The 57671-nt window shown below is 44.2% G+C and carries 57 protein-coding genes and 1 tRNA gene (1 of these 58 only partly in view); 36 read left to right on the forward strand and 22 right to left on the reverse strand.

Annotated elements, in window-relative coordinates:
• Positions 1-120: 120 nt before the first annotated feature.
• The 3 genes from INR79_RS23880 (at position 121) to INR79_RS23890 (ending at position 2287) form a co-directional block, all read left to right on the forward strand.
• Complete coding sequence (locus tag INR79_RS23880; RefSeq protein WP_161951565.1) at positions 121-540, forward strand: GNAT family N-acetyltransferase; 420 nt, start codon at positions 121-123, stop codon at positions 538-540.
• A 138-nt stretch (positions 541-678) separates the two neighbouring features.
• Positions 679-1083: an OsmC family protein gene (locus INR79_RS23885; protein ID WP_223097245.1), complete on the forward strand. Its 405-nt coding sequence runs from the start codon at positions 679-681 to the stop codon at positions 1081-1083.
• 328 nt (positions 1084-1411) lie between these two features.
• Positions 1412-2287 (forward strand): YdcF family protein, encoded by an 876-nt coding sequence (locus tag INR79_RS23890; protein ID WP_223097247.1) that lies wholly within the window; start codon positions 1412-1414, stop codon positions 2285-2287.
• Positions 2288-2337: 50 nt separating this feature from the next.
• Here INR79_RS23890 and INR79_RS23895 read toward each other — a convergent pair whose 3' ends face one another.
• A complete protein-coding gene (locus INR79_RS23895; protein ID WP_200768722.1) occupies positions 2338-2772 on the reverse strand; it encodes a DUF333 domain-containing protein in 435 nt (144 codons plus the stop codon).
• 277 nt (positions 2773-3049) lie between these two features.
• Between INR79_RS23895 and INR79_RS23900 the strand changes: the two genes are divergently transcribed.
• Positions 3050-3982: an exopolyphosphatase-like protein gene (locus tag INR79_RS23900; RefSeq protein WP_022561367.1), complete on the forward strand. Its 933-nt coding sequence runs from the start codon at positions 3050-3052 to the stop codon at positions 3980-3982.
• A gap of 122 nt (positions 3983-4104) precedes the next feature.
• A complete protein-coding gene (locus INR79_RS23905; protein WP_223097249.1) occupies positions 4105-4623 on the forward strand; it encodes an NUDIX hydrolase in 519 nt (172 codons plus the stop codon).
• Positions 4624-4660: 37 nt separating this feature from the next.
• Here INR79_RS23905 and INR79_RS23910 read toward each other — a convergent pair whose 3' ends face one another.
• Positions 4661-6772 (reverse strand): ATP-binding protein, encoded by a 2112-nt coding sequence (locus INR79_RS23910; protein WP_223097251.1) that lies wholly within the window; start codon positions 6770-6772, stop codon positions 4661-4663.
• A 196-nt stretch (positions 6773-6968) separates the two neighbouring features.
• On the opposite strand from INR79_RS23910, the gene INR79_RS23915 reads away from it, so the two are divergent.
• Both INR79_RS23915 and INR79_RS23920 read left to right on the forward strand, forming a co-directional pair.
• Positions 6969-7436, forward strand: a complete 468-nt coding sequence (locus INR79_RS23915; protein WP_223097253.1) for a hypothetical protein — start codon at positions 6969-6971, stop codon at positions 7434-7436.
• A 41-nt stretch (positions 7437-7477) separates the two neighbouring features.
• On the forward strand, positions 7478-7885 hold the full coding sequence (locus INR79_RS23920; protein WP_223097255.1) for a PPC domain-containing DNA-binding protein: 408 nt from the start codon (positions 7478-7480) through the stop codon (positions 7883-7885).
• Here the strand turns inward: INR79_RS23920 and INR79_RS23925 are convergent.
• The 3 genes from INR79_RS23925 to INR79_RS23935 all read right to left on the reverse strand — a co-directional run bounded on the left by INR79_RS23925 (position 7882) and on the right by INR79_RS23935 (position 9354).
• Positions 7882-8586 carry an RES family NAD+ phosphorylase gene (locus INR79_RS23925; protein ID WP_223097257.1) on the reverse strand — a complete coding sequence of 235 codons (705 nt, stop codon included), beginning with the start codon at positions 8584-8586 and terminating at the stop codon, positions 7882-7884. The genes INR79_RS23920 and INR79_RS23925 overlap by 4 nt on opposite strands.
• The gene (locus INR79_RS23930) at positions 8583-9002 is read right to left on the reverse strand and encodes an antitoxin Xre-like helix-turn-helix domain-containing protein (RefSeq protein ID WP_022561371.1); all 420 of its coding nucleotides are present in this window, start codon (positions 9000-9002) and stop codon (positions 8583-8585) included. Before INR79_RS23930 ends, INR79_RS23925 begins: the two co-directional genes overlap by 4 nt.
• A 261-nt stretch (positions 9003-9263) precedes the next feature.
• A tRNA-Ser gene (locus INR79_RS23935) sits at positions 9264-9354 on the reverse strand.
• A gap of 348 nt (positions 9355-9702) precedes the next feature.
• On the opposite strand from INR79_RS23935, the gene INR79_RS23940 reads away from it, so the two are divergent.
• Positions 9703-10389, forward strand: a complete 687-nt coding sequence (locus INR79_RS23940) for a MaoC family dehydratase (RefSeq protein ID WP_004400926.1) — start codon at positions 9703-9705, stop codon at positions 10387-10389.
• Between the two features lie 91 nt (positions 10390-10480).
• Here INR79_RS23940 and INR79_RS23945 read toward each other — a convergent pair whose 3' ends face one another.
• The gene (locus INR79_RS23945; RefSeq protein ID WP_223097259.1) at positions 10481-11401 is read right to left on the reverse strand and encodes a LysR family transcriptional regulator; all 921 of its coding nucleotides are present in this window, start codon (positions 11399-11401) and stop codon (positions 10481-10483) included.
• Between the two features lie 141 nt (positions 11402-11542).
• On the opposite strand from INR79_RS23945, the gene INR79_RS23950 reads away from it, so the two are divergent.
• The 8 genes from INR79_RS23950 to INR79_RS23985 all read left to right on the forward strand — a co-directional run bounded on the left by INR79_RS23950 (position 11543) and on the right by INR79_RS23985 (position 20736).
• The gene (locus tag INR79_RS23950) at positions 11543-12901 is read left to right on the forward strand and encodes an ABC transporter substrate-binding protein (protein ID WP_223097261.1); all 1359 of its coding nucleotides are present in this window, start codon (positions 11543-11545) and stop codon (positions 12899-12901) included.
• 67 nt (positions 12902-12968) lie between these two features.
• Entirely contained in the window at positions 12969-13856 is an 888-nt protein-coding gene (locus INR79_RS23955; protein ID WP_038194470.1) for a carbohydrate ABC transporter permease, read from the forward strand.
• Positions 13853-14701: a carbohydrate ABC transporter permease gene (locus INR79_RS23960; protein WP_223097264.1), complete on the forward strand. Its 849-nt coding sequence runs from the start codon at positions 13853-13855 to the stop codon at positions 14699-14701. Before INR79_RS23955 ends, INR79_RS23960 begins: the two co-directional genes overlap by 4 nt.
• On the forward strand, positions 14698-15741 hold the full coding sequence (locus INR79_RS23965; RefSeq protein WP_223097266.1) for a DUF4432 family protein: 1044 nt from the start codon (positions 14698-14700) through the stop codon (positions 15739-15741). The genes INR79_RS23960 and INR79_RS23965 overlap by 4 nt, the downstream gene beginning before the upstream one ends.
• A 23-nt stretch (positions 15742-15764) precedes the next feature.
• Entirely contained in the window at positions 15765-17300 is a 1536-nt protein-coding gene (locus tag INR79_RS23970) for a sulfatase (protein WP_223097268.1), read from the forward strand.
• Entirely contained in the window at positions 17301-18374 is a 1074-nt protein-coding gene (locus tag INR79_RS23975) for an ABC transporter ATP-binding protein (protein WP_223097270.1), read from the forward strand. It begins immediately after the preceding gene.
• Between the two features lie 72 nt (positions 18375-18446).
• Positions 18447-20084: a SulP family inorganic anion transporter gene (locus tag INR79_RS23980; RefSeq protein WP_223097272.1), complete on the forward strand. Its 1638-nt coding sequence runs from the start codon at positions 18447-18449 to the stop codon at positions 20082-20084.
• 292 nt (positions 20085-20376) lie between these two features.
• Entirely contained in the window at positions 20377-20736 is a 360-nt protein-coding gene (locus INR79_RS23985; protein WP_004408257.1) for a DUF3024 domain-containing protein, read from the forward strand.
• A 78-nt stretch (positions 20737-20814) separates the two neighbouring features.
• Here the strand turns inward: INR79_RS23985 and INR79_RS23990 are convergent, their stop codons facing one another.
• A complete protein-coding gene (locus INR79_RS23990) occupies positions 20815-21645 on the reverse strand; it encodes a helix-turn-helix domain-containing protein (RefSeq protein ID WP_004408256.1) in 831 nt (276 codons plus the stop codon).
• 244 nt (positions 21646-21889) lie between these two features.
• Positions 21890-23860: an exoribonuclease II gene (gene rnb / locus INR79_RS23995; RefSeq protein ID WP_223097274.1), complete on the reverse strand. Its 1971-nt coding sequence runs from the start codon at positions 23858-23860 to the stop codon at positions 21890-21892.
• Positions 23861-24238: 378 nt separating this feature from the next.
• Here rnb and INR79_RS24000 point away from each other — a divergent pair, with 378 nt between their 5' ends.
• The gene (locus INR79_RS24000) at positions 24239-26104 is read left to right on the forward strand and encodes a DEAD/DEAH box helicase (RefSeq protein WP_004408253.1); all 1866 of its coding nucleotides are present in this window, start codon (positions 24239-24241) and stop codon (positions 26102-26104) included.
• Positions 26105-26167: 63 nt separating this feature from the next.
• Here the strand turns inward: INR79_RS24000 and INR79_RS24005 are convergent, their stop codons facing one another.
• Positions 26168-26821: a glutathione S-transferase family protein gene (locus INR79_RS24005; protein WP_223097275.1), complete on the reverse strand. Its 654-nt coding sequence runs from the start codon at positions 26819-26821 to the stop codon at positions 26168-26170.
• Positions 26822-26970: 149 nt separating this feature from the next.
• On the opposite strand from INR79_RS24005, the gene INR79_RS24010 reads away from it, so the two are divergent.
• The gene (locus tag INR79_RS24010) at positions 26971-27819 is read left to right on the forward strand and encodes a LysR family transcriptional regulator (protein WP_223097276.1); all 849 of its coding nucleotides are present in this window, start codon (positions 26971-26973) and stop codon (positions 27817-27819) included.
• Positions 27820-27925: 106 nt separating this feature from the next.
• A complete protein-coding gene (locus INR79_RS24015; RefSeq protein ID WP_223097277.1) occupies positions 27926-28639 on the forward strand; it encodes a hypothetical protein in 714 nt (237 codons plus the stop codon).
• Positions 28640-28675: 36 nt separating this feature from the next.
• Here the strand turns inward: INR79_RS24015 and INR79_RS24020 are convergent, their stop codons facing one another.
• Positions 28676-30313 carry a methyl-accepting chemotaxis protein gene (locus INR79_RS24020; protein WP_004408246.1) on the reverse strand — a complete coding sequence of 546 codons (1638 nt, stop codon included), beginning with the start codon at positions 30311-30313 and terminating at the stop codon, positions 28676-28678.
• Between the two features lie 774 nt (positions 30314-31087).
• Between INR79_RS24020 and INR79_RS24025 the strand changes: the two genes are divergently transcribed.
• Positions 31088-31279 (forward strand): hypothetical protein, encoded by a 192-nt coding sequence (locus INR79_RS24025; RefSeq protein ID WP_004408245.1) that lies wholly within the window; start codon positions 31088-31090, stop codon positions 31277-31279.
• 70 nt (positions 31280-31349) lie between these two features.
• Here the strand turns inward: INR79_RS24025 and INR79_RS24030 are convergent, their stop codons facing one another.
• From INR79_RS24030 to INR79_RS24045, 4 genes are all read right to left on the reverse strand, one after another.
• Positions 31350-31907, reverse strand: a complete 558-nt coding sequence (locus INR79_RS24030; RefSeq protein WP_004408243.1) for a PhnA domain-containing protein — start codon at positions 31905-31907, stop codon at positions 31350-31352.
• 181 nt (positions 31908-32088) lie between these two features.
• Entirely contained in the window at positions 32089-34527 is a 2439-nt protein-coding gene (locus tag INR79_RS24035) for a VolA/Pla-1 family phospholipase (protein ID WP_223097278.1), read from the reverse strand.
• Between the two features lie 19 nt (positions 34528-34546).
• Positions 34547-35797, reverse strand: a complete 1251-nt coding sequence (locus tag INR79_RS24040; protein ID WP_223097279.1) for an outer membrane protein transport protein — start codon at positions 35795-35797, stop codon at positions 34547-34549.
• Between the two features lie 269 nt (positions 35798-36066).
• Positions 36067-36846: a M48 family metallopeptidase gene (locus INR79_RS24045; RefSeq protein WP_223097280.1), complete on the reverse strand. Its 780-nt coding sequence runs from the start codon at positions 36844-36846 to the stop codon at positions 36067-36069.
• Between the two features lie 78 nt (positions 36847-36924).
• Here INR79_RS24045 and INR79_RS24050 point away from each other — a divergent pair, with 78 nt between their 5' ends.
• The 6 genes from INR79_RS24050 (at position 36925) to cutA (ending at position 40996) form a co-directional block, all read left to right on the forward strand.
• Positions 36925-37362, forward strand: a complete 438-nt coding sequence (locus INR79_RS24050) for a hotdog fold thioesterase (RefSeq protein ID WP_223097281.1) — start codon at positions 36925-36927, stop codon at positions 37360-37362.
• Positions 37362-37595 (forward strand): DUF3389 domain-containing protein, encoded by a 234-nt coding sequence (locus tag INR79_RS24055; protein ID WP_223097282.1) that lies wholly within the window; start codon positions 37362-37364, stop codon positions 37593-37595. The genes INR79_RS24050 and INR79_RS24055 overlap by 1 nt, the downstream gene beginning before the upstream one ends.
• 78 nt (positions 37596-37673) lie before the next feature.
• Positions 37674-39395, forward strand: coding sequence for an SgrR family transcriptional regulator (locus INR79_RS24060; RefSeq protein ID WP_223097283.1), 1722 nt, complete (start codon positions 37674-37676; stop codon positions 39393-39395).
• A 100-nt stretch (positions 39396-39495) separates the two neighbouring features.
• The gene (locus tag INR79_RS24065) at positions 39496-40347 is read left to right on the forward strand and encodes a DMT family transporter (protein ID WP_223097284.1); all 852 of its coding nucleotides are present in this window, start codon (positions 39496-39498) and stop codon (positions 40345-40347) included.
• Between the two features lie 54 nt (positions 40348-40401).
• Positions 40402-40653, forward strand: a complete 252-nt coding sequence (locus INR79_RS28210; protein ID WP_262415419.1) for a hypothetical protein — start codon at positions 40402-40404, stop codon at positions 40651-40653.
• Positions 40654-40672: 19 nt separating this feature from the next.
• Positions 40673-40996: a divalent-cation tolerance protein CutA gene (cutA, locus tag INR79_RS24070; RefSeq protein WP_004400408.1), complete on the forward strand. Its 324-nt coding sequence runs from the start codon at positions 40673-40675 to the stop codon at positions 40994-40996.
• On the opposite strand, the gene INR79_RS24075 is transcribed toward cutA, so the two are convergent.
• Positions 40974-41606 (reverse strand): DUF2238 domain-containing protein, encoded by a 633-nt coding sequence (locus tag INR79_RS24075; RefSeq protein WP_223097285.1) that lies wholly within the window; start codon positions 41604-41606, stop codon positions 40974-40976. The two genes, cutA and INR79_RS24075, sit on opposite strands and share 23 nt — an antisense overlap.
• Before the next feature lie 485 nt (positions 41607-42091).
• Between INR79_RS24075 and INR79_RS24080 the strand changes: the two genes are divergently transcribed.
• From INR79_RS24080 to INR79_RS24105, 6 genes are all read left to right on the forward strand, one after another.
• On the forward strand, positions 42092-43768 hold the full coding sequence (locus tag INR79_RS24080) for a peptide ABC transporter substrate-binding protein (protein ID WP_223097286.1): 1677 nt from the start codon (positions 42092-42094) through the stop codon (positions 43766-43768).
• A 15-nt stretch (positions 43769-43783) separates the two neighbouring features.
• Positions 43784-44713 (forward strand): ABC transporter ATP-binding protein, encoded by a 930-nt coding sequence (locus tag INR79_RS24085; protein ID WP_038122875.1) that lies wholly within the window; start codon positions 43784-43786, stop codon positions 44711-44713.
• A complete protein-coding gene (locus INR79_RS24090; protein WP_022561406.1) occupies positions 44713-45540 on the forward strand; it encodes an ATP-binding cassette domain-containing protein in 828 nt (275 codons plus the stop codon). The genes INR79_RS24085 and INR79_RS24090 overlap by 1 nt, the downstream gene beginning before the upstream one ends.
• Before the next feature lie 48 nt (positions 45541-45588).
• Positions 45589-46557 (forward strand): ABC transporter permease, encoded by a 969-nt coding sequence (locus tag INR79_RS24095; RefSeq protein ID WP_223097287.1) that lies wholly within the window; start codon positions 45589-45591, stop codon positions 46555-46557.
• On the forward strand, positions 46554-47462 hold the full coding sequence (locus INR79_RS24100; RefSeq protein ID WP_022561408.1) for an ABC transporter permease: 909 nt from the start codon (positions 46554-46556) through the stop codon (positions 47460-47462). Before INR79_RS24095 ends, INR79_RS24100 begins: the two co-directional genes overlap by 4 nt.
• Positions 47463-47678: 216 nt before the next feature.
• A complete protein-coding gene (locus tag INR79_RS24105) occupies positions 47679-48518 on the forward strand; it encodes an isopenicillin N synthase family dioxygenase (protein WP_223097288.1) in 840 nt (279 codons plus the stop codon).
• A gap of 9 nt (positions 48519-48527) precedes the next feature.
• Here INR79_RS24105 and INR79_RS24110 read toward each other — a convergent pair whose 3' ends face one another.
• Positions 48528-49058, reverse strand: a complete 531-nt coding sequence (locus tag INR79_RS24110) for a GNAT family N-acetyltransferase (RefSeq protein WP_262415420.1) — start codon at positions 49056-49058, stop codon at positions 48528-48530.
• Between the two features lie 165 nt (positions 49059-49223).
• Here INR79_RS24110 and INR79_RS24115 point away from each other — a divergent pair, with 165 nt between their 5' ends.
• The gene (locus INR79_RS24115; protein ID WP_004402275.1) at positions 49224-49835 is read left to right on the forward strand and encodes a DNA-J related domain-containing protein; all 612 of its coding nucleotides are present in this window, start codon (positions 49224-49226) and stop codon (positions 49833-49835) included.
• Between the two features lie 4 nt (positions 49836-49839).
• Here INR79_RS24115 and INR79_RS24120 read toward each other — a convergent pair whose 3' ends face one another.
• Positions 49840-50274: a DUF4174 domain-containing protein gene (locus INR79_RS24120; RefSeq protein WP_223097290.1), complete on the reverse strand. Its 435-nt coding sequence runs from the start codon at positions 50272-50274 to the stop codon at positions 49840-49842.
• Positions 50275-50449: 175 nt separating this feature from the next.
• Between INR79_RS24120 and INR79_RS24125 the strand changes: the two genes are divergently transcribed.
• The 3 genes from INR79_RS24125 (at position 50450) to INR79_RS24135 (ending at position 52590) form a co-directional block, all read left to right on the forward strand.
• Positions 50450-50923 carry an NYN domain-containing protein gene (locus tag INR79_RS24125; RefSeq protein ID WP_038124227.1) on the forward strand — a complete coding sequence of 158 codons (474 nt, stop codon included), beginning with the start codon at positions 50450-50452 and terminating at the stop codon, positions 50921-50923.
• 163 nt (positions 50924-51086) lie between these two features.
• Positions 51087-52118, forward strand: coding sequence for a DoxX family membrane protein (locus INR79_RS24130; RefSeq protein ID WP_223097291.1), 1032 nt, complete (start codon positions 51087-51089; stop codon positions 52116-52118).
• Positions 52102-52590, forward strand: coding sequence for a hypothetical protein (locus INR79_RS24135; protein ID WP_223097292.1), 489 nt, complete (start codon positions 52102-52104; stop codon positions 52588-52590). Before INR79_RS24130 ends, INR79_RS24135 begins: the two co-directional genes overlap by 17 nt.
• A 27-nt stretch (positions 52591-52617) precedes the next feature.
• Here the strand turns inward: INR79_RS24135 and INR79_RS24140 are convergent, their stop codons facing one another.
• The 5 genes from INR79_RS24140 to INR79_RS24160 all read right to left on the reverse strand — a co-directional run.
• Positions 52618-52797, reverse strand: a complete 180-nt coding sequence (locus tag INR79_RS24140) for a DUF2986 domain-containing protein (protein ID WP_022561414.1) — start codon at positions 52795-52797, stop codon at positions 52618-52620.
• Between the two features lie 72 nt (positions 52798-52869).
• Entirely contained in the window at positions 52870-54024 is a 1155-nt protein-coding gene (locus tag INR79_RS24145) for an MFS transporter (protein ID WP_223097293.1), read from the reverse strand.
• Positions 54025-54200: 176 nt separating this feature from the next.
• Positions 54201-54635, reverse strand: coding sequence for a thioredoxin TrxC (gene trxC / locus INR79_RS24150; protein ID WP_022597120.1), 435 nt, complete (start codon positions 54633-54635; stop codon positions 54201-54203).
• A 35-nt stretch (positions 54636-54670) separates the two neighbouring features.
• Entirely contained in the window at positions 54671-55939 is a 1269-nt protein-coding gene (locus INR79_RS24155; protein WP_223097294.1) for a sigma-54-dependent transcriptional regulator, read from the reverse strand.
• Positions 55926-57671: the 3' portion of an ATP-binding protein gene (locus INR79_RS24160; RefSeq protein WP_223097295.1), read on the reverse strand. The gene runs 603 nt beyond the window's last position; only the last 1746 of its 2349 coding nucleotides appear in the window; the start codon falls outside the window, past its right edge; the stop codon is at positions 55926-55928. Before INR79_RS24160 ends, INR79_RS24155 begins: the two co-directional genes overlap by 14 nt.

Raw genomic sequence — 57671 nt, forward strand, 5'->3', positions numbered from 1 at the left:
TAAAAAAACTGGTTCATAACTTAAGTTGAAAACTTGCGATCATGTACGACTATTAAATCAGTGGATTATAAAAATAAGAGAATAGGAATCATGGTGTGTATCAACCCTTTTGGTAGGGAAATGATTGGTGACAATGTCACGTTGTCAGCATTCGATCATTTCAGCATGGTATGTAAGAACCGTTTCCGTCAGTCGGTTGAGCAGGATTTATTTCGCATCTTGCTGCTCTTTTCAGAGGAAGGGAAGCCTATTGGCTATTGCTCTTACTGGACGGACATCGTCGAGAGCGGGCGCTTCTATAATCGCCCAGTCTATTTCTATCAAATTCACTATGTGTTTATCCAGCCTGAGTTTCGAGGTAGAGGATTGTCTACGCTGATGGCGAAGCGCATTGTCTGCACCATGCTTGAAGAGCTTAGGGAAAGAAACGATGTGGGTGCCATTTGTGACAAGTCGGTCTATACCAGCAACGAAGGCAGAGCGTTTGGAAGACACGTGATTCAGTCACTTTATGGCGTTAAGCAACTGCCTTCAGTTTAACACGACCTGTATTAACTCATCTTTTTTATCTCAAGAAAGTCCGTAGAAAAGATGTCTTTTGAGGCATAAGAAATGTAGCGTTCTACCTTCGAATACTGTTAGCATCTGGAACTCATACAATAAGATCTAGAGAAAGAGATGAAAGCAGAAGTTAAATGGGTCGATGGTTTCAAATTTATCGGAACCTCTGAATCTGGTCACTCAATGGTTATGGACGGCAGTGGTGGAAAACACGCTCCGAGTCCTATGGAAGCAGTACTTATGGCATCTGGCGGGTGCAGTTCTGTAGATGTCATTGATGGTCTAAAAAGTGCAAATCAAAACGTTACCGACTGCATCGCTGAGCTGACGACTGAGCGTCGCGATGAGGCACCAAAGCTATTTACGAAAATTCATATCCATTTCAAAGTAACAGGTCATGAGCTGGACGAAAACCTGGTTGAAAAAGTGGTGTTCGACTCGCTGCAAAAATACTGCTCCGTATGCTTAATGCTAGGTGCTGGCGTTGAAATGTCGCACAGTTACGAAGTAATCAGTACTTAAACAGTACTCAAGATAAATCAATGAATGCGAGCCCCAAGGGTTCGCATTTTGTTTTGGTTATACCCAAGTAATCTCAAGGTGTCTGGTTCAGCGAGAATTAACTGGCTTTTAGACAAGACACCGATTTAAAGATCTAGTGGGTCTAAATCAAAAATCGGTAACGCAGTATGGAAGCCAGTTAAACTCGCCCTTGGGAGCCCATATTCTGTCCCATTTCATCGTTAAAGAACTTGGAAAGGACGGGTCATTCCGCTGCGTTCTTTTCCTTGAACTGGAACAGAATATGAGGCTCTGAATCCTGCATCTTGAGGTCACTTGGGTATATTACATGCATCAAATTTTAATCGTTGTTTTAGGAAAACGCCTGGTAGATAACAGGTTAACTCTGGAATCGAAAAGCCGTGTCGATGCGGCGATTGAATTCTTAAAATCTCTATCTCCTGACTCATACTCCAATGTTGTACTGGGGTTTTGTGGAGGTGTAACACCGAGCAATACAGTATCTGAAGCGGCTGAAATGCATCAATACTTCAATCAAGTAGCCAAAGAAGAGCTATTCTGCTTACCCGACGACATTCTTATCGAAAACCAGTCGACCAGTACGGTTGAAAACATCAGTATGCTCGCAAAGGTGCTAGTTGACCGAAAGGTGTACAATTCTGGCTCACGAGTTCGTCTGGTGCTTGTTTCTAACGATTATCACCTTGAAAGAATCTTCGAAATTCAAAAGCTCATTAATGAACAAGGGCTTTTAGGTGTTTTGAAGAAAAGATGCGAAGCGTCAGGTATCCACCTCACGATCCCATATGATCTGACTCAGCACGTAACACCGCCTTATCCTTACAACTCCGTAGAGAGTCAGCTTTTCTTAAGCATTGAAAAGCTAACGACATACCGCGTATTTCTGGAAGGTGTGTATTGTGGTGCCATTCTCCGTCCGATAGAGCAGGTTAGGGAAACGCCTTTGCATTTGGCGAAAGAAGCACTGAATACGGCGAGGGCACTTCTGGCGACAGAACTTGAGAATGTTCACTTAGTGAGCTCCGTGCTTGATTTAGTAGAACAATGCATTGCCAAAACAGAGAAAAGTTTGGACAGGGAAACCATAAGAGAAGCGTTAGGCGTGTTGGACGTTAACCTCAGTATGCTAAATAGAATGTTGGATCCTGAGCTTGCCGATTTTGACCGCTGGTGGAAGTGTTAGCACTGTTTTTTGAAATGTTGGGCTCTGAGGGCAGAGCCCCTCTGATGTTGTTAGGAGTGGTCCTTTGGTGAATGGCTTCTAAAGTATTCCCACTCTTCAATACGAGTCCCGTCCTCAAACACACAAATACCGATTTGTCCGCTTGCCGTGTCTTCAATCTCAACCTTACCACCGCTTTCTTCGCAGAAGACTGAAGCAGGGTTAGCCATTCCTAAGGAAGACTCTGCGGTTGTCTCTTTTCCAGAACCTTGTTGCCGAAAGAACTCCCACTCTTCAATTTCAGTACCATCTTTCATTACACAAATACCAACCTGACCTTGTTTTGAGTCTTTGAATCGGATTTTCCCCCCTTGCTCAATGCAGTACATAGACGCGGGGTTTGCCATCGATAACTTGGTGTATTCGGAGGTTTTGCTGGATGCATCAGCACAGCCAGACAAGAACATAACTGCACTCAGAGCACCAATTAGAGCGGACTTATGCATTTTGAACTCCTAAAAATTTGATAATAAATGGTAATTTTCCATAAATGTAATCGCAGTAGCGGAAAAAGCCGATGAAGAGGTCTATATTAACAGTGATATTTAGATTCAAAATCAGCGGTCACTGACAGGCTCATCGCTCAGAGTGCTTGGTTAAAACACCCACTCCATTGCGAACTGAACTATATACCAGTCTACTAGGGTTTTGAAATAGGTATTATGTCAAATTAATGTAAGTTTGACGTTGGTGAATGTTCAACAACAGGCAAGGAAAGCAATAATGTCTGAAAAAAAATTTCGGCTTGTTACCCGTAGTGACTTTGATGGGCTTGTATGTGCGGTGCTGCTTAAGAAGTTAGATTTGATTGATGATATCAAATTCGTACACCCGAAGGACATGCAAGACGGGATCGTGGAAATATCAAGCAACGATATCGTAACTAACTTGCCTTATGTTCATAGCGCGCATCTGGTTTTTGACCATCACTTGTCAGAAACGCTGCGTAATTCAGGGGACCGTCCAAACCACATTATCGATCCAAATGCACCTTCTGCTGCTCGTGTTGTCTGGGAACACTATGGCGGCGAGAAAGCCTTCCCACCAGAGTGGGACGACATGATGATTGCCGTCGATAAAGGCGACTCTGCTCAGTTTACTCGCGACGAAGTACTGGACGCCCAAGGCTGGAACCTTCTGAACTTCCTGATGGATGCTCGTACAGGGTTGGGGCGCTTTAGAGAATTCAGAATTTCAAACTACAACCTGATGATGGATCTTATTGATTACTGTAAGAACCACACCATCGAAGAAATTCTGGCATTGCCAGACGTGAAAGAGCGCATCGATTTGTATCGTGAGCACAACGTTAAGTTCCAAGATCAGATTCAGCGATGCGCAACCATTCACAAGAATCTGGTGCTACTTGATCTTACAAACGAAGACGTCATTTATGCCGGTAACCGTTTCTTAATCTACGCGCTTTATCCGCAGTGTAATATCTCGATTCATAAAATGTGGGGTTTCCAGAAGCAAAACATTGTTTTCGCAACAGGTAAATCCATTTTTGATCGTGGCTCAAAAACCAATGTTGGTGAATTGATGCTGAAATACGGCGGCGGTGGTCACCAGGCAGCAGGTACCTGTCAGATTACCATAGACAGCGCTGACGCAGTTCAACAGGAATTGATCGAAACCATTAATGCTGATGGTTAATTTCCGGCGAACCGAATGCCTTTAAGCTAACTGGATGCATGAAAAGCTCTGCAAATTGCGGAGCTTTTCTTTTTCTAATAGGTCGTTATACTTCTCGCTCCTTATCCAAACCGCAGCAGTATATGAGACACCTCAAAACAACCGTTCATCCAGAAATTGGACATCTCGACGATAAGAAGATTGTTAACCGAAATGCCGCAAGAGCAATTGTGCTGAAAGGAGACGACATTCTTATGCTCTATACCGAGCGGTATCACGACTACACCATACCCGGTGGCGGTCTGGACGACGGTGAAGACATCATCGCAGGCATGATACGTGAACTGGAAGAGGAAACGGGAGCTCAGAACATTCGGGATATCAAGCCATTTGGCATCTATGAAGAATTCCGTCCGTGGTACAAAGAAGATGCTGATGTCATACATATGATCTCTTATTGCTATACGTGTAATATTGATGGTGAGTTGGGTGATACTCGCTACGAAGATTACGAAATTAAAAACGGCATGAAGGCAGTTTGGATTAACATTCACGACGCCATTGCCCACAATGAAAAAACCATGGCAGAAAGTGATAAGAAAGGTATGAGCATTGAGAGAGAAACCTTTCTTCTTCACTTGATAGCGAAAGAAAAACTTTAAAAAAACGCTGCTAAATGCAGCGTTTTTTCGTTCAAACTTAGGCAACCAAATCTTCAGGTTCTTTGATAGGAATACGGATCTCGAACAGCGAATGCCCCTTATGGCTAATTTTCCCTTCTAAAGAAAATGAGACCAGGTTTTCAGCGATATTTAACCCTAAACCCGTGTGCCCTTTGATTCTGGCGGTTGAATAGAAAGGGGAGAACACCTGTTTACTATGAGTTTCGCTGATCCCTTTTCCGGTATCCTGATACTGAATGTACAGGTCATCTCTTAAGTACAGGGAAATACTTATTGATCGAACCGTATCGGAATCGTGGAAGGCGTGCGCAATGCTGTTGTCCACGAGTTCAGATAAGACCTGAACCAGTGCATTTGCCCGATAACTGGTTTCAAATCCCTTTGGAAGATTGTTATCGAGTGTCAGAGATATTCCCTGCTTGGTACAGTCTGAGTGGCGAAAGTCCATGAAGGTTTTGATAGTCTCTACTGGGGAACCAAAGATCGCGCTTTCATTGGTTGCTGCTACGTTACTGACTTCTAAACAGCTTTCAATAAGGTCTTTCACCCGTTGTATGTTGTTTTTGAGCATTTCGGAGGTCTCATCAGATTCTCCTTTTCCCAGCATGGCGAGCTTTTGCTCCAACATATCGACACACATAACACAGTTACCTAAGGGCGTGTTCACCTCATGAGCAATGCCTTGCATCATAGTGTTCAGGGCTGACAGTTTGTTTTTCTCCTGAGTAATATCGTGAACTTTTCTCAGTTCATTCATCTGTATTCTTAGTCTTTCTGCATAACTGTCTGATAGGGCTTTTTCCTTTTTGAATCGCTGCACTACATGGTTATACGCCTCTGCAATTATGGCCAAATCGGAAAGCGGTTCGACTTGAAGTTTTGTAGGGGATTCGGCATTCACCAGCGAATGAGACTGAAGCTGTTCAATCATGTCATGGTACTGGTTGGTAATTTGGTGCTCTGAGAAATCCAGCCCTAATTCTTCGTACTCTTTTGAGACTCGCAATGGGGAAAAATGATTGATAACAAAGAAAATCCCGCCACTGATTACGAAACCTAGAACGACGTAGGTGATAGAGCCTCCCAACTGAGCCAAAAATTGCAACGGCAGAGTGAGCCCAGAATTCAGGAGAGATTTGTCTCCGAAGAAAGAAATAGCGATAAGCCCGAAAATGCCCGCAAACAGATGAACGGGAATCGCGTCTACAGGGTCATCGACTTTCCATTCTTCCAGATAATATTTGCCAACCAATCCTACTGAAGCACCAATCGCAGAAACAATGACACTTTCCAGAGTGTTGAAATAGATACACCCTGCAGTTATCGATACAAGCGCGCTCAGCACACCAACAGTCACCCACTGTATATTGGTGTGTTTGAGGAAGAAATACGAAGCGACAAATCCAACTGTTCCGCCGACGCTGCCGGCGAGAAAGGTTTTCATGATGATGCTAGGAACAGTTTGATCGTAATAGATATTGCTCCCGCCATTAAACCCCATCCAACCAAGCCAGAGCAGCATAAGCCCCGCAGTCGCCATTGCCGGGCTGCTTCCGCTGATATGACGGTGAGTACCATCGAAACGATTGGGGCGGGGACCCAAGATTAGAGTAAGAGCTAATGCGGTTGCCCCTCCGAAAACGTGAACAACAGCGCCACCTGCAAAGTCACGGAATCCTAATTCATACAACCAGCCGAGATTATTCGGGTCGATTAAGCTTCCCCACGTCCAATGCGCACCAATCGGATAAACGATACCACCGCAAATAGCGGCGATAAGAAGGTATTTGGAAAAGGCCAGTCGCTCCGCAGTTGCACCAGAAATTATGGTGACTGAAGTGGCAGCGAAAAGGGATTGGAAGATGAGAAAACTCACGGGAAAGCCAATGGATATATCAGGTGCGAAAAGATCGGTGCCCATCAAACCATTGGAAGTTGCACCAAATGCCAGTCCGTACCCGATGAGCCAAAAAAAGAAGGTTACCAAGATCAAATCGGCTAAGTTTTTCGCAGCCACATTAACGTGGTTTTTATGACGGGTTACCCCGGATTCCAAAAGTAAAAAGCCTGCTTGCATGAAAAATAAGAAAATTCCGCAAACCGTAAGCCACATATTCTGTTCTGACATTGTTTCACACCACTTATAGCTAGGGCTAATAACAGTGTAGAACATGTGGAATAAGCGACAACATTGGGCTTTGTTGAGCCTTTCATTCAATCGTGTGACATGTGTTCATCTGAATGAATTTTAGAAGTATTTCTCTGTTCAAAATCAAAATATACATGTATATATATACAGTTGTTTTGTTTTTTGGAGATTGGATATGAAACTGAGTGAAAGAAGAGCCCATTTTTCTTTATATAGATTGGCTTATGTAGTGCTAAGCCTCTCAGTAACCTTGTTTCTTGGTATCTGCACATTGATTCTAGTTGGCGAGCTGAACCAGCAGATGTGGAGTCAGAGCGTGCTTATGTTGTTCTATGCCGTATGGTCTGTTTATTACTGGAACAGTTTTCGTAGGAGCTTTAAGCTTCTGACATCTATGGCTTGGTTTGATGACTTTGTGTATCTGGTTTGTCGTAAAATTTTAGTGAGCGCCAATGTTTGCACTATTGCCATGTTACTGTGGGTAAAGGGAATGAGCGACTCGGCAAGCAGTCACCTGACACAGGTTTTGGTTGTAAGCGTTTCGATGCTGCTCGTGTCTTTTTCAGTTTCTAAGCTGACTTCAAACAGCCGTACGTCGAGCAGCAAAGAACGATTTGAACACATGATGAGAGCTGTGAAATAAGCTATTATCGCTCGACCATGTTGTCCTGATGTATCTACAAGATGTCTCGAGTAAAACCCATCGCAGTCCGACTGACTCGCGGTCAAGATCTGAAAAGTGCCATATCGTCCATTGTTAAAGCCGAGCAGATTCAAGCAGGTTCCATTGCTTCATGTGTCGGTAGTCTGTCTACGGTTAACCTGCGATTAGCAGGAGCCAGCGAATATTTGAGACTTTCCGAACCTTTGGAAATCGTCTCTGTCATGGGAACACTCACACCCGAACATCAACATATCCATATTTCGGTATCAAAGCAGAGTGGGGAAGTGGTAGGTGGGCATTTGATGGAAGGTGCGTGCATCGATACTACTGCTGAGCTCATTATTCATAGCTATGAACGGCTCACATTTTCACGCGAGTACGATAGGAATACTGGTTTCTCCGAATTGGTGCTGGCTGACCGAGATTAATCCTGCTCTGCGTTACAGGGTGATACTTTCTCGAATTTAGTAATGGCACCATTGCTATAAAACGACTCAAAATGTGCTGTCTGTACAATCCTTTGGATCAATCTGGGTGCAAAAAGTGCAAAGCACACTTCTTCCGGTTTTCTGGCTCGCACAGAAAAATACGTAACACCATCAGAACCTGATTGTTTCAGCTCTCTGGCAACTTGCTGCCCCGCAGAATAATGACTTTTACTATAAATATCGTGTTCCATGGGAAGCGAGGTTAAATCTTTAAGTTTTGCCGTAAACTGACACTCAAGCCCACGATAGGTAATGACTTCGAAAGGGCAGTTCTCAATATTGTTCAAGTAACGTACCTGATGGTAGGACACTTCACTGATCGCGGTTTCCATATTTTCAGCACAATAGAAGGCACCAAATTGCGCGTCGTTAAAACGACCACCATCTCCACTGATATGGACAAAAGGCGCGATCGCATAACTGCAACCTGCAATTCCAAATGGAATCTCTGAAGTGTCAACCAGAGTAAGGTTACCTAATTCGTTTTGAATTCGTGGGTTGGTCAGTTCCTGAATGGCATAAAGCGCCGCAAACTCTTCTTCGTCGGCAACATCGTCAAATAATGCAATAGGGGGGTACTTAGAAGGAATCAACCGAAATGCAACTTCGTTCGTGAACTCTTTATCTTTGCATTCCTTCACTGCCAGTGTCCCCCGCGTAAAGCATTCACTCGGTGATAAACGTCATACAGTGAACCAAAATTCCCACCTTCAATCACATCTATTGGTGCTCTGCCTTCAAAAAAGGTGTTGTGGTTTTGACTGGTCATAAAGCCATAAACCAGTTCTGGGTTGTTAAACACGGTTCTCAAAACCCCGTGAATATTTAGAACCAGGCTGATTCTTTCAAGCAAATCATTACTGACCGCCAATGAAAACGGATCGGACTTGGCTTTAAAAAACTGGCTTTTTTTAAGCCCGAGAATACTCATCATTTGCTGATTGGTTAATGACCATTTTTCTAAGATATTGAGCGCGGCTTTTAACCCGGTAGATCGGGTTTTCTTCTCATCGGTTGAAACGGACTCAATATTAAAAGAGCTATTTGACTGGACCATAACGACTGCCTCGAACATCTTCAATAATCCAAAAATAAATCATTATTGATATAAAGTCCAATTATGGACTAATTTTGCGACAAAGAACAAATTTGGAAAAGGCAGGCAGCATTGAGTTGGGGATAATCACTCCACTTCTATTTCATTTACTCGGCTTTGAAATGGATTGGTTGGTATTCGATATTTTGATGATTAAAGCGATTTCATAACGGGACAATAAACGAAAAAAGCCACTGGAAATTCCAGCGGCTTTCTAAAATGTGGCGGAGAGATAGGGATTTGAACCCTAGATACGCTATTAACGTATGCCGGTTTTCAAGACCGGTGCTTTCAACCACTCAGCCATCTCTCCGTTGCGAGGCAGATATTATGGAAATAGCGAATTCGTGTAAAGAGAAAAATTAACTTTTTCAGACTGTTTGCCGTCTATTTAGTCAGTTCGCCGCGTTATTGTTCACTTAATTTATATATGACTGAAAAATGACATAAATATATAGCTGAGACCTAAAATTATACAAAAGCGGGAAATAGGTTAATCCTTCAATAAAATAATGTTTTATTACTTATCTTATTGGTTTAATTAGATTAATAGAGTTTCAGACAACACTTGTTCGCCCGAAAGTATTTGCCAGTTCTATTATTCTCATTCAAAATTACCGTTAAGAACTCTTATGCGAGTTGTTGTGTAATAAGGTTTTATATGAAAGTTGTTGATATTCTCAAACACAAAAGTGAGTCACTGGCTAAAAAGCATCATTTCGAATTTCGCGAGTTGATGTCTCCGATGCTGCGCGAATACTGGAGTGATATTGTTAATAGGGCGCATGCGCAACATCTTTTCCCGTGGGTTAAAGATCACAACACTCCGGCGATAAACGAAGACTCTCCAGAAGTTGTTAAACAGCAAGTTGTTTTATCTGAAGAAGGTGAAAAGCTCTATGGTGAATTGCAGCTTTTGATCGGAGAGGAAATTCATGTTGGTGACTGGTTGACTATCGATCAGGATAGAATCAATGCTTTTGGTATCGTAACTGAAGACATGCAGTGGATTCATACCGATCCTGAACGTGCCGCTGAAGAATCACCTTTTAAAACACCGATTGCTCACGGTTTCCTGACTCTTTCTATGCTTTCTCGCCTGACTGACAGTGTCGATCCAGAAAAGCCTCAGTTTCCTACTGCGAAGATGACGGTTAACGTTGGTCTTAATCAGGTCAGATTCCCGTATCCGGTTAAAGCTGGTAATCGCATTCGTGCAAGAAGTACGTTACTCAAAGTTACGCCAGTAGCAAAAGGCCTTGAAATAGAACGTGAGATTAAGGTCGAGATTGAAGGAATTCGGCGACCAGGGTGTGTGGTTGTTTCAGTGATTAGGCTTGTAATATGAGCAGCACTGCCAATCAGTGATTCAATAGCGAGTGTTATAAATAAGGGAAGTGTGAGAACACTTCCCTTATTTCTTTTCTCCAAAATCCCGCTCAGTCACGAACAACCGATAGTTGCGCGAAAGCGTCCTCAATAATCTGAATTAGCAAATGCTTGTATATTTCGACTAAAGGCGGGGCAATGACGTTTTTCCGCCTTACGACGCCAATCTTCCTAACGTAGTCAAAATCCTTTATCTGAAACCAGGTTAAGTCGTAACGAGTAAAGTCACCAACGCTTCCTTCCGGGCTTAAACTTAGCATCTGTTTGTCTCGCACATATGTGCCAAGTATATCGGGGTTATTGGTAACCACTCGAAACCTTGGAAAAGGGGACTGCTTTGAGAAGAAAAAAGACTCCAGAGCGGTTCTGGCTACCTCGCTTCTTTCGGGGGCTACCCAGTCGTGATTCTTAAGATCATCGATTGAAACATGGTGATTCGCGAACGGATGACTTTTATGGCAAAGCCCTAATATCTTGTCTTCTGCAACTAGGGTAGTTTCAAAGTTCTCGTCTTCGACCAATTGATTAACCATACCAACATAAATATCGATCCGGTTTTCGATTAAAGCATGCCTTAACCCTTCGGCGTAGTCGGTAATAACCGCAAAATCTGCTCCAGAGTACTTTTCTTCTAGCTGAACCATTGCCTTTTCGGCGTATGAAATAAAAGCCAGACCCGAGCCAATTCTAACTTTGCCAGCCGAGCCTGATGCAAGAGTGGATATATCCTGTTTTGACTGTTCGAAATCCAGCAAAATCCGCCTGGCGTGAAACTCCATGGCGTGACCGAACACTGTTGGAACCAGTCCGCGAGGGTGTCTCTCAAAAAACTTAACGCCATACTCTTCTTCCAGAACAGAAATGCTCTTGGATAACGCTGGCTGACTCAGGTTGACGCTTTCGGCTGCCTTGAGTAATGAACGTTGCTCCATGGCAGCCAGAAAATGCTGGAGTCTTCTGGAAGTTAGCATGCTTTTACCCCTCCAATATGGTTAAGGCTCAGCCCAAGGTATAACCAAAAGTTTGAGTAATCAAATTAAAAGAAGATTGTTTTTTGTACAATTTTAAAAAATGATAAGTATTCACGTACACGGATTGTATGAGAGGAAAATATGAGTAATGGAATACTTAGAAAAGCGATTACCCGTTTAGTGAAATTCGCTTCCTTTGGCACTGTGGTTTTCATGATTGGGAATGTGGCTATGGTGCAGGCTAAAGAAGTCCCGGTTAATGTGGTGATCAATCAGTCGCCATGGTTGGCTGGGTTCTCAGCCATCGCCGACCTTTATGAAGAAGAAACGGGGAATGAGATTAACCTGGACGTTAACCCGTATGCCGGGAGTCTGGAAAAGCAACGCAATGCCGTTAGGTCATCAGAAAGTGAGTTCGATTTACTGATCATAAACGGAATATTCTATCCAGAAATGTATCACGGAGGCTTTCTCGAACCACTGAAAAATATCGATCCTGATTTTGAGTTGGATCCTCAAATTTATGAGTACGGTGGCACCCCTTGGTTCAACCGTGAAACTAAGGCTATGGGTAAAGAAACCGGTGAGCTGTTAACCGTTCCAGTTAACCCGAACATCACTCTGATGTTTTATCGAAAAGATCTTTATGAAGAGAGAGGGTGGTCTGCCCCAACCACATTTAATGAACTAAAAGAAAATGCGAAAAAACTACACAACCCAAAAAAGATGTACGGCATTGCTCAGCGTGCCGGACGTGGAACCGTGTCCATTACGTGGGATTTCTTCCCTTACATTGAAGGGTTTGGCGGTTCGTATTTTAGAGATGCGCTAAACGGTGATTACTTTGTCACAATTAACAGTGAAGAGGGAAGAAAAGCGCTTCAGGCATACATCGATCTTGCTAACGAAGTGGGACCTCCTAATTCTGCCAATCTGACGCAAGGTGACCTGATTCAACTCTTGGTAACGGGAAAACTTGCACATACCGTTCTTCCTGCCGCCGCCTGGGCTCAAATGGACAACCCGAATAAATCGGCCGTTGTTGGAAAAATTGGATACGCAACATTACCTTCAGCACCGGGCAATCCTTCAACCCCGGCATTAGGTCACTGGCTCGGTGGGATTCCTAAGAACCTGCCTGATGCCAACAAACGAGCTGCGCTCGCATTTCTGAATTGGTTCCAAAGACCGGACACACAAATAAGATACGCGGTATTGGGAGGCGCTCCAGTTAGTGCCGCGGCTTACGAATCGAAGTTTGCTGAGCAGCCTGAAAACCGATATATGCAAGCAATGCGCGTAGCGTCTCCACTCGCAAAAGGTATGTGGACTATTCCTGAAGGCGCTGAATTGGCAGCAATCATGGAATTAGGGCTAAATCGTACCGTAGCAGGCGAAATCACCGTTGTTGAGGCTTTGAATTCTATGGCCGCAGATCTCGAAAAAGTGTTGAAAAAAGCAGGCTACAAGACAGGTCGTCTACCAGACTTGACTGAGTGACCGTTTTTTCTTTGTGAGCCGCTTACCCGGCTCACTTAGCTTCTTCAAAACTTTTTGCGGGTATCCAATGTTTAGCAATTTCAATATCAGCTCTAGAGGGAGAGTGTATTCTCTTGCCCCTGCACTGTTGATCTTTCTGTTTCTGGCGCTGTTGCCAATTGCCAACCTTTTTCTGACCAGTTTTTTCGATGTTTCATGGAAAGATGGCGAAAAAGTTACCTCTTGGGTGGGGCTTTCTAACTTCGCTGCAATGCCAGGTGATCCATTATTTGTGGCGGGTATCAAGAACACACTTATTCTGGTTGTGACTGCGACAAGCGCTCAGGTGTTTCTCGGGCTTATTTTAGCTCTCCTATGTTCAAAGATTGGGAAGAGAAGCCAAACTTATCGCGCTCTGCTAATTTTGCCGATTCTTATTCCTGGAATTGTCATTGGTGCAATATGGCGCCTGATGTACAACTCTGAATTTGGGATCATAAACACAATTCTCGAGTTTGTTGGAATTCCCGGTCACGACTGGCTGGGGTCAACCTATACAGCCTTGGCTTCGGTGATTGTTGTTGATATCTGGCACTGGACTCCTTTCTCTTTTCTTCTTCTGCTGGCGGCGATTGAGTCTTTGCCCAGTGATGTTTCCGAAGCCGCAAAGGTTGACGGCGCTACCTCCTGGCAGGAGCTGTGGTACATCACTTTGCCGCTGTTAATGCCCGCTATTGTGATGACATTTCTATTTAGAGCGGTTATCGCATTCAAAGTATTTGATGAAGTTTACCTGTTGACATCCGGAGGACCAGGAACCTCTACAGAAGTCATAAGCTTCACTATTTTTCAGCGGTTTTTCCTTCAGGATAAGGTGGGATATGGCTCAGCAATTTCGGTTTCGCTGGTGTTCTTTGTTTCCATCGTCATTGTGATTGCGCTCAATGCCCGTAAAGAAAAGGAGATGACCCAATGAGATCCCGTAGAGGCAACAACAATCGTCATCTCAGCCGCGACATCTGTCTGCATGGTTTTCTTTTGCTGGCGGTCGCGCTGACGCTTGCCCCCTTTGTTTACATTGCGCTGTCTTCACTTAAGACACAAATTTCACTGTTGATGGGAGACGTCCTGTTTACACCTACCTTGCACAATTATCAGGAGGTCTTGTTTGACCGGACTTCTGACTATACTCGAAATTTCATTAATAGCGTGGCCGTAACATCTATTACCACGCTCATTGTCATCATTATTGCGTTTTTCGCTGGTTACTCGTTGTTCAGAATGAACTGGCCTAAGTCGGTCATCAACGTATTTCTCGTCTGGTCTATGGCGTTCAACCTTATGCCAACAGTATCTCTGGCAAGTGGCTGGTATGAGATGTTCAGAAACATTGGTATTAGCAACGACTATCTAGCTGTCATTCTGGCTCACGTAACCCTTCATTTGCCTATTGCCTTATGGTTAATGGCGTCCTTCTTTCGGGAGATTCCCAAGGAACTTGAAGAAGCCGCATATGTAGACGGTGCTGGGTTTCTAACTCTGATTACTCGTGTAATCGCGCCAATCATGGCTCCCGGTCTGGTTGCTACGACAATTCTAATTTATGTATTCAGTTGGAATGAGTTCCCGGTTGCGCTTGCTCTAACCAATAATGAGACGGGTACGGTTCCTGTTGCGATTGCAAAATACGCGCAAGAAGAAGAAATCAAATATACACAAATGGCGGCGGCGTCAGTGCTTTCAGCCATACCGGCATTAATTGCGCTTCTATTTGGTCAACGGTTTATCGTGCGTGGGTTAACGGCAGGTGCGGTCAAATGAGTCAGACGAAAGTTCATGGTATTCATTTCGACCGACTCAGCGACTGGACCGCAGGGACACAAGTGCACGCTGGAGCACGCCTGATATCGCTACAGGATGGACGAGAAAGAGGAGTGCGTGTTGTGGAAATGCGCTCCGGGAGTGGTCTTGAAATTGAGGTGATTGTCGACGGGAACGGCGATCTGGGTCGACTGACTTATCAAGGTAAGACTTTGTCCTGGCATACTCCTCAAGGTCTTTGCTCTCCCTGGCTAATGAACCCTGAATCCAGTAACGGGCAAGGTTTCTTGCAAGGAGTTGGGGGGCTTCTTAATACCTGCGGTCTCGATCATATTAGGCAACCGGCTACTGAAATCCGATTCAATGTTGACTCAGATAAGCACTACAATGCCGTTTACCCATTGCATGGTGGAGGGGCTTTTCAGCCAGCGATTCTTCGTGGCTACGGCGGGGTTGAGGACGTTGATGTCCCCTATGTGTATTGCGAGACGGAGTTTACACAAACAATCCCGCTTGTGACTACTTTAAAACTCCAACGTCGAATAGAGATGGAAATCGGTAGCAATAAAATCACGCTTTCAGACAAAGTGACCAACGTTGGTCGTCACGCCTCAAGCCATATGATGCTTTACCACTTTAATCTCGGGTTTCCCCTGATTGAGCCTGGTTCATATATTGATATCCCGAATCCCCAGTTAATCTGGCAGTCCTTCGAACATAACCCATTAGCGGCATATTCGCCCCCAGAACCCAACAGCTTAGACAAGCTGTCCGTCTTCAAAAATATGGGTCATAAAGCCAAAGCTGCCGTGATTAACCCGGAGCTAGGGCTCCGCTTATCTATTGATTATGACCCAATTGAGCTTCCTTATTGCCAGGTATTGCGAATGGAAGCGCCTGGGCATTATGGGGTTGGTATAGAACCTTGTACGACCGGGTACAGAAACCGAAAAGAGGCATTCGAAAATGGTGAGGTGGCGATTTTAGAGCGGGGAGAAAGTAGGACTTACAGCATAAGTCTGACATTGGAACATATTTAAATCGTTAAACAAGGAATGCTTTAATGAAAACCATTTTTGTCGTATTTGATTCTTTGAACCGCCTTGCACTTGGATGTTATGGCAGTGAGTACAAGACACCCAACTTTGACAGGCTAGCCCGAAAGAGCGTGGTCTTTGATCGCCACTTTGTAGGCAGCCTTCCTTGCATGCCAGCACGCAGAGATCTGCACACTGGTCGCCTGAGCTTTTTACACCGCAGTTGGGGTCCGCTGGAACCTTTTGATATCTCGTTATTCGACCGCCTTCGAGAAGAGGGGGTTTACTCTCACTTGATAACAGATCACTACCATTACTTTGAAGACGGAGCGGGTAACTATCACACAAGATACGACTCATACGGATACTTGCGGGGGCAGGAAGGAGACAAATGGGTGCCCACTCTCGATCCTTTAAAAGACAAGTGGCAGTCGATTTACCATGAAAAGCAGGTCAGTTTCGAGTCGGGGTCACTTCAGCTCCAGAATATGGCGAACCGTGAGCGTATCGTTTCAGAGGAAGATTTCTCTTCTACTCAGTGTTTCGACGAGGCAATTTCATTTCTAGAGCGTTACTCTCATGTGGATAGCTGGGTTTTACAGCTTGAAACGTTCGACCCGCATGAACCTTTTGTTGCCCCTCCCGGGTATCGTGCAGAATTCCAGCAGGAAGCGGAGAAAATTTACGACTGGCCTCCTTATGACCGTTTTGTTGAAGGGCTTCCGGAAAATGAACTACTTTGCGAGAACTATAAAGCACTGGTGGCGCACTGCGATACTCAGTTGGGTCGTCTTCTGGACAAAATAGATGAACTTGACGCATGGAAAGACACCGCAATCATAGTCACGACCGACCACGGATTCTTACTTGGAGAGCACAATTGGTGGGCTAAAAATCGGATGCCCTGTTACAACGAAGTTGCTCACATACCTCTGTTTGTCTTTCACCCTCAGTTTTCCCACCTCAGTGGGACCCGTTGCGAAGCGCTCACACAAACAACGGATATTGCACCAACACTCTTAGATTGCTTTGGTCTTCCAGCAGAGCCTGAGGCGGCATCATATTCGCTGTTGGATTTGCTGTCCGGCAAAAAGAAACAACTGCATGAATCCATTATTTATGGCTATTTCGGAGGAGCGGTAAACCTAACTGACGGGAGATACACTTACTTTCGTTACCCCACCAATATGGATTCGGCAGACCTGAACGAATATACCTTGATGCCATCGCACATGTTAGGTCCTTTCTCAAAAGAAGAGCTAGGAGATGCTTCCCTTAAAAATGACTTGGCTTTTGCTGGGAATGTCCCTGTTTTAAAAATACCGGTGCGCGAAGACACGCACTGGTATGGGTCTCACGGACCGGGCGGGATGAAAGACTGCCACACCGTTATTTACGACCTGAAGCAAAGTCCGACTCAAGAAGTCGAGTTAGCGGATAAAGCTGTAGAGAACAACTTAGAACAACAGTTAGTCAGACTTTTAAAGAAAAATCATGCGCCAGACGAATTATATAAACGACTTGCGCTTATTGAAGAACGAAACCATCCCAAGGAGGGGTAAATGGCAGTAGTAACACTTTCAGGTGTAGGGAAGTCGTTTGGAAATGACGAAGTTTTGCATCAACTCAATGCCGAGATTCAAGATGGAGAGTTTGTCGCCATACTGGGGGAGAGTGGTTGCGGCAAATCTACGTTGTTAAGACTGATAGCGGGATTGGAAGAAATTTCGCAAGGTGACGTCTTAATTGATGGAGAAGTGGTAAATACCTTCACCCCTAAAGAGCGTAACGTTGCCATGGTGTTTCAGAGTTACGCGCTCTATCCGCATATGACCGTAGAACAGAATATCCGTTTCCCTCTTAAGCTTGCAGGCGTGTCCGAGCAAGAACAAAAAGAGCGCACGTATAAAGCCGCGGACATGCTGAATTTAACCAACTACCTGCCAAGAAAACCGCGCGATTTATCGGGTGGGCAACGGCAGAGGGTCGCTATGGGGCGCGCATTAGTGCGAGATCCTCAAGTATTCCTGTTCGATGAACCTTTATCAAACCTAGACGCAAAGCTAAGAGTTCAGATGAGAGCGGATATACGGCGGTTGCAGAAAGAACTGGGCAAAACAGCGATTTATGTCACACATGATCAGATTGAAGCAATGACAATGGCAGACAGAGTGATTCTGATGAATAAAGGTCGGATCGAACAGTTTGGTCCTCCGCTCGAATTGTACGACCAACCTGCCAGCGAATTCGTTGCCAGTTTTGTTGGTTCACCGGCTATCAATTTGATAAAGGGACGAGTAGAAGAAAGCGGCGAAGATCGGTTTCATAGTGATGATCTTTCAATTCCTTTAGACATAAAGGGTATTCCAAGACAGACGGTTACTGTTGGAGTTCGACCGGAGCACATTCAAATAGGGCGTACCGATGAAAGCAGGGGCTTTTCGGGAGTAATTTCGAGCATAGAATGCACTGGCGACAGAACGTTTCTTGAAGTAAAAGTTGGGCAAGGTTCGCTTCGGGTTACAACTGGCGAGCGTGCCAATTTTAAGATAGAACAAGACATTACCCTGTGCTTTCCTAACGAGAAGACACACTTCTTTGATATAAATGGATATCGGTTACCAAAGAGCAATTGAGCCTGAAGTGCAATACCTTGAATACCATGTTTAGGTTTTAACTATCTAATTTCGATTTCAGAGAGGATGAAAATGAAAGTAGCCTCAGCCGCAGAGCAGTGGTTTCCGTTTTTGAGTTGGATAAGGAAAGCTTCGAAAGCAGATGTAAAAGCGGACTTGATGGCAGGGTTAACAGGGGCAATCGTAGTACTCCCGCAAGGAGTCGCGTATGCAATGATCGCTGGGTTGCCTCCCGAATATGGCTTATACACCGCCATTGTTCCAGCCATCATTGCGGCTCTTTTTGGTTCATCCCATCATCTGATATCCGGCCCTACAGCCGCACTTTCAGTCATTATCTTTACAACCATTAGTCAGTTTGCCGCCCCCGGTTCTGCGCTATATATACAGCTAGTCATCACTTTAACCTTATGCGCCGGGATAATTCAGCTTGCGCTTGGGCTGCTAAAATTTGGTGCTGTCGTTAATTTTGTCTCTCATTCAGTTGTCTTGGGATTTACCGCTGGTGCTGCAGTTGTAATTAGTGCAAGTCAAATTAAACACGTTCTTGGCGTTGAATATTCTTCTGGCTCTACCGCTGTCGAAAATCTCTTATTGGGATGGCAGCACTTGCCGGAATATCAGATTGCTCCGGTTGTTATAGCGCTGGCTACCATTGCATGCAGTGTACTGTTAAAGCTTTGGTCTTCTAAACTGCCCCATATGCTGATTGCTATGATTACGTCCATGCTTCTGGCCTACAGCATGAGCAGTGCAGACATGGACATCAAGCTGATCGGTGAAGTTCCGTCAGGGTTACCAGTCTTTGACGTTCCGGAATTTAACGATGTTCCTTTTGAATCCATGTTAGGTGGAGTTTTTGCTGTAGCCTTGCTAGGGCTAGTAGAAGCCATTTCCATCGCTCGCTCGGTTGCACTCAAGTCCCGTCAAACTATCGATAGTGATCAGGAGTTCATTGGTCAGGGTCTGTCGAATGTGGTGGGATCTTTTTTCTCGTGCTACGTGTCATCCGGCTCATTTACCCGAAGTGGCGTGAATTATTCAAGTGGTGCCAAATCTCCTCTGGCAGCGGTTTTTTCCGGTCTTTTCCTCGCGACTATCATGATGTTTTTTGCTCGTTATGCCGCTTTCATTCCAATTGCAGGCATGGCGGGAATCCTTTTGGTGGTGGCTTTTAATCTGATTGACGTCCCCCACATTATGGACGTAGTAAAGCACGACAAAAAAGAAACCTGGGTACTCAGCCTTACATTCGTATCCGCATTGGTATTGCACCTCGAACTCGCGATTTACGTAGGTGTTGCAGCTTCGCTGTTTTTTTATCTGCGCCAGACGTCCCGCCCGGTTGTTGACTCACTTGACTCGGAAGAACTGGCGCTAGACGAAGCAATAGCCAATGACGTACAGGTGATCAGAATAAATGGGTCAATCTTTTTTGGCAGTGTTCAGCACTTGCATGGTGAGTTACAAACCATCAGTGCCTCAAAAATCATTATTCTTGGTCGCGGTGTCAACTTCATTGACCATGTTGGGGTAAGGATGTTGTCTGAATTTATGGAAACTTCTGGAAAGGCAATATACTTCTGTCGCTTTAAGTCAGCAGCTAGAAATAGCCTGTTAAAAGGTGCGCCGGTTTTTTCGGAGCATCAGTTCCACCCGAAGTTGGGGCAGTTGGTAGCAGAGCTTACTGAAACTATGCGTAAGTCTTAGCCTCCAAGACAAAGAAACTGAAAGTGTAGATGACGCACAATCTATAATTTCTGGTTGCGCTCACTCTATTCCGTTAAAGAAAATTTTTTTCAACGGTGAGAACAGTAGCTTTATGAAACTTCGCTCAATTAATTTCTAAGCAAATCAAATGATTCATTCTTAATCAGCTCATTCTCTATCAAGATGCAAAATCAATTATTGATTGTTTTGTGAACAATTTAATATTGAGACAAGGATAAATAGCGGATCTAGGTTTATAGTTATGGGTGGGGTAAAGGAAAGGGGAAAGTCCATGTTGGTATGCGATATAGACCGACAACGCCTCGATAAGTTGGCACGCAGGCTTTGCGAGCACCGAAACCAAGGCTTACCAGTAGAACACGGAAAAGCGCATTTTGAACTTATTGAGTCAGGTATTTTATTTACGAAATCTTTCTTTAAGTTGGATTCAGGGCATCCTGACTATTCCAAAGATGTCGCTAAATTAGAATTCGACCCAGATGGAAATATCTGGCAGTTGTATATAAACGGGCGCCAGAAAGAATCGTTGTCCAAAGTGTGGCACCCGCACCCAGTGATGCCACAATGCAGAGATTTGTCACAAGTGTTTTCAGTGATTGAATCAGACCAAGAACACTGTATTTGGTACTGATTCAATTCTGAGGTCTACCGACCTGTTAAGCTACGAAATGGCGAATCTGACAATTTCAATCCGTCACTATGTGCTCGGTCACACAGTGGCGTGTCTTAGTTCTTCACGGTTCCAGTTAATACGAGAACGGAATTCTTTTGGTGTCATTCCCTGAATGCTCTTAAACGCTGTACTGAAGTGAGCAGCACTCTTAAAACCGCTCTGGAACGCGATCTCACAAATGGATTCGTGTGAAGCACGTAATTGGTTTGCTGCATAGTTGATGCGTTTTTCTTTCAGTAGGTGAGAGAAAGAAAGCTCTTCTGCAGCTAAGCGTCTTTTTAATGTTGCCGGAGACATGCCAAGTGTGCGAGATACGCTTTCAAGGGAAATCTCGTTGCGGATATTTTTCTCGATATGCTGAATAACACGCTGGCTAACTTTCAATTCAAAAGAGTTGTGAATCAGTCTGCGCAGGCTAGGGTTGATCTTCAGCATTTCACTAACCAAAGCACGCGCCAGAAACTCAGCGGTTTCATTCGGACCGTTAGACTCCGCCAGAATACCAATCAGTAAGTCCTGAATAGATTGCGCAGTAACGTCGTCAGCGTCGTATTTTACAAATGAATTCTCTTGCTTACCAAACACGTAATCTTCAGTGCCAGCTTTGATGCTTTGAAGAATGGAGGTATCCAGGTGAATAGCAGTTGCGTTAATCGCATTATTCGGTTGGTCGGTCTTTACGTCTGTCAGCAGTGAAATATCCATTAACGTAAATTCACCGCTGTTTAATTTGCCAATGACGCCATCGGGAAATTTGAACGAAGCGCTGCCTTCAATCACCATAAAGATGACTGGGTTGGCTGCGTGATATCTATCACGGGATCGTTGTTGGAAATTGCTGAACTTTTGTAGGGTTACATTCGCCATAGCACTTCTCTGTTTTGTTTCTTCCGTAACTTAATTATTTCTATTGAGTTTTTGAAATCAAGGAAAGTTGAGCTGAATTATGACTGATGCCAATTAATGAGACAACCAGAAGTTTGTTACGCTAAGTAATTGATAAGCTGTGCCTTTGACTGAAACGGTGTATTTATTTAACGGAAACAAAAAGAGCTCTACTTTATTTGAGAGCTCTTAAGTGATTATTTTTTAAATAAAGTTTTGAAACTGTCTACTCTGTTCCAAATTCTTTGGTCGGTTTCGCGACCAGACTGCGGTTTTCGAGATTGACATCGATCAAGATAACTTCAAGAACATCACCAAGTTGCCATTCTACGTTCTTGTCAATGAGTACTTGACCAACTTCGCTGTTGCACTCAATGCGTTCTTTATTATCCAAAATTTGTGAGCTCGGTATAAAAGCTGACGCGCCATTTTCCAGAATTCTGATTCGTGCACCTGCGCGATTCACGTCAAAAATTTCACCCTGGAAGCGAGTTTGATCTTTAGGAGCGTTGATCAGAGTACGCGCATATAACCAGTCACCCACATTGCGCTCTGCAATTTTATGGTGCTTGCGGTGCAGCGCCAGTTCCTCACCAACAGCGTCGTCTGGTTTTTGTACTGGTTCTTTGTCAAGAATCAGTGCTTTCAGCATACGGTGGTTGATCATGTCACCATATTTACGAATCGGGGAAGTCCAAGTCGCATAGATGTCTAATCCCATCGCGTAGTGGGGAAGAGGTTGGTTACCAATTTCACTGTACGCCTGATATTTGCGAATGCGATTGTCCATGTAAGACGTTTCTTGGTTACCCAACCAGCGACGAATCGCACTGAACCCTTCCAGAGACTTAGCTTGCTCTTCAGTAAATGGTTGTTCGTTATCCTTGTTAATCAATTCAAGGACATCAGCCATTTTGTCGTCTTTAAAACCCGCGTGAGTATTGAATACGCCTGTTTCAAACTTGCTCTTCAGTGCCTTACCTGCGCAGATATTAGCGGTAATCATGGACTCTTCGACCAAGCGATTTGCTGTACGACGAAGATCCGCATGAATCGCAACAACATCGTTATCTTCACTCAGCTCGAAGCGGTAATCCGGTCTATCTGGGAAAACAACGGCATTTTCTTCTCTCCAGGTTGCACGAGCTTGGGCAAACTCATGAAGATCGTTAACCACCTGGGCAATGGTTTCGTTAGGTTGCCAAGCGTCTGAACTGCCTGTTTCTAGCCAATCGGAAACATGGTCGTAAACCAAACGCGCATGCGATTGAATGTTGGCTGCGAAGAATTTGATGTCATCACCAATTACGCCGTCTTTCGCAATGGTTACTGTGCAGCACAGGGCTGGTCGAACTTCGTTTTCCATCAGGGAACAAAGATCGTCTGCCAAATCACGTGGAAGCATTGGGATGTTGCGACCCGGTAGATAGATGGTAAAGCCACGATCACGCGCCACTTTATCCATTTCATCATCTGGAGTGATGTAGGCAGTTGGATCTGCAATTGCGATAGTTAGCTCAAAATCGCCCTTTTCGTTCTTCTTAGCGAAAAGGGCATCGTCCATATCTTTTGTTGATTCACCATCAATAGTAACAAAAGGAACAGACGTCATATCGACACGCTCTAGGTCAGCATCGTCTTTCAGTTCCCAATTATCGATACCCGCAGGCTCGCTGTTTGGCAAATCGTTTTCAGCCAGCGTTACCCACCAAGGTGCAATTTTGTCGTTTGCGTCGGTAATCTTCTCTGAAATTTCAACAAAGAAAGTATTGTCACCTTTAAGAGGGTGTCTGGTCAGGTGCGCGACAACCCAGTCGCCTTCGCTAAGCGTTTCTGGATTTAGCCCTTTCTTGGCTTTTGCTTTTAGGGAAAGCTTTTTCAGTTGAGGGTGGTCCGGAACCACGTTCAGGCGCCCTTTGAACATTTTAATACGACCAATAAAGCGAGTAAGAGACGGTTCAATAAGCTTATCTGGCTCAGCGACTTCTTTTTCGTTTTCTGTTCGGATAATGGCTTCAACCTTGTCACCGTGCATACATTTTTTCATGTATGGAGGTGGGATGAAGAATGAAGTTTTGCTGTCTACTTCGAGAAATCCAAAACCTTTATCTGTGGCTTTGATTGTGCCTTCTTTTGTTGGAAGGGTTTCTTTTATTTGCTGCTTTAATTGTGCGAGTAACGGGTTATCTTGAAACATCTTATTTGGTCGCTGTTAATGAACCGAAACACTATATAGTTGAACAGGTAGCATTGCCAGATAATCTGAGAATTTTAAAGGGAAATGAGGGCTGACAAATGTATCTTTAAAGACGTTTTTAGATTCAATTTTGTGCAACATGTCGATTTCATGACCCAAATTATAAAAAATCGATGAAAAATGTGATGAATTTCAATTTTTTCTGGCATTTCTTGTGCTTTTAGGGCAGAATCCGTCTCCCTTAATGATGTCCCTGGCGGCTTGATGCGTTTTATTACTTATCCGCATCTGAACGGAGTCAGTATACCTTCTGGATTGGTATTGGAATTGGTAGAGCACGTGGGACCGTTTGTTTTTGTTTAATTTAGTGGGATCCCAATGCAAGATTCTGTAATTCAGTTTAGTGAATTAGCACTTAATGACGCCATTCTTTCTTCACTTGAAGGTATGGGTTTCGTTTCTCCAACTCCAATTCAAGCAGCTGCTATTCCTCACCTATTAGAAGGTAAGGATGCACTTGGTAAAGCTCAAACCGGTACAGGTAAAACTGCCGCGTTCTCTCTTCCTCTTCTTAACAAGCTAGACCTAAGCCAACGTAAGCCACAAGCTATCGTATTAGCACCAACTCGTGAGCTGGCTATTCAGGTTGCCGCTGAGATGAAGAACCTGGGTCAAAACATCAAAGGTCTTAAAGTTCTGGAAATCTACGGTGGTGCTTCTATCGTAGATCAGATGCGTGCTCTAAAATCAGGTGCACACATCGTAGTAGGTACACCAGGTCGTGTACAAGATCTTATCAATCGCGATCGTCTTCACCTAGACGAAGTTCACACGTTTGTTCTTGATGAAGCAGACGAAATGTTGAACATGGGCTTCGTAGACGATGTAACTTGGATCATGGAACAAGCACCAGACACAGCGCAACGCGTGCTTTTCTCTGCAACCATGCCTCCAATGCTGAAAAACATCGTTGAGCGTTTCCTACGTAATCCTGAGCACATCGACGTTGCTGGTAAGAACCACACTGTAGACAAAGTAGAGCAGCAATTCTGGGTTGTTAAAGGTGTAGAGAAAGATGAAGCTATGTCTCGTCTTCTTGAAACTGAAGAAACTGACGCGTCTATCGTATTCGTTCGTACTCGCCAAGATACCGAGCGTCTGGCTGACTGGCTAAGTGCACGTGGCTTTAAAGCAGCTGCGCTTCACGGTGATATTCCTCAGTCTCTGCGTGAGCGTACTGTTGATCACATCAAGCAAGGTGTTATCGATATTCTGGTAGCAACCGATGTTGTTGCACGTGGTCTGGACGTTCCTCGTATTACACACGTATTTAACTACGACATCCCATTCGATGTTGAGTCTTACATCCACCGTATCGGTCGTACTGGTCGTGCTGGACGTAAAGGTAAAGCGATTCTGTTGGTTCGTACCAACCAAATCCGTATGCTTCGTACTATTGAGCGCGTAACGAAGTCTTCTATGGAAGAAATCCAGCTTCCACTGCGTGACAAAGTTGCAGAAGCGCGTCTGGTTAAGCTTGGTAACGAGCTAACAGCAGACAAAGAGCACAAGTCTCTGGACAAATTCGGCGAACTGGTTGAGAAGCTTCAAGAGTCTCTGGAAATTGATGCGACAACACTGGCGGCTATTCTTCTTAAGCGCCAGCAAGGCAAACGTCCTCTATTCTACATTGGCGAAGACCCAATGATTGAAGCGATTGAGCGCGACAAGAAGCGCCGTAAAGAGCGTCGTGAAGGTCGTAGCAGCTACGGCAACAACAACCAAGATTGGGATACTTACCAATTGCAAGTTGGTCGTGAGCAGGGCGTTCAGGTTAAAGATATCGTTGGTGCTCTTGCAAACGAGCTTGGCTTAACAAAAGGTTCAATCGGTGCTATCAAACTTGCACACGGTCATACGTTTGTGCAGCTTCCAAAAGCAATGACTTCAGAAGTAGCTGGTAAGCTTCGCAAACTACGTATTCGCCAGAAAGAAGTGGGTGCAGTAGTGTGTGACTTCGACGACTTCCGTGAGCCTCGTGGTCGCCGCGATGGTGGACGTCGTGATGGCGGTCACCGTGGTAATCGCGAAGGTGGCGGTTATCGTGGCAACCGTGAAGGCGGACGCGGAAACCGTGGTGAAGGTCGTGGCGAGCGCCGTTTCGACCGTAACCGTGGCGGTGATCATCGCGGTAGCCATCGTGGCGAACGTGCTCCACGTAACCGTCGTTTCGAAGAAGCTTAATCGCTGAAAGAAAAAGAATTAAGAAGCAGGTCATTTGACCTGTTTTTTTTATTTTCGGCTTCGCTAAACCTCAAGTCCGGCTTCCCCTTGAGGAACTACTTCTTCTTCCAATAAAGCTTCCTCAGTCCATTTCTGGATAGCAGAGCAACTGAGCACGTGATCCGCATACCTTTGGGCTTCCGCTCCAATTTCTATCTGGTAGGTTTTAAATCTGAGTGCTACGGGAGCAAACATAACGTCTGCAATACTCCAGCTTCCAAACAGCCATCCACCTTTGGTTTTGAATTCGTTAGACTGCTCCGACCAAATCTGTTCTATTCGGGCAATTTCTAGTTTTGCCTGCTCGGAAAGTTCAACCTTTCTTGTTGCTCTAATGTTCATTGGCATTTCAGAACGAATAGCATGAAAGCCTGAATGCATCTCTGCCGCCAGAGAGCGAGCTTTTGCTCTTTCTTTTGCATCTGAAGGCCAAGCCTGACCAGACATATAAGCATCATTGATGTATTCACAAATCGCCAGTGAATCCCAAACCTGAATGTCACCATCCACTAAAGCCGGGACTTTTAATGCTGGTGTGTACTCCTGAACTTCTTTGTAAAAGCCGGAACCAACCAGACTTATGATTTTCTCATCATAATTTACACCCGATTTTTCAAGCATTAACCATCCGCGTAATGACCAGGTAGAGTAGTTCTTGTTTCCTAGAATCAGTAACATATTGTTCTTCCGTTGATTGATGACTTTTCTTTACGTTAAAGATAAAAAGAGTTGTCGACCATACAGATGTTTTTATACAAACTATAAGCAAATGGAATGGGTTTTTATTCTCGACTTAGTGAATAATTTGAGCTTTAGGGAGAATTAACATGGATATAGAAGCACTACGAAGCTTTCTGGCTTTTGTAGACACAGGCAGCTTTACCCGAGCGGCTAAACAAACCTTCAAAACACAGTCTGCCGTTAGTATGCAAATGAAAAGGCTGGAATCAGAACTTGGCAAACCACTATTTGAAAAACAGGGTCGAAACCTGAACCTGACAAAAGATGGGCAGAGCTTGGCACTATATGCCCGCCAGCTATTGCAACTCCACGATGACACATTAAATCAGATAAAAGGTCAGGATGTTGAAACGGTCATCAGATTGGGTTGCCCCGACGATTATGCGGAATCCGTGTTGCCAAACTTCGTCCGCTTACTTCGCAAAGAAATCCCAAGCTTAGATTTACAAATAGTCTGCACGCCAAGCAACAGAGTAAGGATGATGCTCGATAGTGGTAGGTTAGACATCGGTATCGTAAGCAGACCGGCGGGACGCGAGGAAGGGTACCTGTTATCCAACGACCGTGGAGTCTGGCTGATCGGCGAGAACAAAAGTTTGCTCGAACAGCGACCAATTCCTTTGGTTTTACTTCAAAAGGAGTGTCAGTATTATGCATCTGCGACAGAGGGGCTAACCAAAAAACAAATTCCTTTTAAAGTCGTTGCCAGTTGTGCCAGCGCTGTTGCATTAACGGGGTTAATTCGCAGCGGACAGGCTATTGGAGCATTGGCAATCCAAAACACAGGAGAAGGGATTTCGATTCTCGAAGAAGATTGGCTTCCACCTCTGCCAGCCGTCGATATCGTATTGGTTACATCATCTATTGCGAGAAACAAGTTTCCGGCAGATTTAGCCCGAAGGTTAAGTGATAAGTACCAAACGGAATATTTGTGAATACCGGGCTGTCTCAATATTGTGCTTGGGATTACCCATTCGTTGTGTTAGTTTTTGCGCCCCGCTGAAGGATTAGCACTTTGATAACGAAATTGGTAATCCATCTATGCTCAAACAAACCATCTCAGTGTTTTTTATCTTGCTACTGTCAGCCTGCGGCGCTGGTAGCAGTTCTAATTCCCAACCAGTCAAGATAACGTCCAATAAGCAACAGACAGCAACTCTTAAGGTTTTCCACTTCTCAAGTACAGGAAGTACTTTTTCAAAAGGTTTTGGCAACGCTATTGCTATCTCTAAAGAAATAGGGGGCAGAACAAAGCTTATGTATACAGGCGACCTTTACGGCGCTTCAGAAACACTTCGCCTTTACTGGAACCAGGTGACGTTTCCACTGGTGTCTTACGAGCTACGCGACCAAAATACAAAGGCTAAGCTCGCAAAGGCTTCGACGGTCATTAAGGATGGAGGGAAGTATTATCTCTTTGCTATTGGAAATAAGAGTGAAGGGTATCGGTTCCAGTGGAATATTGTTCGAGAAAACGCGAAAAATGACGCCAGCAAGAAAAGCGTTCGCGTCTTGAACATGAACGACAAGGCTCAATACAAAGTATCTAGCGATGGCAACCTACTGGCTTCACTGGTGGCAAACCAGTTATCTGAAAAAATCGAATTAGAGAAATCCTATCCCATGGAATTCTATTTTGAGAGTGGAACTTCAGGGAAAACATGCATTTTGGCTCAAAGTGATGACAACTATGGTGATGATTTAATTGTTGCTTTAGACCCGAATACCGAAGACTGTTTGTTTTTGTATGGCTAAAAGAAAGGGGAGCATCGCGCTCCCCATTTTGATTGTTTAGACCTTAAAGGCGTTAACCAGTCCGTTTAGCTTTTGTGCCATCACACTTAATTGCTCGCTGGATTGCGAAGTGTGGCTGGTTCCGGTTTCCGTTTGCTCTGCGACCTGTGAAATGCTGGAAATGCTGTCGCCTATGCTCAGAATCTGATGACGCTGGTCTTCAGCAGAAGAAGCGATCTCTGTAGACATTTCTGCCAGAGTTTTAATCGACGCCTGAACGCTTGTCAATGCATCTCCGCAATTGGTTGCTTTCTCGATACCCAATTCAGCTTTGTGCTGACAGTTTTGCAGCGACCCCACTGTTTGCTGAACACCTGTTTGCAAATCTGAAATGATTCGCTGAATGTTACCCGTGGATTCCTGAGTTCTTTGGGCGAGGGTACGCACTTCATCGGCGACAACGGCAAAACCTCGACCTTGCTCACCAGCTCGTGCAGCTTCAATTGCCGCGTTTAGCGCTAGCAGGTTGGTCTGTTCTGCGATTTGCTTGATGACATCCAGAATATCTCCGATTTCATTAGAAGACGATTCCAGATCTCCGGCGATCTTAGCTGTCGCCTGTACCTCCTCAGCAACACTCTGGATAACATCGAGGTTTTCGTGAACGCTCTGCGTACCTGAGGCGATAACTTCATTGGATTCGCGAGTAGTAACAAGCGCTATTTCAACTTTCTCTGATACCAAATCAGCGGAGTGCGTCAGTTGCTCAACCCGACCAGCAACGGCGAGTGTCTGTTCTTTTTGATCGCGTATTCCAGACTGAATTTGATGAGTAACGCTAGACAATTCTTCAGCTTGAGAAGCAAGAGAGTCGGTATTCCCATGGATACTGACCACCACGTCTCTCAGATTATTGTTCATCTTGTTAAACGCTGTAGCCATTGTCGCCAGTTCATCTTTGCCTTTACTTTTCATTACAATGGACAAGTCTTTGTCGTCAGCGATAAGCGACATGGTTCGTGTTAATTTATTTAATGGCTTAAGAATGTTCTGCGCGATTAAAGTTGAGAACAAGACAAGCGCAATCACAAAGATCAGCGTGTGAACAGAAGTAGCAATCAACTCGTCTTTAAAGGCATCTTCTACATCAGTAAAGTAGACGCCTGTACCCAGAACCCAGCCCCATTTGTTAGATTTCCCAACAAAAGACACTTTCTCTTCCAGTTCACTACTACCAGGTTGCGGCCAGTCGTAAGCGACAAACCCGCTGCCTTGTGAGCGAGCAGTTTCTACAAACTGGCGAAACGCATCCGAAATGTAGGAAGTAGAATGAGCCACCATATTCTTGCCGTCTAATTCAGGCTTAATAGGGTGCATGACCATCACGCCATTCAAATCATTCAGCCAAAAGTAGCCATTACTTCCGTAGCGTTTGTTTTTAATTAATTCACGCGCCTGCTGCTGACCTTCTTCAAAGGTTAGGCTGCCACGCGTAACGAGTTTTTCGATCTGGTTTATCTGACTGATTCCACTTTGAACTAAAGCTTCCGCTGCTTGTTTACGTTCAACAATCATCTGATCTTTCAGATTCAATGCGGAAAAGAGCTTAGCGCCAAAAATCATAAGACTGGCGACGACAATGATCAGCCGTATCTTTGCTGATACATTGAGTCGGTTTAAAAGGCGATTCAGCATGAATACTCCATAGGTTGCACATTGAAACATTATAAAAATGGCATTCGATTTTATTCGTATATTGAATAAAGGAAATGCGTAATTGGCTTACCGTGTTATATGCGCACAAGAGAATTAGCTAAGTGTTTGAAACACCGTACGTTTATACCGCTTTAGGGATGTAACAATATGTAACACAAATGCAATATTGAGCTTTAAAGTAAACAAAAATCACTACCACATATATGGATATAATTACCTTAAAAATAACGTAAAATCTTATAATTGGGAGAGGGTACACACTATAATGACAAAATGAAAAATAGAGCTGCAAAATCACAAGTCATAGCGAGTGAGCTCTAAAGTACATAAATTAGACAAAGACCATAATCTACATAAGGAAAGCGGGGATAGAACAAAGGCTACCCACAGCTTGATACGATTTGTTCCGCAAAAATAAAATCAAATAGAGAAGCCATCGTTCAGTGAAAGATAAGAGGGTTTGGATTCGGATTACTAATTTTACTTTAAATTGACATAGTATTGGATTAGGATACTTGTTAAAAATATGTTTATCTCACATGCAATATTGAATATCTGAATCCGGTATTATCAGACAATTAGAGCCATTGGTGCATATATACCCATTAATTTTGATTTGTTATTTTCCACTTGGTTAACGGATTGTTATATTAGAAAATCTAATCTGAAAATATAAGAAAAGTCATTTTTTGAAAATGAAATATACGACTATTATCTGAGCTATCGAGAAAACAGATTAATTGTGAGGCAATCATGGCACAGGTAATGCACATCGAAACAATGGCAGCTCCAGGGTCTATGGGAAAGAAGACCTATGCGTTAAACTTCAAAGGATTGATTGCTCATTTGTTGGATATCTTATTTGTAGAGAGTAAAGCGGAACCAAAATACAACGTTGGACAACTTTCTCCTTATCTACAACGTGATATCGGACTGAATCGATAAAAATTAAAGCCAGCAAAAATGCTGGCTTTTTTGTATCTGTTCAAAAAATAAGGCGTGTTCGTGCCTTATCTTATTTCTTACGGCAATACTCAGCAATAATGTACATTGCCTGACCGTTTGCCTTCCCCTGAATATGCTTAGGGTCGTCTGTTAAGCCAATACCGCGAACTACTGTGCCTTGTTTAATCACCTGGCTTGAGCCTTTGATTGGCAAGTCTTTAATAACCGTTACGTCGTCACCTTTCTTCAGTTCAACGCCATTTACATCACGCGGCTTTTCGGCATCGTCATCCATTCCAATCTCTGCCCATTTAGCCACATCATCTTCTAGATAGATCATATCCAAGGCGTCTTGCGCCCAACTCTCTGAAGACAAACGCTTAAGCTGACGCCAAGCCATCACCTGTACTGGAGCCACTGGGCTCCACATGCTGTCATTCAGGCAACGCCAGTGGTTGATATCTTTGGGCTCATCAATTTCATTTAAGCATGTACCACAAAGCATAATAGCGTGGTCAACGGTCACATTGGCATGAGGCGCAACTGCATAGGCTTCAAGCGAAGAGTCTGAAGCGCAAAGTTCGCATTTAGAACCACAGCGCTCAAGTAATGTAGATTCAGTAGACATTAAGGTCTTACCTTTGTTGGAATGAGAGCAGGGTATTATCCACGTAATCCCGACAAAGAAAAGGGCATTGAGGCGATTTATCCACTCTTATAAATAATTCATACAACAAACTTTTCTTTCATATTTGATAGGCATAAAAAAAGAGCCCGAAGGCTCTTTTAAGTAAAGGCTGTTTATATCACTACTTCAATACAGCAGGCGAATTACTAACGGTATCCAACTTATTGTCTGATAAGAAATCAATCACTTGTCGAACCATCTCATTGTGATGATTCTGATCCGCAAATGCTTGATCCTGAGGGAATATTGCCGTTGAGTGGTCAGCTGAACTGAATTGAACGTACACTTTCGTATTGTCACTTGGTGTGGTGTTCGAGCTGTTAACTGGATTTATAGACATTTGATCTGCGATCGGCTTAGTTCCCGCCAGCGGTGCTGTTGCTACTGTATTAGGCACCGTTAAGTCACCTTCAACTTGCGATAAGTAGAAAGGCTTATCGTCGATTAAATCTGTCATGTTAATTGGATCAATACCATCGATAACGGTTTGTACCGCATAAGTAAACTGCGAGAAAGAAGCTTCTAACGTAGTTTTAAGTGCATTATAGGTGCTATCGTTTGCCATTTGTGTATAACATGCCCCTTGCTCTTTCGAGGTGGAAGTAGAAGTCAAGGAGCATTGGCTAGCTACGTATGCCTTGTAATCATCGTTACTGTTCAGTCCCAGGTTGTGTTTTATCAACGGACCGAAGCTAGCACTTCCCATTAATAAGTTGCCTATTTGACCACCAGAGTTCGCGATTGCGGATGAAGTTATAGCGAATAAAGAGTTCAATGCAGTGTCAGTTGCAGTGTCTCCTGTTTGATGATTTGAATATGCCGCTGTTGAAGAGCCAACTATCCCCCCAAGGGAATGCCCATAAACCCTTGGAGCTGACGTTGCAACTAGTGGGTTGGCAGCCCCCGCAAGTGGTGTACCAGTAAATGAATTGCTTCTTGCAGAATAAGCCAGACTGATAGAGGCTCTTAAGCCAAGCAAGTCAAACGTGCTTTGCTGCAGATTATCTCTAGCGACAGGTATATTACTTAAATTGATGTAGGCTAATGCAGACGCATTGGCTGACCTTGCTGCATCAAGGCTCCTTTCGCCATGAAGAGGGAGGTCGATAGCAATTACACCTATACCGCCTCTGGCAAGTTTATCTGCAAAATAGTAAGCATTTTCTTTGGCAGAGGTAATCCCATGCTGATAGATAACAATTGGCATATTTGCTGGAATTGTTGTTGGCGTAAACAGTAAGAAGTTTACCGTTTCCATAGAGCGAATTTTTGCAAAAGGAGTGAAGCGAGTTGGTACTCTTTCAGTATCTAATCGTGAACCGTCTGCTAATGTAATGTTGACACCTACCAACGATTGCATAAACGCAAATTGCTCGGCAGACGTTGCGGTTGCAAGTGTTGAAAGTGGTGATGGATCAACACCAGCACTAACCAGACTTGCACTGATGGCTGTTGCGTCAGCTGAACTTGAAAGCGCGTTAATTAATTTTGCAAGGCTTGGCGCAGCTGCTTCAAAAGGTGCTGTGTTCCAGTCTGTTCCTTTGCTCAAGAAATGAGGCAGCTTGACGGTGCCTTTAGTTACATTAACCGTGTTGTTGTTTGAACCTGAATACAAACCCGCTACTGAGGTTTGCGCACTTGAGGTACCTGCATACTTAGTGAAGTTTGTATCAGCTATCAATGCTTCATCAAAATCAACAGAAGTGCCAAATGTCAATACAAAGGGATTTGTTGAGTCAACACCAGATTCGATTGCATTTCCTTTCCACACTTTGGTCAGATCATTGTTTTGCCCAATGGCAGAACCATAACCAGATTTAGTTGCGAATAGTGACGAGCCAAGAGATTGAGTTGAGAACCAGGAAGAGTAAATGATGGTTTTCGTGTCAATTGAAGCTCCAGCCATATACTGTTCAACACCTTTCACAACTTTTTGTGCTGATGCCAAACTGCCCTCTGTGTAGGTCGTGTTTGAGGTTTTCAGACCTGCGTAACTTTGAGATGTCCCTATAGGATTACCATTTTTGTCTAATATTCCGTCGGTCAACGCAAAAATATAGTCGGAACTAGGATCTAAAGGTTGCGTGAATGTAATAACAATAGAATCTGATGTCGTGGTAGCTACAAAAGAACTGACAGCACCAGTAACAGTAGGTGGAGTTGAATCTGTTAACTTTCCAGAGAGCTTAAGTATGGTGATACCTGATGTTATTGAAGTTCCGGCTGAAAAACCGTCGCCTTTGAATCTCAGTGCTATCGGCATACTTAACGACCAGCCATCTGCCGTATTCATAGCAGCCAGAGGGTTCGACAATGCGTTATTCCCACTAGTTGGAAGCTTTAAGGTTCCATCTTCTGTATCCATTAGAAGAGCGCTTGGAGGTGGGACCCAAGCATTGCTGCCAAGTAGAGTGAAATCAATTGATGTTTTTCTAGATGACAAATCAGTTAAGTATTGCTCTAAATTACCTGTCTCATTACCTGTAACTTTTACGTCATCACCGCATCCAGAAAGTAATGAAGCGGAAATAATGACCGCCAATAAGTTTTTCTTATTCATCGTGTATATCCTGTCTGAATTAGTTGAATGCGTAGTTAACTTGAAGTGCGGTTATATACGCTGAGCCAGAGCTTTCAAAAGTCAGCTCCTGATCACCTGCATTTTTTTCTTTAAAGGAACCACTCTTGCTTTTAACAAGTGCAAAACCAGCATCAAAGGTAAGGTTTTTACTGTATGCATACGTAACACCAGTGGAATACCAAGTACGATCAGAGTCGGGGATACTTAGGGTGGTTTTTCCTGCTTGCTCATCGAATGCTAAACCAGCACGAAGAGTCCATTGAGAATCAAGAGAATAAGTTGCTCCAACGGAGTAGCGGTTATTATCCGAATAGTCTTCCTTTTTTAAGAAGCAGACTCCGTCATTCAAATCACAATCAGGGCTTGTCGCTCTGAGCTCTTTAAACTTATTCCACATGGTACGTTGCCAGCTGTAATGCACAGCCCATTGGCTATTTAACTGATGGAAGCCGGATAATTCGACAATATCTGGCAACTCAATTTTAAGCTGCCCCTTAACTGGATTTTTGCTCGAATCAGAAACTCTTGTTCCACCATGATCAGTAAATTTACCGTCATCAAAATCGAGGTTTACGGATGAGCGATAACCAAACCCAAATCTATGGTTTTCGTTAATTTCGTACAAAGCACCGATATTCCATCCAAAGGCAAAGGTGTTACCTTCCATTGAAACTAATTTGTCTGATGGACTACCACCAATAAATGGGTAGAGAGAGCCTTTATGCCTATCCAGTTCAGCTATCGCATACACAAGATTTACCCCTGCACCTACGCTGAAATTGTCGTTAGCCCTATAGGCGATGTTCGGGTTTAGATTGACAGAGGCTAGGGAGGTGTTACCTGCCATGTCGCCTGCTGCGATTGAATCTGGGTAATCTGTTCCTACCCCATAAGTGGTGAACAAACCAACACCCCATGCCCATTTATCATTGATTGGGCTGATGTAATAAGAAGCAGGAACAAACTGCATCGGGGCTACATCTTTGGAATATTGATTGTTGGTAACGTCGTTAACATCCACTTCTGGATCGATAATGGACAGCGCGCCAGAAAATTGGGCTGTGTCAAACAGTGTCATGGCAGCTGGGTTACGAGCTAACACGCTGGCATTGTCTGCCACCGCTGCTTCACCAGAAAAAGCGCGTCCTAAACCGGAAGCTGAATGCTCTGCAACCTGAAAGCCGGCTGCGTTAACATTACACGCGAACAATATGGATATTGTAAGCAGAGAGCAGTGCTTAATTTTCATCCTTGGTCCCCTTGGGTAAGACTTTTTACTTGTATGTGTAGGAAAAGCCATATGGCTCAATCCAACCTTAAAGTAATGTTGCCGATATGTTAAACGGATGTTTAAATCGTGAGTATGAAATGAGAGGTGAGTGGGATTTTATTAAAGGATCATAATGATTGCCAATACCGATTGGCACTTTTGTCACTGGACGTGTGATTTGTTTAACAATATTGAATTGATTGAATAAAAAAAGCGCAGTTTAACAACACCACGCTTTAGTCAAAGGCTTAACCGCAATTGGGTCTGGTCGACGCTGGAGCAGGTAAAGCGCTAAATCGATTGGATAAATTTGTGATGCGAGTATTGTGAGATGGGTGAGTAGAAAGTAGCTCAGGTGGATTCTTTCCCTTGGATGCTTTCGCCATGTTTTTCCAAAGTTCAACACTCTGGCGAGGATCAAAACCTGCTTTTGCCATCAGATCCAGCCCCAGAATATCAGCTTCAGATTCCTGGCTTCTACCGTAGGGCATAAGCACGCCATATTGAACTCCAACGCCTAATACGCCCATTGCCAAACCTTGGTATTCTGAGTTTTGTAGGCTCACATTAGTAATCTGTAGCCCTACATTGGCTAGTTGAGAACTCGATAATCGCTCATTACCGTGATCGGCAAGGACATGAGCAATCTCATGACCAATAACCGTTGCCAACTGGTCCTGATTTTTCGCCACTTTCAACAGGCCAGTGTAAACGCCAATCTTGCCACCGGGTAGGGCAAACGCATTGATTTGGTCGCTGTCGAATACCACAACCTCCCATTTATCAAAACTTGATTGTTTGGGGACGTGTTTTGTGATCGAGTCGGTTACACAGCGCACGTAAGCGTTTGTTTTGCTATCATTGCTCACCTTCTCTCGTTGCTTCATTTGCTCGAAAGAGTTAGCACCGAGGTTTGCCATATCGTTGGCAGAGAAGAGCAGTAGTTGATCGCGACCTGTTGGTGATGTTGTACAGGATGCAAGTAGCGTTGCTGTAAGCCCTGTAACTAGTGTTCGCTTTATACTCATAAACGGGCTCCGTGTTAGTATTTCCTATCTTTCTTAATAACAAATTATATCACTCACATTAGGTAAAATTGAATGGATATGAGCAATAGCATTTGGAAGAAACCCGTAAGTCTCGAAATTTTGAATGCGTCTTCCAAGAATACCCTGATGGAACACCTGAATATCGTTTACACCAATTTCACGGACAATACGATTTCAGCCACGATGCCTGTTTCGTCCATTACCCATCAACCTTTGGGAATGCTGCACGGCGGGGCATCTGTCGTATTAGCAGAATCTCTTGGTTCCATTGCTGCTAATTTTGCTGTAGACGATGATTCATATTGCGTTGGACTCGATATTAACGCCAACCATGTGAGGGCGATGAGAAAAGGCGTAGTTACCGGAATCGCGAGCCCACTTCATTTAGGTATTTCAACCCAAGTGTGGCAGATAAATCTTGTTGACGAACAAGATCGACTCATTTGCACCAGTCGCCTGACGATTGCGGTAAAAACCAAGAAAGCGAAATCCTGATGGTCATTACTTTTAAAAGCGGAAAAATCATCGCCACGATGCACGAAATCGTTGTAAAGCTAACTGGCGAACATTTTGTTACTCTGCAAAGCCAGACAGACGCAATATCCCTATTAGGCAACGGTGCAAATGTCGTCGCTGCAAATGGTGCAGAATGTAAGTGGTCCATAAAGTTAGATAACCACCAACAGCTGGAGCAGCTAGCAGAGCAACTTGGGATCTCTATCCAATAAGTTTAATAGTGCTTTAATTTTGCTGGTGCTAAAATAAGGAAATTCTGAGATTCCACTTGTCGAGAGTTTTTCCTCATTATGAGCAGCCCACGCCTTCGAAGCCAATTCGAAACTCTATTCGAGCATTACAACGGAACCGATTCAGAGGTTCAGTTAGAAGATATCACCGACATTCTTTTTTGTACCCGACGCAACGCCCGTATTGTGTTAAACAAGCTTGCAGAAGAGGGCTGGATCGAGTGGCACCCGGCGGCGGGCAGGGGGAAGCTCTCACAACTTATCTTCCTCAGAAACAAACAGGATGTCAGTGAAAATCTCGCCAAGCGATACTTAGAAGAAGGCAAAATTGGTCAGGCGCTGAACGTTCTGGAACGCGATGCCTCTCGCCTGACGCAGGTGATTCAGGATTACCTTGGTCTTCAACACCAACAAGGACAGCAAGTTGTCCGCTTACCTTATTATCGAGCACTCAGAATGCTCAATCCTCACAAGCCCACGCGCCGCTCAGAACAGCACATCATCAGACAAGTTTTCTCTGGCTTGACCAAGTTAGACGAAAACGAACAGGTTCAAGGCGACTTAGCGCACGACTGGGAAATGATTTCTGATAAGCACTGGCGTTTCTATATTCGTCCCGGAGTTCGATGCCATAATGGCAATCTGCTAACATCGCAAGACATTGTTGAGAGCCTGACCTGTTCCGCCAATTGCCAGATGTTCGACCATATCAGCAAGGTAGAAGAAGTTTCTTCTTGGGTAGTAGACATTCACCTTTCGTTGCCAGACTGGCATTTACCCCTGCTTCTTGCCGAAACGAATGCCAAAATACTTCCTTCCCATCAGTTACCAGATGATGAGATGGATCGAACGCCCGTTGGGACTGGTCCTTATCGAGTACTGATCAATGATGATAAGAGGCTGGTGCTAGAAGCTTTTGATGGCTATTTCGGCTTTCGACCTCTTATCGATAAGGTAGAAGTCTGGGTGATTGATGAAGCTTATTCCACTCTTGTTTATCCAAGTTTGCAGCATCCAACCAAACCCCAGCATCGCGAACATGAAGATGTCGAACTGGATCCCGGTTGTACTTACCTTTTACTTAATCAAAAGCATGGGCTGGCGAAAGATCAGGAGTGGGCAAATTATTTCTGCTCACGCCTTAACTGCTTCGATGTGTTTGAATTAATGCCTAAAGACAAAATAGTAGAGCAGGGGTTGTTGCACGCTCATGGTTTAAAGCCAGGCTGGTTTCATAACCGACCGACAGGTTCCCAGACCAAGCCACCGGCTCTGGTCACCATCAAAGTCGCTTACCACTGCTTCCATCCAGGGTTCAAAATGTATGCCGCAGCAATTGAACAATTGCTTAAGCAAGACGGACTGAACGTTGAATACATACGTTACGATGTAGAACCGGAAAACATGAGCGAAATCGATATCTGGATTAAGCCAATGGGGATCAGCACTAATCGCGATGACGGATTACTCGGCTGGTTTCTTAGCTACGGTGACATTCACAACATGTGTAGAGAAGAACAGTTTACCAAGTGGCGTACAATCATAAACGAATGGCGATCACAACCTGAAATGGCGTTCCCAGCGAAGCGACTTGGTAAAGAACTGGTAGAAAGCCAGATTCTGATTCCAATGTTTCATGGTTGGCTTGGTTTGAGTAAAGACCAGTGCGGTTCGTTACAGAATGCTAAAACTAACGCGCTTGGGTGGTTCGATTTCAGCAAAGTCTGGGTGAAACCCGAATTAGAGCTTGAATCTTTGAATACGGAAGGCAACAGCAGTTAATGTCGCCATATTCCCATCGGTTATAAAACCAGCAAAAACATGCTGGTTTTATTATTTCATTGAAGTCATGATGAAGTGGTGACTAAGTTAGGAACCCGGCATGCCTTCATTGAAAAACCAACTCTACATTCTCGTTGCCATGGTGGCATTTGCTGGCAATTCCGTATTGTGCCGACTTGCGCTAGCAGATAGTCAAATAGACCCTGGCACCTTTACCGCCATTCGTCTTATTTCTGGCGCAGTTACGCTCTTCATTTTGGTAAACCTGACTCGTTCCGGGCGACGATTCTCTCTTTTTTCTGATGATTTTAACCTCAAGGGCAGTGCACTGCTGTTTGGATACGCCATTTGCTTTTCTTATGCGTATATCGATCTAGCCACTGGCACAGGCGCTTTATTGTTGTTTGGCGCGGTTCAACTGACCATTATCATTGTGTCTTTATTAGCAGGCATAAAACTCAAAGCGGTTGCAGTCGCTGGAGTAGTTATCTCGTTTAGTGGTTTAGTCATACTATTGCTGCCGGGGGCAACTCAACCTGACTTAACAGGAGCGATTTTGATGGTCGTTTCCGGTATATGTTGGGGCGGATACACGTTAAATGGAAAATCGAGTTCTAATCCGCTTGTTTCGACCCAGTTAAACTTCATTGGGGCATCGATCCCAGTTTTCTTATTACTGCCTTGGTTAGTGGAGTGGGATTCCGCCTCTCGCGAAGGCATCCTTTACGCACTTTTATCAGGCAGCATCGCATCTGGTCTAGGTTATGCAATTTGGTATCGGGTAGTGAAACACATATCCGGGCTTCAGGCAGGTGTTGTTCAGTTGTCTGTCCCAGTCATCGCGGCTCTGGGCGGGGTGCTTTTTGTCAATGAACCTATCACTGTGTGGTTTTTGGTGTCATCTCTTCTTGTTCTGGGTGGTATCGCGATTACTTTAGTAACGAAAGGTTAATTTCTTCGGTTAATTAGGTAAAATATCACTACCTAGATTTTCGCAAACTGAAAGATGGCAAAACCCAATAAAAAGTTACCCTCTAAGGCTGTCGATGTTTTCTGTTCTAAATGCAGAACAAAACTCTACCGTTACAGAAAGGGCGGAAAAGGGGCGCTGGTAAAGTGTTTTGTCGAACGTATTGTCGAAGACTACACAACTACACCTTGTGAGTGCCCGGAATGCGGGAGCGTATTTGCTCGCCGAACACTCATTCGGGGTGTCCCAGCGAATAAAATCGTCGGTGGTAAAGTCTTCGCTAAGTAATCTAAACCAAGGTGCAATCATGTCAGAATCAGAATTTTGCGTCGTCCTCACTACGGTTAACGATAATGAAACCAAACGTGGAATTGTCAGCACACTATTAACAGAGAAGCTGGCTGCTTGTATTCAGGTACTACCGATTGAAAGCTATTATCTTTGGGAAGAAAAGGTATGTGAAGACGGTGAGCAGCTATTGGTGATTAAGACTCAAAGCGCTCGATACCACCATGTAGAAGAGGTAATAAAAAAGCTGCATAACTATGAGGTTCCTCAAGTTGTGCAGCTTCCGATCAGTTCAGGGTTATCAGAATACCTGGACTGGGTTAAATCGAATACTCAGGCTTAGCCTTCTCGACAGCCATGGATTGGCTATTAAAGTAGAACGCGATGAGAACGGTGATGGCCCCTAAGGTGTCGCACAACATGTCTCTCTGAGCATCCCAGATGTCGCCCTGTGACCCCAAAAACGCAATACCTTCATTGCCGCCAGCCAGTTCCGCATACCACCATTCAATAATTTCATACCCTGCGGCGACACTCATTAACGCAAACAAACCAAACAGTGTAGAGATAACAACCGAAGCGTGATTTTTTCTGTACAGGTATTCCGCAATTGGGTAAGCCCAAAATCCGATGGAATAGTGAGCCACGCGATCATAATGATTTCGTTCTGAGCCAATTAAATCGTTAAACCAGTTGAAAGGGACCTCTGCAAATGTGTATTTGGCTCCGATGGTGTGCATGAAAAGCCAGACAAACATCAATATATAAGCGGTATTGCTGAATCGGAATTTGTGGTGAGTCAACACAATGAAAGCAAATGCCAGAAGCACTGGAATAATTTCAGCTATCCAAACAGCCCAGGAAGCAGGGTTGATCATCGAAAAGATAAGAACGGCGACATAGTTAACAGAAAGTAAAGAAAGCACGCGGTTAGAAAGTAGAGATTTCAACATTTTCGTTTTCCCTAATCATTTGTTTGATGCGATTATACACACAATAAAACACTGTTCAATTAAATTTTAAAGCCACTTACAAATATCAATTGATAACAAGATGAATAATGTTTAATCGTAAATGTTTCAGAGAAAGCGTGAGATGTTACAGAACAAAGTGAGATTTCGATCTGAAAAAGGAAATGAGACTAGCAGTTTTTACTTAACTAATAACTACTTAGATAACTAAAGTGCGGGGTTTATATAAAAACGTTATGAATTGCGGCTTAAGAATTTATTACAAATGATAATTGCATCCCCTTTTATAAAGAAAGAACATTGATTATCTGAATTTGTGTATAAAATTCTGCGACAATCCGGCGTTTAAGGTGAAGATTGCTATCTATCACCGTTGGATTCCGCACTTATCACTCAAGGATTCGAGTTTTTCAAGACATTCAATTTCCGAATGTGGAGAACTCAAATATAAAGATATGGAGATTAAAATGAAGTTAAAAAAATCCGTATTGGCGCTAGCAGGCGCTGCTGCACTGATGAGCAGCCAAGCTCTCTCAGCCGATGACAAACTGACTCTGGGCATCTCTCAATACCCTTCAACTCTTCACCCAATTATCGATAACATGGTTGCGAAAACCTATACCCACGGTTTTACGTTTCGCGACACTATTGGTTTTGATCAGCAATGGAAGCTGATGTGTTTTCTTTGTGAAGAAGTCCCATCTTTCGAAAATGGCCTAGCTGTTGTTGTCGACCGTCCCCACGCTAAAGAGGGCGAAAGCGAAAAAGGCGTTAAGATCACCGTTAAGTTTAAAAAAGACCTCTTCTGGGGTGACGGTACGCCAATCACGACTAAAGACGTTAAATTCTGGTATGACGTAGCGACTTCTTCTGAAGTGCAAGGCAACGCCGGTCTTTCTACATACCAACACATGGAAAAACTTGAAGTTGTCGATGACTACACTGTAAACGTCTATGTAGACCGTGTTTCTTACAAGTACAACGCATACTACATTCCAAGTGTGTTACCACGTCACGTTGAAGAGTCTGTTTTCAACGCCAATCCTAAGGAATATCACCTTAAGACTAAGTACGTAACAGACCCAACCAATGCCGCTCTATACAACGGTCCTTATACTATTAAGAACCTGAAGCAAGGTCAGTTTGTTATTCTTGGTCTGAACGAGCACTGGAAAGGCAAGCAACCTCATTTTGGTAACATCACAATCAAAACCGTTTCGGATACACAAGCACTTCAGGCAAACCTCCTATCTGGCGACGTGGACTACATCCCGGGTGAAATGGGTCTGACTCTTGACCAGGCGCTTCAGTTCGAGAAGAAGTTCGGTAACAAGTACGACGTTGATATTCGCCCTGCTGCTTTGTATGAGCACCTAGACGTGCAATTGCAAAATGAACATCTGCAAGACGTACGCGTTCGTCAGGCACTGCTGTTCGGTCTGGATCGCGAACTACTGACTAAGAAGCTATTCGATGGTAAGAACAAAGTGGCAAACTCAAACGTAAGTCCACTTGATGCTTCATTTGACCCGAATGCACCTTCATATTCTTACGATCCTGAAAAAGCCAAAGCACTTCTAAAAGAAGCTGGCTACAAGCTGGTGAATGGCGTTCAGATGAAGAACGGCAAACCACTAGAAATCGAATTCATGACTACCTCTGGTAACAAGACTCGTGAATTGGTGCAGCAGTTTGCTCAGGGACAGTGGAAAAAAGTTGGCATCAAAACAATCATTAATAACCAAACTGCACGCGTTTACTTCGGTACAACACTTAACCAGCGTCAGCACAAAGGATTAGCGATGTTTGCCTGGGGTACATCTCCAGAGAACTTGCCGCGTACTACACTTCATTCCGAGTACATTCCAACTAAAGAGAACGGTTGGTCAGGTCAAAACTATGCCAGTTATGTGAACCCTAAGATGGATGAACTGATCGCGCTGATTGATGCTGAGCTAAACTTTGAAAAACGTATGGAACTTTGGAAAGAACTTCAACATCTATACGCTACTGACCTGCCAGCCCTGCCGCTCTACTACCGTTCAGATAGCCACATTAAACCTAAGTGGTTAAAAGGTGTGGCTCCAACAGGTCACCAGAACTATTCAAGCTACTGGGCTGAAAACTGGACTCGAGAAAAATAAGCGATTGGAATGTCTATGAGTGATGTAATACTAGATGTTCGCAATATGAGTGTGGCCCTCGGGCCGCACTACGCTGTAAAGGATGTCAATTATCAAATCAAATCGGGTGAAATCCTGGGTATCGTAGGAGAGTCTGGCTGTGGTAAGTCTCTCACCTCGTTATCAGTTATGGGTTTGCTTGATAAAAAACTGAAGCTATCTGGTGAAATTGTCTTCGAAGGTGAAAACCTGGTCGGCATGCCAGAAAAGCGCTATCAACAAATTCGTGGTGAAGGCATTGGGATGATCTTCCAGGAGCCAATGACCGCGCTTAACCCAGTAGTAACCGTTGGTGAACAAGTTGCAGAAATGTTCATCATTCATGAAGGTGCTTCAAAAGCTGAAGCGATGAACCGTGCAATCGAAATGCTTAAACAGGTTCATATTCCTTACCCTGAAAAACGGGCAAAAGCTTTCCCTCATGAACTGTCAGGCGGTATGCGTCAGCGTGTAATGATTGCAATGGCGCTGGCTTGTAAGCCAAAAGTTCTGATTGCCGACGAACCAACAACTGCACTTGATGTAACAGTTCAGGCGCAGGTTTTGGATCTTCTTGAAGAACTTCGCGAAACCACTGGCACTGCGATTCAATTCATCAGCCACTCGTTGGGCGTTGTGTCCCAAATCTCGGACCGAGTTATGGTTATGTATGCGGGGCAGGTTGTTGAACTGGCAGATGTAAATGAAATCTTCGACAACCCTCAACACCCTTACACTCAGGCATTGCTTGATACCATCCCAAGAGTTGGTGTGAATGTCGATCGCTTACCTGCGATTCCAGGTAGTGTACCTCCACTCGATCAACGCGGTGATAACTACACATTCCGTGACCGCTGCCCAGAGCTTTACGATCACTATGTAGAAGTAGCGAAAAAGCGTCAACTTAGCAAAGGAGGCGTATCCTGATGGCTCTTTTGGAAGTAAAAAACCTTCAAAAACGTTATGTGCTTGAAGCAGGCTCAATGTTTGGTCGCGAGCCACAATACCTGCACGTAACAAAAAACGTATCTCTAAAACTCGAACCGGGTAAAACGCTCGCCGTAGTAGGTGAGTCAGGTTCAGGAAAATCCACACTCGGTCGTATGGTAAGCATGCTAGATGTGCCGGATTCTGGTGATATCTACCTTGCTGGGCAAGAGATCTCTCGCCTAAGTTCCAGAGCACAGCGCCCGCTTAGACAGCGAATTGGTCTGGTTTTCCAGGACCCGTATTCCGCACTCAATCCAAGAATGCCCATTCTGGATTCATTGATTGAGCCAATGAAAGTGAACGGCATTGGCAACAAAGAAAAGCAACGTGCTCGCGCACTTGAAGTACTGGAGTGGGTAGGTATGCGTGAAGACGTATTAACCCGTTACCCGCACGAGTTTTCCGGTGGTCAACGTCAGCGTATCGCAATCGCACGTGCATTGATGCTCAAACCAGAGCTCATTATTGCAGATGAGCCACTTTCCGCTCTGGATGTGTCTGTACAGTCGCAAATCCTCAACTTGTTTAAAGATCTTCAAGAGGAACATGGCATCGCCTTCTTCTTTATCAGTCATGACATGGCAGTGGTTTACCACTTAGCGCATGAAGTGGTTGTGATGAAGAGTGGTGAAATTGTGGAGCAGGCGACGAAAGAAGAATTCTTCGAAAGTCCTAAGCATCCATACAGCCAAGAATTGCTTAACGCAGTTCCAGACATTGGAAACACTCGCCGCCGAAATCAACCGGATAGGAAATCGGCGTAACGATGGCAAGCAAGATTAAGAAGCTGAAACAACAGCTCGGACGTTAATATGAAAAGCTTTTTTATTTCACGGATACTGCAAATGTTTTTGGTGCTATTTTTAGCCTCATTTGCAGCTTACAACCTTATGGGTCTGATGCCCGGCGATCCTATCGATTTGCTGGCTCAGAGCGACCCGAACATCACTTCTGAAGACATCGCCCGACTAAAAGCAGAGCAGGGTCTGGATAAACCTGTTTATGTACGTTACTTCGTATGGCTAGGAGATGCGCTTCAAGGTGATCTGGGTTACTCACGTATGTTCTCGCAACCAGCCATTGACGTTTTGTGGGACGCAATGAAGAACACATTGGTTCTGGTCGGTAGCGGTACATTACTTTCAATTCTTATTGCACTTCCACTTGGCATTATCTGTGCGGTTAAACAAAACAAGGCAACTGACTACATCATCAGTGGTTTGACTTACCTGTTCCTGTCGACTCCAGCAGCGTGGTTAGCACTTATGCTGATCATGATCTTCTCTGTGGTTTACCCAATCTTCCCTGCAGGGGGAACGGGTGAAGCAGATGGTGCTGAAGGCTTGGAAAAACTTCAATACATGGTTCTTCCAATTCTCAGCCTGACTTTGCTGAGTATCGCGTCGATTTCACGTTTCATGCGCTCCAGTATGCTGGAAGTGTTCAGACAAGATTTCGTACGTACAGCTAAAGCAAAAGGTGCTTCATCCACACGTGTTCTTTTCAAGCACTGTATTAAAAACGGCATGCTGCCAATGATCACCGTATTGGCAATGGATGTTGCAGCTCTAATGAGTGGTGCTGTACTGACTGAAACCATCTTTAGCTGGCCGGGAATCGGTAAGCTTACCGTTGATTCCATCAATGGCAGTGACTACAACGTGGCTATGCTGTGCTTTATGGTCGCAACCACTGCGATCTTGGTGATGAACTTTATTGCCGACATCTTGTATTCAAAAGTCGACCCACGCATTGATCTTACCAAAGGGGGTAACAAATGAGTTACGTTGCTAAACGAAGTCAAAACCCTTGGGTTCAGGTCGGTCAGCGTTTGTACCGCCATAAATTGGCGATGGTTTCGCTGTTCTTCTTAGCTGCTCTGACGGTCGTCTGTTTCAGCGCAAACTCGATTGCAGGGTGGTTAGGTGTTGATCCGTATGCTGATGATCTATTCAGCCGCTTCGAAGTGCCGGATGAAGACAATATTCTGGGTACTGACGAATTGGGTCGCGATATTTTCACTCGATTACTTCTTGGTGGTCAGGTATCGCTAACCTTTGCATTTATGGCAGCCATTGCAACTTCCGTTATTGGCACCATCCTAGGTGTGGTTGCAGGCTACCATGGCGGAAAAGTCGACGCATTCATCATGCGTGCAGCTGACTTCATCATCAGCTTGCCAGGCATTATGCTTTTAATCCTGATTCAAAGTATCGATATGACTAAATTGGGTTTTTCTGAAGAGTTAGTACGTTCAGACAGCTTCAGTATCTACCGCTTGGTTGTTGTACTTTCACTTTTGGGCTGGCCATTTGCCGCTCGTCTTGTTCGTTCAAACACGCTTTCCGTTAAGCACCGTGAATACGTTCAGGCAGCAATTGGTTATGGTGCCAGCCACTGGTTTGTAATGACTCGTCATATCGTACCTAATGTCATTGCGCCAGTTATCACAGCAACCACGTTGGGTATCGGTGGTGCAATTCTGACGGAAAGTGCACTGAGCTTCCTTGGTTTTGGTATCAATCCACCAACACCATCATGGGGTAACATGCTACAAAACGCTCGTGAAGCGATGTGGAGCTACCCAATGGCAGCGGTTTACCCGGGAATCATGGTTCTGTTTACCGTAATCACCATCAACTTCTTAGGTGACGGTCTGCAAGAAGCCATCGATCCGAAGTCGTAGCCGTAACAAGTAGATATCAATGAAGCAGCCTGACTCAGGCTGCTTTTTTTGTATCTACCACATGATGTTTCAAAAATTTGAGTGGCGTTAAGTGTGGGAAAGGAGATCCCAATCAAATTTATTAACTAAACAATGTAGAGTATATATTCAAATATTTGTCTTGAATCACGCATCTGTCTACAATTTTAACCTTTCAATAACAAAGAAAAGACAGTCATGAAATTAGAAACTGTAGACTACCGCTCTCCAGATGCTGCGGAGCAATTCGTAAAGTCACTACGCGAAACGGGCTTTGGTGTTTTAAGCAATCATCCCATTCAAAAAGAGCTCGTAGAATCCATCTACGAGAACTGGTACAAGTTCTTCACATCAGAAGAAAAAGAGCAGTATCAATTCAACGTAGAGACACAGGACGGCTATTTTCCACCTAGTGTTTCAGAAGTGGCGAAAGGGCATACGGTGAAAGACATCAAAGAGTACTTTCACGTTTACCCATGGGGGCAAATACCGCCTTCTTTGAAAGATCAAATCCTGGATTACTACCAGCAAGCGAATGCCTTTGCGCAGGAATTATTAGGCTGGGTTGAAGAACATGCTCCGCAAGACGTACAGGAAAAGTTCTCAATCGCGCTTTCAGAAATGATCAACGGAAGCGAACAGACTCTGCTTCGCGTGCTCCATTATCCACCAATGACAGGAAGCGAAGAACCTGGTGCAATTCGCGCAGCTGCTCACGAAGACATCAACCTGCTAACAGTTCTACCAGCCGCTAATGAGCCTGGCCTTCAGGTTCTCGGTAAAGATGGCAACTGGTTAGATGTGCCGTGTGATTTCGGTAATTTGATCATCAACATTGGCGACATGCTGCAAGAAGCGTCAGGCGGCTACTTTCCATCGACGACGCATCGAGTGATTAACCCGACGGGTGAACAACAAACTCATTCGCGTATTTCTCTGCCTCTGTTTTTGCATCCTAAACCAGAAGTTGTTTTGTCTGAAAGACACACTGCCGGCAGTTACTTAACAGAACGCCTGCGCGAGCTTGGTGTTATCTAAGCAACCCATTTAAAGACCAGCGAATTCGCTGGTCTTTATCCAATATCTCTCCACCACGTCATTAAATACCGGAGAGAAGATTTTAGACTCGAACATCCCGCCACTCTTTTTGATCACGCTTTGTGACGCTTTATTGTCTTCACTGGTTGTGACTAAAACTTCAGAAATCCCAAGCTGTCTGGCTACATCCAACCCGCTTAATAGCATTTTAACTGCGTAACCCATTCCTCTGTAGGAAGGCGCAATATCAAATCCAATATGACCAAGTTCCTGTTTGTGAAACTCACTGTCTAACCGATGACGAATACGGAGCGTACCGACAATGTTACTTTTTTCATCTAAGTACCATCGATGGGAACAGGGCACATAGCCCGGTTTCAAATTTATACCTTGCTCTTCATCAAGTAAGGATTTTATGTAAGCTTGGAAGTCTTCAATGCCTTCGCTATAGAAATCGCAACCAAGAGGATCGTGAGTTTGAATATCGTTGTAAAAATCGATAAATGCGTATTCATGTGCAACATCAGGAGAGATAAGCATAGGTAAGAGTCTGGTGTAAGTCTTTGATTCAAATTCAAAAGAAACCAGTACCATAATATTGAGCTGTATACAAATTAAAATCTGTGATATCCGTTAACGTATCAGGAATGACAAATTCTCATCTATAGCTTTGAATGTAAGTAGTAGATCCAACGAAGAGTGCTTATGTCGAACAACGATCTTATCCATAGCCATGACCCGCATATGGAAAACCCGCTAGTATGGCCGATTTTGGAAGTTCTGAAAAAACAGCATCAGGGCTGGAAAGTGCATACCTTAGCTTCCCATCTGTCTGAGCTTGGAATTATTCCGTTTCTTGATTCATCCCCAGAGAAAGACTTGTTTAAGCGTAACTTTCTTATGATGAACGCTTTATACCAGCTTCAGGACACTCTGTATCCAGAATCTTGGGTACAGGTTCAGGCGATGGATATCCAGCTAATGAACGAGATTGAGGCGAGAGGGCACGAAATAGACGTCGAAGATCCATTGCGAGACTACTACACAGACTGGAGCAACTACGAAGCCGAAAGTGGCGAAGTAAAAAGGCTTCTTGACGAATTCTGGACACGCTATAGAAACTTTGTTGGTTCAGGTAATGGTGACATGACACGTCAGAAAGCACTGGGACTGTTTGAGTTGGATGAAAATGCAACATACCCCGAAATCAGAAAACAGTGGCGACGTATGGCACTCAAGTGGCATCCGGATAGAGACGGTGGAAACGCAGAACGTTTTCGCACCTTATGCGAAGCATGGCATGTCCTGCGTGATTAATTCCCTAAATGCTGCAAGGGCTGCTTTGCAGCCTCATTTCTCTCTGTCTCATAGGCATTGAGTCGATCAGCTCATTGATGAAAGACCAGTCCGTCTCTTTGCCCCAGCGATACTTCTCTTCACCATCTTTACCGATAAGAATTGCAGTATGTTCTTCTTCGTCTATCCGGTAAATTTTCGCGAGTTTTGCCACATCGAATTCCAGTTTAAGCCACGAAGGTTCTGTAAATCCGTCGTGGGTCATTACCAATGTGACCACGTCACGTTCTTTTAATGCACATTCGTTGGTCAGGGTTTCATACAGAAACTGACGAACGTATTCATCCTCCGAAGGGGCGAAATACAAGATGCTTCTGTGGGTCCAGCTTGGCTCGTAAGCCGGATAAGAAGCGACGGATGCACTGAACGCAATCAATGCAAGAAGAGGTAGTCGACACATATTGCCCCTCCGTTTCGGTTAGATTCCATGCCTTCTAGATGACCAATTCAGGCATATGGAATAGGGTAAGTATGGTCTTCTTACGGAAATAAAGAGCAAATAAGTGGTATTAAAGTCGAGATTTCTGGTTATTTCTGTATGCTTGTACGCGCTTAACTCCATTAAAGGTTTGATTGTGGAAAGAATTGCTATATTGGTCGACGTTCAAAACGTGTACTACACAACGCGCGAGACATTTCAGAAGAATTTTGATTACAACGTTTTTTGGCGGAAAGTGACCAAAAATCGCGAAGTGGTTTACGCTAACGCCTATGCGATTTCGAGTACGCAGGAGAAACAACGACAGTTCCACCATATTCTACGTGGCATTGGTTTTAATGTGATTCTGAAGCCATTTATTCAACGAATGGACGGCAGCACTAAAGGTGATTGGGACGTTGGTATTGCCATTGATGCGATTGAAATCGCACCTGAGATAGACACATTAGTTCTGGTTTCTGGTGATGGTGATTTCGAAGTGCTGGTAAACAGAATTCGTGAGAAATACGGAAAGAGAGTCGAAGTATACGGAGTCGAAGCGCTTACTGCTCTGTCCCTGGCTAACAGCGCCAGCCAATACGTACCCATCGAGGGAGAACTTCTCCTTTAAGATTTTAACTGCAGCTCAGCGAGTATGCCCGACAATACGTGGGATAAAAGCAGACTCGCTTTGATAATCTTGTAAAAGCTCAAAAGCTTCCTAAATTTAATATTGGAAAAAACATCTAACTTTATGAGTAAGTTTAGATTTCATATTAAATTAGGGGCGAGCTATGCAAAAAACGATTAAGCCTTTTCTCGCAGTATTTCTGTTGTTTCCACTCTTTCTATTTAGCCTTGAAAGCTCAGCGCACGTTAAGTGGTTTGTCGATACAGAAAACGCAGCAGTACAAAACTTCCAGCCATACTCATTCACAGATATCGAAGTTATGGTATGGATCGTCATCGCTATATTCCTTGTCTGTGCTTCCATATTTCTTGACCCTAGATTGCCAACGATTCCGATCATTGATGCGAAAGCCCGCAAAGACGTAATTGAAATTCTCAGAATATTCACCGGAATGGCATTACTGCTTACCGCTTATGATGGCTCAATCATCGCCCCGCATTATGACGCGTATGGGCACTTCGGAACCTTCCTGGTGTTCTTTCAAGCGACCATTGGAATCATGCTCATCAGTAACCGGCTGATTTTCCATGCTTCGATCTTAATTATCTTGTTGTTCATGGGTGCCATTGCACAATACGGATTCGTCGAGACATTGGAATATTGCAATATTCTGGGCATCGCTTTGTTCCTCATGTTCAACAGTTTTTCCAAGCCAGAACTTCAGGAAAAATACAAACCTTACTCGGTAGCTTCACTGCGTATTTTCACTGGGGTCGCGTTGATTACTCTCGGTGTATCCGAAAAATTAACCGGAGCGCTATACGGGGAAGCGTTTATCGAGATGTATCAATGGAACTTTATGGAGAACTTAGGGTTTGAATTTTACTCAGATCGGCTGCTAGTGCTGTCCGCTGGCGTTATGGAAGTGGTGTTCGGAACCATTCTGATTTTGGGAACAACCACACGACTAAATGTTCTGGTTATTTCCAGCTTCATGTTCCTTTCCAACGTAACATTTCTCGTTCAGAACAATAAAGACGCCGCATTAATGGAGCTAATCGGTCATATGCCAATTATCGCATCCGCTCTGGTTCTTATGTTCTTTGGCTACGGGCAGCGTTTAAAAATCACGTCTTTGTTTCGCCAATCTGAAAAAACTGTAGCCGAGGGTGCGTTGGATGATACTCGACTTTAAATTTCCATACTCCATTTACTGGGCACTATTTTTTGTCTTTGTCGGGATATGGATTGCTCCATTCGTTAATGTTTCAGAAATTGAGGAAGAAGATCACAGCTCTCATTACACGCATGATCATTCGATGAGTCATAAAAGATATGAGGTAGCACAATCAGTCGCGCCAAAAATAGAGCTTGAGCTACTCAAAGATACCAAATCCGGTTGGAACTTGATCCTGCATACAAGCAACTTTGAATTTACTCCTGAAAAGGTAAATCAAAGTAACCAGCCAAACCAGGGACATGCGCATCTTTATGTTAACGGTGAGAAGATTACCCGGTTGTATGGTAAACACTTTTATCTTTCAGACTTTCCAGTCGGGGAACATGAAGTCGTTGTGAACCTGAACACCAATGATCATTCAGAGTTTGCGGTAAACGGCGAGGTCATCGAGGCACGAGTGAAACTTGTTCAAAAAGAAAAGCGCTAACAAGTAGCGCTTCATTCAATGCATAGCTTAGGAATCAGAAGGAGTTGACGTTTCAACTCCTGACTCTTCAGTAGAAGCCTGTTCTGCTTCCATTTTGGCTCTGTCTGCTTTAGAGATGTATTTAGGTTTGTTGCTTTTATGAAGCTTCGCGTTTTTCTTTTTTTGCTTCTTTTTCAGAATCTCGTTGATTTTCTTTTTTCGGTTCATTGCTGTATTCCACTTCGCTCAATGACGCGCAGAATACAGCGATATGAATGTGAATACAACGAACGAAGCCGTTTACTCGCCCGCAACCAAGGTAGGCTTGTGCCTGACACTTACGACCAGCATGTATAAGCTGGTTGCCAGCAAAGTGATAAACAAGTAGCCCATCAATCCTTCGCCGCTTCCCAAAAACAGATCGGCGACGACAGGACCAAATACGGAACCAACGCTGTAGCTAAACAACATCACCTGAGTGGCAGAAACAATATGGTTCTCTGCCAGATTGTCGCACCCTAGGTTGATTGCAATAGGGTATAAGGCGAAACTTGCCATCCCCAGTACAAACAAAGATGACGCCATCACGAGATCAGACTCAAACAGTGCCAGCAGAGCAATTGCACCGGCACCAATGAAACTGAATAGTGCAAGTAACAAAGTTCTGCCCGCGTACTTTAACAGCCAAGAAGCAATAGGTTGTACTACCATTCCACCTAAAATCACCAACGCCATCAAACTGCCAACATGGTTTAGCTCAACGTCACGAGTGGTTAACTCAAGTGGCATCAATCCGTAAATCGCTCCCAATACAAGCCCGGAAACTACGCATCCAACGATCGCGGGTTTACTCAATAACAAAATCTGGCGCATTGACATGCTGCCGTGTTGTCCGCACGTAGGTTGAGTAGAGCGAAGCAACACCAAGGCTCCCATAGCCATGAAAACCAGAGACAGAATAGCGATAAAGGGAATGAGTCCTGTTACGCCAAATACGCTGATACCCAGTTGCCCAAGAGAAGAACCGCCGTAAAGTGACGTCATGTAAATGCCCAGACGCTTAGCTCGCCCTGACGCGCTACCTGCCAGTAACCACGATTCGACGATGACAAACACGCCAGCTACAGCCATACCGGCCACTAATCGCGCAAAAATCCATACTTCTGCATTCGCAAAAAGGGGCATGATCCCAATGGTGACGGCAAATATTGCTAAACAGGCAACAAATCCGTATTTGTGACCCGTTTTAGCCACGAGTGGCTCTATTGATATGGCGCCAATTAGAAGCCCGGCATAAAAACTGCTCGCCATCCAACTTGCAATTTCATTGCTCATACCGTACTCGCTCAACATCAATGGAATGATGCTCATCAAGTAGCCAGAAGCGACTGCAAATAGGGAAAGCGCAACCACCGGTGCAAAGATTTTGAGTGGTGCAGTTGGTGTATTTTCCAATGCCGGAATCTCCTAATGTAAGTGAATTTGGAGACGCGACTATGGGGTCGGATTGACGCTGAGTAAAACGAATAATTTTAGTTCAGACGATAGAAAATATTTGTCGAAGAAAAGGAGAGATTTTAGAAAGAAAAAAGGTCAAATAACGGGAATTCATTTGACCTTAAAGATGAATTTTATTTAAACAGTGCCTGGTTTAGCCATTGATCAAACTGGGATTTAGGAAGAGCACCGTTGATAACATCGACTCTTTTGCCACCTTTGAAAACCATCACTGTCGGGATACTTCTTATCTGGTATTTAGCCCCAAGGTTCTGCTGAGCTTCCGTATCAATTTTAACAAATCTCACATTGCCTTTTCTTTCCTGTGCCACGTCGGAAAACACAGGTGCAAAGCCAACGCAAGGGTTACACCAAGGCGCCCAGAAATCGACTACCACGGGCTGGTCACTTTGTAGTAGGGCATCAATATTTTGCTCTGTACCTTCAATGGGTGCACCATCAAAAAGATGAGATTTACATTTGCCACAAGTTGCCGCATCCGACACACGTTCCAGTGGAACTCGGTTTACCCCTTGGCAAGACGGGCAACGAGAATTGAAGCTAGACATAGTTACTCCTTATTTTTTGAGTATTTTATCAAACCTCAGCTGCGACTTTTAAACTTATCTTTTTCTATCCCATGCTTTTTCATTCTAAGGTAGAGTTTTTTACGAGGCACCTGTAGATGATTGGCAGCTTCTGTCACTTTGCCAGAGAACAGAAAAAGCGCATCTTCAATCACTTGTTTTTCATAGTCGTCAATCAAGTCATCCAGCGGTGTTTGCAACACATCATGGTGCGCAAGTCGGTCTTGCCCGGTTAACTTGATGATGCCGATAGCGTAAAGTTCAGCCACATTCTTCAGTTCCCGAACATTGCCAGACCAATGATGATTCCTAAGTGTATTGAGATAATGATTATCAATGGTAGGAAGTGGTTTGCCCAGCTTATTGCAGCTCTGCTTTAAGAAATAGTGAAACAAAATGGCGATATCGTCTGGGCGCTTTCTAAGCGGTGGTACGTCTATCTTTCCCTGGCTAAGAAGATAATAGAGTTCCGGATGCAGTTTTTCATCGCGTATCCATTGCTCGGGATCTTCATTGAAAATGCCGATGAGTCTGGTTTTGCTGCACGCGGTTCGCTCCTGTTTTAACAGTTCCTGTGTTAAATATTGTTGCGCAGAAACTGGCGATTCATGGATATTGGTCACTACCAGCGTACCGCTGCAGCTTCTCCCTAATAAGCTGTCGATGTCTTCTTTAGAGTCAATCAAATTTCCCTGAGCCTGCACGTACGTGCCATCTGAGCTCGAACTCAATTGATGAACCAGATGAGCCAGGCTTCGTCGACCACAACCGGATTCTCCACTGATAACCAAATGGCTCTTTAGCAATGACAGCTGAGCGATATGATCTTTGATGATGACCATTTGCGGGGACTGTCCAATGACTTCCTTCCTAACTGATTCAGCGATGTTTTGCTTTTGCTCGATAAACGCTTTTCGAATGTTTAGCTGCTTATGGATCAATTCGAGCAGTGCAGGGGGGTCGATCGGCTTTTCGAGAAAGTCACTGGCGCCTTTTTTCACGGCGTCTACTGCCATGGGAATATCCCCATGTCCCGTGATCACAATTACTGGTATATCAGGGTCGATAGCTTTTATCTTTGTAAGCAATTCCATGCCATTGAGCTTGGGCATGTACATGTCGACAATGACAACGCCTGCCCAGTTTGCATCAATGTACTGACACACTTTGGTGGAGTCTGACTCGCACTTGGCAGGTAAATTGGCAATAGACATCAGATGGGCGTAAGAATCCAGTACATCTTGGTCGTCATCGACCATCAGAACCGAGAATTTATTGAGGATCATTCGGAAGCTCCAACACAACACACGCCCCGCCAGAAAGGGACGAAGCAAGAAGAATATCACCATTAAACTGTTTAACGATGGAACGGCAAATATTAAGCCCGAGACCTAAACCGACTTCTTTCGTTGTCGTGAAAGGGGTAAAGATCTGGTTTATCACAGAATGAGAGAATCCCATTCCCGAATCAGAGATACACAATCGAGTGATTCCGTCAGTTTCGCGTTGGGTGAAAATCTCAATTTCTCTGTGGTCTACTTCGGCAACCGCATCCAAACTGTTCACCAATAGGTTAACTAACACTTGTTCAAGCCCGACGCTCTCTGCCCATACTTTCTCGCTTTCGGACACGTGCCACGTCAGACGACACTGTATTTTCCTTAGTCGGGTTTCAACCAATACACCTGCACGTTGAATCGCGTCGAGAATACCAACGTATTCTAACGATGTGTCCTTCGGTTGCTTCTTGGCAAAATGGCGCAGGCTATTGATGATTTTACTCATTCGCTCCGTCATCGCTTTGATCTGCTCAATACTGCTTTCCACTTCTTTGTCATTATTCGAATCCAGAGCCATCTTGGCACTAAACAGATACGTATTTATCGCGGAAAGCGGCTGGTTCAGTTCATGGGCCATAGAAGACATAGTCTGACCGACAACTGCCATTTTTGCGGCTTGAATAAGTTCAGATTGTGTTTCTTTGAGGTGAGTTTCAGCTTTTCGTCTTTCTTCCACTTCAGCCTGTAACTCCAAGTTAGCCATCACTAAATCACGCGTCTTTTCTGTCACTCGTTCTTCCAGAATAAGATTGGCCTGAGTCTGTTCAGTGATATCCGTTACCGTCACCATCACTTTAGGAACCCCAGATTGTTTGTAGACACTGAAGTAAAACTGGAGATAACAAATGCTATCTGCTCGGTTAAAACACAAAGTGATGCAAGATTCTCCTTTGGAGATAAGAGATGAATCTCTTGCAAACACACGTTTCATTAAACTTTGTTCTTCCACTGACACCCAGATCCACAACTTGCTGTTTAGAGCGTTGTCAGACAGATTAAATAAGGATCTGGCACTGAGATTCGCAGACTCAATCGTGCCCGACATATCACATGTGATCAGGCTGGAATGAGCGTTATTGATTAAGTTTAGTGCGTTGGTTTTCTCCATTTCGCACATCGCCTGATAATACTGCTTCAGCTTGTGGCTGACTCTGGCTATTTCGTCTTTACCATCGACAGGGAAGGCGATATCACTTTGGTTTTCTGTCATGGCGTCTAACGTTTCGCTTAACGCAATTAACCTGGAAACAATTCGGCGATTAACAAAGTAATAAGTAAGCAGCAAGCTGACCACGATTGATAAGCTAAAACAGATAACCAGTACCCGATTTCCGCTAGAAACGAGCTGAGCAGTATCCAGTTTGACCTGAGCAAATTCAGCGTCGGCAGTCGAAGCCAGTGAGGCAACGTTACGGTGAAGTAAATCAAGTTGAGTCAGAATCATCTCTTGCTGCTTCTGAATTCTGTTTTTCGATGTCACAAAGGTCTTCACCGCTGAGTGGAATTCACCATCAAACCGGAGCAATTCACTCATAGTTTCAATTAGCTGCTGATACGAAATCGCCGAGGGAAGCAGGTAAAGTGCTGTGCTGACATTCTCTAAATCACCCAAACGGTATTGAACGACTTTCATGCCATTATCCACCTGACTCACATGGGCAGAATTCGACACATCCAG

The organism is Vibrio sp. SCSIO 43132 (assembly GCF_019904195.1).
GTDB classification, from domain to species: Bacteria; Pseudomonadota; Gammaproteobacteria; order Enterobacterales; family Vibrionaceae; genus Vibrio; species Vibrio nigripulchritudo.

Bases quoted from the DNA above. Each gene is read 5' to 3' on its own strand.
- INR79_RS23990 (WP_004408256.1), bottom strand. From the start codon at position 21,645: ATGGCGAATGTAACCCTACAAAAGTTCAGCAATTTCCAACAACGATCC.
- INR79_RS23920 (WP_223097255.1), top strand. From the start codon at position 7,478: ATGTCTCGAGTAAAACCCATCGCAGTCCGACTGACTCGCGGTCAAGAT.
- INR79_RS24025 (WP_004408245.1), top strand. From the start codon at position 31,088: ATGGCACAGGTAATGCACATCGAAACAATGGCAGCTCCAGGGTCTATG.
- INR79_RS23970 (WP_223097268.1), top strand. From the start codon at position 15,765: ATGAAAACCATTTTTGTCGTATTTGATTCTTTGAACCGCCTTGCACTT.
- INR79_RS23955 (WP_038194470.1), top strand. From the start codon at position 12,969: ATGTTTAGCAATTTCAATATCAGCTCTAGAGGGAGAGTGTATTCTCTT.
- INR79_RS24130 (WP_223097291.1), top strand. From the start codon at position 51,087: ATGCAAAAAACGATTAAGCCTTTTCTCGCAGTATTTCTGTTGTTTCCA.
- INR79_RS24075 (WP_223097285.1), bottom strand. From the start codon at position 41,606: ATGTTGAAATCTCTACTTTCTAACCGCGTGCTTTCTTTACTTTCTGTT.
- INR79_RS23940 (WP_004400926.1), top strand. From the start codon at position 9,703: ATGAAAGTTGTTGATATTCTCAAACACAAAAGTGAGTCACTGGCTAAA.
- INR79_RS23965 (WP_223097266.1), top strand. From the start codon at position 14,698: ATGAGTCAGACGAAAGTTCATGGTATTCATTTCGACCGACTCAGCGAC.
- INR79_RS24080 (WP_223097286.1), top strand. From the start codon at position 42,092: ATGAAGTTAAAAAAATCCGTATTGGCGCTAGCAGGCGCTGCTGCACTG.
- trxC (WP_022597120.1), bottom strand. From the start codon at position 54,635: ATGTCTAGCTTCAATTCTCGTTGCCCGTCTTGCCAAGGGGTAAACCGA.
- INR79_RS24020 (WP_004408246.1), bottom strand. From the start codon at position 30,313: ATGCTGAATCGCCTTTTAAACCGACTCAATGTATCAGCAAAGATACGG.
- INR79_RS23945 (WP_223097259.1), bottom strand. From the start codon at position 11,401: ATGCTAACTTCCAGAAGACTCCAGCATTTTCTGGCTGCCATGGAGCAA.
- INR79_RS24040 (WP_223097279.1), bottom strand. From the start codon at position 35,797: ATGAAAATTAAGCACTGCTCTCTGCTTACAATATCCATATTGTTCGCG.
- INR79_RS23890 (WP_223097247.1), top strand. From the start codon at position 1,412: ATGCATCAAATTTTAATCGTTGTTTTAGGAAAACGCCTGGTAGATAAC.
- INR79_RS23910 (WP_223097251.1), bottom strand. From the start codon at position 6,772: ATGTCAGAACAGAATATGTGGCTTACGGTTTGCGGAATTTTCTTATTT.
- INR79_RS23985 (WP_004408257.1), top strand. From the start codon at position 20,377: ATGTTGGTATGCGATATAGACCGACAACGCCTCGATAAGTTGGCACGC.
- INR79_RS24035 (WP_223097278.1), bottom strand. From the start codon at position 34,527: ATGAATAAGAAAAACTTATTGGCGGTCATTATTTCCGCTTCATTACTT.
- INR79_RS24015 (WP_223097277.1), top strand. From the start codon at position 27,926: ATGCTCAAACAAACCATCTCAGTGTTTTTTATCTTGCTACTGTCAGCC.
- INR79_RS24090 (WP_022561406.1), top strand. From the start codon at position 44,713: ATGGCTCTTTTGGAAGTAAAAAACCTTCAAAAACGTTATGTGCTTGAA.
- INR79_RS24005 (WP_223097275.1), bottom strand. From the start codon at position 26,821: ATGTTACTGATTCTAGGAAACAAGAACTACTCTACCTGGTCATTACGC.
- INR79_RS24110 (WP_262415420.1), bottom strand. From the start codon at position 49,058: ATGCTTATCTCTCCTGATGTTGCACATGAATACGCATTTATCGATTTT.
- INR79_RS24045 (WP_223097280.1), bottom strand. From the start codon at position 36,846: ATGAGTATAAAGCGAACACTAGTTACAGGGCTTACAGCAACGCTACTT.
- INR79_RS23905 (WP_223097249.1), top strand. From the start codon at position 4,105: ATGAGACACCTCAAAACAACCGTTCATCCAGAAATTGGACATCTCGAC.
- INR79_RS24030 (WP_004408243.1), bottom strand. From the start codon at position 31,907: ATGTCTACTGAATCTACATTACTTGAGCGCTGTGGTTCTAAATGCGAA.
- INR79_RS24135 (WP_223097292.1), top strand. From the start codon at position 52,102: ATGATACTCGACTTTAAATTTCCATACTCCATTTACTGGGCACTATTT.
- INR79_RS24065 (WP_223097284.1), top strand. From the start codon at position 39,496: ATGCCTTCATTGAAAAACCAACTCTACATTCTCGTTGCCATGGTGGCA.
- INR79_RS24010 (WP_223097276.1), top strand. From the start codon at position 26,971: ATGGATATAGAAGCACTACGAAGCTTTCTGGCTTTTGTAGACACAGGC.
- rnb (WP_223097274.1), bottom strand. From the start codon at position 23,860: ATGTTTCAAGATAACCCGTTACTCGCACAATTAAAGCAGCAAATAAAA.
- INR79_RS23980 (WP_223097272.1), top strand. From the start codon at position 18,447: ATGAAAGTAGCCTCAGCCGCAGAGCAGTGGTTTCCGTTTTTGAGTTGG.
- INR79_RS23885 (WP_223097245.1), top strand. From the start codon at position 679: ATGAAAGCAGAAGTTAAATGGGTCGATGGTTTCAAATTTATCGGAACC.
- INR79_RS23895 (WP_200768722.1), bottom strand. From the start codon at position 2,772: ATGCATAAGTCCGCTCTAATTGGTGCTCTGAGTGCAGTTATGTTCTTG.
- INR79_RS23900 (WP_022561367.1), top strand. From the start codon at position 3,050: ATGTCTGAAAAAAAATTTCGGCTTGTTACCCGTAGTGACTTTGATGGG.
- INR79_RS24120 (WP_223097290.1), bottom strand. From the start codon at position 50,274: ATGTGTCGACTACCTCTTCTTGCATTGATTGCGTTCAGTGCATCCGTC.
- INR79_RS24000 (WP_004408253.1), top strand. From the start codon at position 24,239: ATGCAAGATTCTGTAATTCAGTTTAGTGAATTAGCACTTAATGACGCC.
- INR79_RS24050 (WP_223097281.1), top strand. From the start codon at position 36,925: ATGAGCAATAGCATTTGGAAGAAACCCGTAAGTCTCGAAATTTTGAAT.
- INR79_RS24095 (WP_223097287.1), top strand. From the start codon at position 45,589: ATGAAAAGCTTTTTTATTTCACGGATACTGCAAATGTTTTTGGTGCTA.
- INR79_RS23950 (WP_223097261.1), top strand. From the start codon at position 11,543: ATGAGTAATGGAATACTTAGAAAAGCGATTACCCGTTTAGTGAAATTC.
- INR79_RS24055 (WP_223097282.1), top strand. From the start codon at position 37,362: ATGGTCATTACTTTTAAAAGCGGAAAAATCATCGCCACGATGCACGAA.
- INR79_RS24115 (WP_004402275.1), top strand. From the start codon at position 49,224: ATGTCGAACAACGATCTTATCCATAGCCATGACCCGCATATGGAAAAC.
- cutA (WP_004400408.1), top strand. From the start codon at position 40,673: ATGTCAGAATCAGAATTTTGCGTCGTCCTCACTACGGTTAACGATAAT.
- INR79_RS24100 (WP_022561408.1), top strand. From the start codon at position 46,554: ATGAGTTACGTTGCTAAACGAAGTCAAAACCCTTGGGTTCAGGTCGGT.
- INR79_RS24105 (WP_223097288.1), top strand. From the start codon at position 47,679: ATGAAATTAGAAACTGTAGACTACCGCTCTCCAGATGCTGCGGAGCAA.
- INR79_RS24155 (WP_223097294.1), bottom strand. From the start codon at position 55,939: ATGATCCTCAATAAATTCTCGGTTCTGATGGTCGATGACGACCAAGAT.
- INR79_RS28210 (WP_262415419.1), top strand. From the start codon at position 40,402: ATGGCAAAACCCAATAAAAAGTTACCCTCTAAGGCTGTCGATGTTTTC.
- INR79_RS24140 (WP_022561414.1), bottom strand. From the start codon at position 52,797: ATGAACCGAAAAAAGAAAATCAACGAGATTCTGAAAAAGAAGCAAAAA.
- INR79_RS23915 (WP_223097253.1), top strand. From the start codon at position 6,969: ATGAAACTGAGTGAAAGAAGAGCCCATTTTTCTTTATATAGATTGGCT.
- INR79_RS23975 (WP_223097270.1), top strand. From the start codon at position 17,301: ATGGCAGTAGTAACACTTTCAGGTGTAGGGAAGTCGTTTGGAAATGAC.
- INR79_RS24085 (WP_038122875.1), top strand. From the start codon at position 43,784: ATGAGTGATGTAATACTAGATGTTCGCAATATGAGTGTGGCCCTCGGG.
- INR79_RS23960 (WP_223097264.1), top strand. From the start codon at position 13,853: ATGAGATCCCGTAGAGGCAACAACAATCGTCATCTCAGCCGCGACATC.
- INR79_RS23880 (WP_161951565.1), top strand. From the start codon at position 121: ATGATTGGTGACAATGTCACGTTGTCAGCATTCGATCATTTCAGCATG.
- INR79_RS24060 (WP_223097283.1), top strand. From the start codon at position 37,674: ATGAGCAGCCCACGCCTTCGAAGCCAATTCGAAACTCTATTCGAGCAT.
- INR79_RS23930 (WP_022561371.1), bottom strand. From the start codon at position 9,002: ATGGTCCAGTCAAATAGCTCTTTTAATATTGAGTCCGTTTCAACCGAT.